Here is a 55733-nt window from a genome sequence, read left to right on the forward strand (position 1 = left end):
CAATTTTAGCCCAAAGTTGCATCCCTTTGGATTGCTTGGATTTGTTTTTCTTATTTTTTTGCTGCTTAGGTTTTTCAGAGCTCATAATGCTTAATCTATTATAACAAAGTATTGGTCAGCCATGTTAAAAAGATCTGCACTAACAATGAAGGAAGATAATTTCCCACTTTTATCTCCTTAAACCCCAGCATTCGTATGCCTATCATTGCTACCATGAGATTACCTACGGCGGAGAAGTCATTCAGATACATGGGCAGCTTTAAAAAAGCTAAGTGCGCACTGAATAATGCAATAGCACCTTGCACGATAAGTACAGACAATGAGCTCAATAGTACTCCAATACCATATGTAGCTGTGAGAGCCGCTGCTGAAAATCCGTCCATTACAGATTTGAGAAAAAGTACGCTGTAGTCATTAAGTAGCCCCGCATTTATGCTACCAATAATGGTCATCGGGCCTACAACAAATAATGTTGTAGCTGATACAAAACCTTCAGTAAGTTTTTGACCTTGGAATCGCTTTTGCAACCTATCTGTTAGGTGTCCTATCCTTCCTTCAATATCTAATGCTGTTCCAATGACCCCACCCATAAGTAGGGAAATTAAAACGATGCTGGCATTGTTCATATCCTTTATTCCATATATACCTAAGGCGAGAACCAACACGCCTACAGAGTCCGATATGACACTGCGATAGCGCTGTAAAGGTTTTATGAACAACAAACCTCCTACAGAACCTAAGAGAACGGCCAACGTATTTACATAAACACCGCGCATGGTACTTATGCTATATTTTAGCAATCTTGAGGTTGCTATTATGGATTAAAATATGTCTTATTCAAGAACCTTTGCTATAAGGAGGTAAATAGGTATATGGCCGTATGGAAATGCAGTGTATGCGGGTACGAAAAAGAAGGTAAATGCAAGCCCAAGAAGTGCCCTGAGTGTGGCAGTACTGGCACTTTTGAAAAGAAAGCAGAGCAGTAGTCTTTTATTTTTTAGCTATTTTCAGGTTCTAAGAAAGTTTTTACAGCGTCCTCATATACATTTTCGTCGAAGGAGCCTGACTCTGCCTTAAGTACAGCCTCTATATCTGCCATCCCCATAAACCTGCTCAATATGATGGTCTGTGCCAATAGGACATCTAATGCGGGCTGTTTTTCCTTAAAGCTCCGTGCTCTTAGGAACGTCTCTATGGCTCTACTCTGCATAGGCATCACAGCCTTAAAAGGTTCTGGTTTTGTTGTAGGCTGCCATGTATTTTCTATGTTTGTGCTTAAACGTTTATTCAAGAAATACGCTAAAACATCTGCACCAGATGGGTTTTCAGCCAGTTGCTTGCCATAGAAGTGTTGTGCCCAACCCTGCACGATATGTGGTTGTGGCTGATCCAAAGCCTTTATGGTGGAAGCTACGGCTTCTGTTATGGTTTCAAATACGTTCCAATCTGTTTTGTCCAAATAATCGCCAGAAGAATGATAGTAAGTATCTGGCCATGTGATTGGCATTACGCCGGGTATGCCCTTCAATGTAAACGGGGCATGATCTGAGCCTAAGCCGTACTCTTCTTCTCTCATTTTCAACATGTTTTGCCCATTTTCGCAAAGACGGGAAAGGTAATACCAAAGGTAAGCATCAACTGGGTGTAGCAATGCCCATGGGTCATGGTTTAGGTTTATAACGCTTCCACTCAGTATTTGAGAAGCAGCTATCATGTCCAAGTTTATATTAGCTTCTATGGGCATCTGAGCATCTTTCTCAAGCCATTGGACTGTTCCGTAATGCTCTGGTACCCAAAGAAAAATCACATTTATGCCGGTTGGCTTATTTTTCAGTAATTTTTGAGCGACATGTATTAGGCCCGCACTTCCTGAAGCATTGTCGTCGGAACCAGGACCTACATGGCAATAATGAGCCGTTAGTACGATGTTGCGCTGACTTCCGGTATCTATTCGGGCTTCCACGACAGGCATGCGCTCTACCTTGAAAAGGCTATCAACACTGAGGTGTACTTGCAGTTCACTATTTCTCAAACACTTTTTGAGGCGTTTAGCTATGCTTGGTTTTACTTGCATAACAGGGATTGCCTTCAGCTCTTCAATGTGACTTTTTAGTAAAAAGAGACCTCTGTATGTATAAACATCTACGTCACGGTCTTGGTACCACAAAACTCCAATAGCGCCTTCATTGGAAGCCTTATAGAGCGCAACCAATGGTTCTTCAGAAGTGAAAGCTATTTTCCCATTTACATTTGACCAATCTTCGTTGGGACACACTAAAACTCCTTCCACATCCCCAGCAGGTGAATACGGAACTACGGCCAGCAAGTGTTCTTCCGTAGAAGAGAGCACTTCGCTGCCTTGTGGCGCTTTTAGCTCGCAAATGCCGTGTTTTACTTCCCAACCCATGGGCATGGTCATGCCCATGACTGTTTCTTCGCCATCGTAAGAATAATAATGTGTGACCACGTTCATACCCAGATTTTGTGCTGTTTCAGCGATTAACTCTGCTGCTTCTATAAGGCCTGTTGTGCCCTGCAACCGATCCATGGACGAAAGTAAACCCCATACCCTTCTTGTAGGATCCATACATGCATCACCTCAAACACAGTTTAAGCCATAAAGCATAATATAATTGAATTTGTGAAGTCACTGGTGGCAAAAGTTATCAGAGACCCTCTTTACGGGGACATAAAACTTAATTATTTGGAAGCTGCTTTGGTGGACCATGTTGCTTTTCAACGGCTCAGACGTATAACTCAGCTTGCTGGTGCTCCGTTTGTTTATCCTTCTGCTGTCCATACGCGCTTTTCCCATTCGCTGGGAACCATGTACGTGGCTAAACGTTATGCAGAGGCACTGGAGCTCAATGCCAGTGATGCGTTAATAACATCGCTTTGTGCACTTCTACATGATTTAGGACATGGACCATTCAGCCATTGCTTTGAAGACGCAGTAAGAGGGAAACCCTACTGTTTTAACCATGAGAAGATGGGGATACGCCTTATAAGAACCATGGAGAGAGATGTGCTGGACTATTGTTCAGACAAAATCATTTCTGGCCTCGAGGAGGAAGCAAGGCAATATGGTTTCCAAAATGTAGAAGCTTACATACATTGGGCGCTGGATGAGACTGCCAATGCCATGGTTGATGATGATTACAGAAATCGCATAGTGGATGGTCCCATGGGTGCCGACCGGTTAGACTTCATCGCGCGTGATGCTTATTTCACCGGCGTTAGTGCATTTAACACGGTTGACATTTTCCGATTAACAGGCAATGCCATGCTCATTGATGGTAAGCTTGTATTTAGAAGCAAGGTTGTAGATAACATTTATGGCCTTAGTGTAGGACGTTTTCTCATGTACAAGAACGTTTACTACCACAAAACGAGTCGAGCGGCTGAACTTATGATGCAACTGATGATGAGAGAAGCCCTGAAAGAGGGACTAATAGAAGACTACATGGATGATGACAACTTCGTTTTCTTTGATGAACCATCGCTTATTGGACTTTTGCAAAGCAAAGGAAAGAAAAGCAAGGAAATGTGGGATAAACTTATCCGAAGAAAGCTGTGGAAAGTCGTTAGAGAAATGGTTGTAAAACCCGATGACCTCAACAATGTGCTTGGCGATCTGAAAGCGCATTTCGATGCTCAATACATTGATGTACCTGAAAAACTTAACTTAGCAAATGCTGGTGACTACGATGATATTCTTGTTTTAACCGATGAAGGCATCGTAAAAACCCTGATTGATTTTGAGAAGGAAACTGGTTATTCGTTGCTTCAAGAAGAAAGTAGTTTGTTTGTAAGAGTTTACAAGGAGGTGTGAATCATATGGACAAGTTAGAAGAATTGGTGAACAGTTATGAACAGCAGATGGTGGACATGTTATGCAAGCTTGTAAGTATTAAAGCGGTCAACGTGCGCTCTGGCGAGGGCCAGAGTGAATGGGATCGTGTGAGGTTTTTTGAGCCTATCTTAAAGGAGTTGGGCTTGAATACACAGATTGTAACAGCACCTGACCCATTGGTGCCAGAAGGAAGACCGAATTTACTTGCAGTTCTACCTGGTGAAGATACCAGTAGAACATTATGGTTTATCGGTCACTTGGATACAGTGCCTGCAGGAGACCCCAGTTTGTGGTCACATGACCCATTCACTGCTCATGTGGAAAATGGAAAGATTTATGGAAGGGGTGCTGAAGACAACGGTCAGGCCGTTATCACCAGTCTATTTGCCGTTAAGGCATTAATTGAATCAGGTATAAAACCAAAAGTGAACATTGGGTTGGCATTTGTGGCCGATGAGGAAACAGGTTCTGACTACGGTATTATCTACCTTATTGACCAAGGGATTTTTAAGTCTACTGACATGGCTGTAGTGCCAGATTCTGGAGACAGCCAGGGTTCGTTTATCGAAGTAGCAGAAAAGTCCATGATGTGGTTGAAGTTCAAAGTATTAGGTAAGCAAACTCACGCGTCCATGCCTAACAGCGGTATCAATGCACACAAGGTTGGTATGATGTTCGCTTTAGCTGTGGACGAGGCGCTTCACGATAATTTCAGCGACCGAGATCAGCTATTTGAGCCACCGTTTAGCACATTCGAAATAACCAAGAAAGAAGCCAATGTAGAAAACATCAATACCATACCTGGTTCTGATATCTTCTATATGGATTTGAGAATTCTTCCCGATGAAAACCTCGACGACATACTCAAAGTTATTGATGAGCTTAGAAGTTATTACGAGTATGAATACAAGGTCAGGATTGAAGTGGAGATTATGCAGCGTAGTGACGCTCCAGCACCGACAGATCCTAATCATCCATTAGTGAAGAAGATGGCAGAGGTTGTTAAGGAGACACGCGGTATAGAGCCTAAGGTGGGCGGCATTGGCGGAGGAACATGCGCAGCGCCACTTCGTAGGGTCGGTATACCATCCGTTGTTTGGGCTACCATTGATGAGCTCGCTCACCAGCCTGACGAATACGCAAAGATTGAGAATTTAACAAAAGATACACTGGTCTTTGCCAAATTGATGAGTAAAATGGAGTAGAAAAGGGAACAAAGTTAACAGATGAATATCATTTTAGATAGGAGGTTGATTTGATTGCCATACGCAAAAACGAAAGACATATTGAGCAAAGCTAATAATGAGGGGTACGGTGTAGCAGCGTTCAACGTTAATGACTTGGAATTCATACAGGCGATCGTTAAGGCTGCTGTCATGGAAAACTCCCCAGCCATAATCGAAGCATCTGAAGGCGCTTTAAAGTATGCCGGTGACGGTGATGTAGAAAAGGGTGCCTTTGTATTGGTAGACATGGTAAGAAGATATGCCGACGCTGTTCCGGTACCTGTTTCATTGCATCTGGACCACGGGCATGATCTTAAACACATAATGGCTGCAATAAAAGCTGGTTTTACATCTGTTATGATCGATGCTTCTGATAAGCCGCTGGAGGAGAATATTAGAATTACACGCCAGGTTGTGGAAATAGCCCATGCAGCAAATGTGGCAGTAGAAGCTGAACTTGGAAAACTTATGGGTATTGAAGATAATGTGTCCAGTTCTGAATCCGTGCTTGTGGATCCCAATGAGGCCAAGCAGTTTGTTACTGAAACACAGGTCGATTTCTTGGCTCCTGCTGTGGGAACAAGCCATGGGGCTTTCAAGTTTAAAGGCGAAGCGAGAATAGATTATGATCGTATCTCCAAGGTGAAAGAACTTACCCAACTTCCATTGGTACTCCATGGTGCGAGTGGTGTGCCTGCAAAATGGGTTGAATTAGCCGAAAAATATGGCGCTGATTTATCCGGGGCAAAGGGTGTTCCCGATGAAGTGCTTCAAGAAGCAGTAAAACGTGGCATAAACAAGATCAATACGGATACCGATTTAAGGATCGCGTTCGTTGCCGGACTTAGAAAGCATCTTACGGAGAATCCAAAGGAGTTTGACCCAAGGAAGTACTTTGAAGAAGCAAAAGAATGCGTGACAGAAGTTGTCCGAGACAGAATGAGGATGACTGGCTCTGCAGGAAAGGCTTAATGTAAGTAATAGACATAACTTTTATAAGAAAGAAGGCTCCCTTTCAAGGGAGCCTTCTTTATACAATACGTTACAAGAATGTCTACAAGTTAGCTTTTTTTATTGTCCTGTAAGAAATAGCAAATGCGTTTCCATACATCTTGCGCTTTTACAAACTGTTGGTAATGCCTCTTGACGTTTCTGTTGTAACGTTCTAATTCCACAGAAACATTTAAGAACGCTTCATTATGAAAATAAGAGCAGACCTTGGGAAGCGTTTTGCTAAGTTTCACGCGCATATCTTGAATTTTGGTGTCATAGTGCTCTCTATCAGTAATGTAGAGAAACAGTGGTTTATACCTGATCCAACCGATACATGCTTTGTAGAAGCGGTCAATAATTTGTGGCGAGTCTGCCTTGACATATTTAAGAGATGTTGGGAGAACACCGTCCATCAGGTGCCTGTAGGTAGAAAAACCATCGTGGAATGTATAACAAGGGACTCTCAGTACTACGTGATCGCTTAGACATGTACTAAGAAACGTGTCTTCTCCTCGAGCTCCAGGCGGATTATAAAAAGGTCTTATCTTTTCTATATTGTCTAAGTTGATGCACAGATTCCCGCCTGTGATGAATTTCGCGTGGTTAACTTCCTCTACAGGGTAGGCTACGTCGTGTGTGAGTACGTCAGTATCAGCGTAAGTCACTCCACCGTTACTCATGACCTTGCGTATGTTTTCCCAATTAACAATGTCATTGCTTATCGCTTCTATGAACATACGAAAGTCATCTTCTGTTAGCACATTGTTGAATTCTATGTAGGGAATAGGAGATATGTAGCCGCAATGATAACCGTTAGTTATATCTGCATCCTTTATGTACTTTAAGTGGGTCCTTAGGACTTGTTGCCCGCTCCACACAGCCAATGAACGGGTATTAGTTACAGCCATGGGGTATTCATCGTCGTCGAGGAACAGCAGATAATCTACGTTGTTCTTTATTGCCGTGTATAGAATCCGGTTGCGTTTTCCTGCGTAACTATTCCAAAAAATGAGCTTTGCTTCATCTTCAGTTACAACGTTTTTATCCACCAGCTTAGCCATTTCGCTTGCTATAGTGGAATCGCCAATGAAATGCGTTTCGTCTATGAGGTTTAGAACATCTTTGCTAATATTTTTATAATCTTCAGGTTTTGTATCGGAATAAGACAAATCATAGGCTACCAATAAACTCAAACGTATGTTATCACGATCAGTTAGGCCGGATTCCTGAAAATTATATATGTAGGACCGAAGAACTTTTCTAAAACTCTTTCTGCCTGTGGCAAAACCAATTCCTATTTTAAGATTATTTTCAGCTCTCATATGATAATCCCTCGCTTGTCTTTATATTGTCGTACTTGCTATTTTTAATAGTTCGATTGTTCTTATGCATTGCAGACAATACTTATTTTAAGCGTGAAATACGTAAATGAAGTCTACTAAAGAAGAAGGAGCCTTCCTAAGAAGGCTCCTTCTTGCCGAATGTAAGCAAGGATAAAGACTGTTTTACTTATTTGATCCGCCCAAAGCAGCGAATCCTGCGATAGCAATCAAAATACCAACGATGACATTGTTCCACATGTACGCGGAACCCGTGGTCCAGAAGAACGCTGTAACCAGTGCCCATAGGCCAAGTATTACACCTAACCATTTCTGCCAAGATTTTTCAGCAGGGAACATATAGGCACAAATAGCTACAACTATACCCACTATGATTCCGTTCCACATTGCACCAGATGATGCCTTAATGATAAATGGCGCCAAAAGGTACCACAAACCAAGTAAACCAACTAACCATTGCATATCTCTGCACCTCCTTGGGCAAATTCTTCTTTTTCTTGCCCAATGGTTTTATACCCTCTGGCAGCCATTCTTATGCAATTAATTGTGTCACTATGGTTACAGTGATTTTCCTACTATATTTTGAATAATTCTCTTTACGGGGAGGATGTCTTTTATAAGCCCTGCTGATTGCCCCATCATAAACGCACCATTCTCTAAATCTCCTTCAACGGCACGTATGAGAGCACCTAACATCAGTTGGGAAAATTCCTGTTCATCTCCGCGATATTCAGCATCTATAAGCCTAAGGGCCAAATTGTTTCTCCATATGCGAACGGTATGTTTGAACCGTCTGCCGACCTCTACTGTCGAACGCTCATTAGCTCTTAGTACCACATCTTTATATGCAGGGCTTATTGGAGCTTCCTCAGAGGCAACAAAACGTGTTCCCATTTGCACACCTACAGCGCCCATGGCTCTCATAGCGTTATAGCTGTCTGCATCAACGATGCCGCCGGCAGCTACTACTGGTACACTTACTGTTTTTAATACTGCATTTACCAAAACGATGGTCGTTACTTCTCCGATATGGCCTCCCGATTCTTTACCTTCTGCAATAACGGCGTCTGCACCTATTTTTTCTAACATTAAAGCCTGGTTTGCTGACCCCACCAGCGGCAATATCTTTATACCCTTTTCTTTTAGCGTTTTCATGAAGCTGGAAGGATTGCCTGCTCCAGTTGTTATAACAGGGGGACACTCTTCTAAAACGACTTTTATTTGGTCTTGCCAAAATTCACTTTGGAGCATCAAGTTTACCCCAAATGGCTTTGACGTGCGAGACCGAACTTCACGAATTTGGTCTCGTAACTCTTCTGGCGTCATCGATGCGCCACCTAAAATTCCTAATCCTCCTGCTTCACTTACGGCAGCAGCTAAAGGAGCTTTTGCAACACGAGCCATACCACCTTGTATAATGGGATATTCAATACCAAGCAGTTCTTCTAAAGAGATCATTTTTCTTTCGCCACCTTAAAGACAATTTTCGCTTCGCTTACTAACGTGTTTTCTTTAAAAATCATTCCTCTGCCAAAATAGAAACCAGCTTTTTCATTCTCCAATGTCGCTTTTATAGTAATGTGGTCTCCGGGAAAAAGAGGTTGTAAAAATCTGGCTTGTTCAACGCGGGCCAGCAATGGCAAACCAGGCGTTTTCACCAGCAAACCCAATGTTTGAGCAACGGCTTCTATGTGAAGAACGCCGGGAAAAATTGGATAATCAGGGAAATGCCCCTGAAAAAAAGGCAGATTTGGGTCTATATAATATTGTGCCTCACAATAATTGTCTTTTGTTTCAAAACTGTCCACAAATAAAAATGGCCATTTGTGAGGCAACGGAATTATCTTTTCTTCCACAGTAAAGCGCCTCCTGCAGCCAAAAGGACACCGACACCTACGCTTCCAACAATCCATGGCGTAATAGACGTCTTGCCTTTTGCCAATGTCACGATGTCTTTTTCTGGTTTGTGCGTGTAATTTACTAAACTTCTCAACTCATCGAAAAGCTCATCCCAATTTTGCAGTTCATTGTAGCAGTCATTGCATGTATTGAGGTGTGCTGATACATCATTTATTTGGTTTTTTGTTAATTCGCCTCTCAGGAATTCCGGTATCAGTTCCTGCACTTCTTTGCACTCCATCGTTTTCACCTCCTTCTAACTTTTTTCTCAAAGCTTTACGGGCGCGATGTAGTTGTACGCGCACGTTTTCCTCTGTTATGTCGAGCATTCTTGCTATGTCCTTTATGGGGAAGTTGTATATGTCTCTCAGAACAATTAATGCTCTTTGGCTATCTGGGAGGTCCATAACAGCCATTTCTAACATTAGATGCATATCTTCGGCCGTATGAAAATTGGGCTCAACATAAACAATCTTTTTCTTCTTTCTAAGCAATTGAAGTGCCGTATTTGCTGTAACTCGATAAAGCCACGTACTTAAACTGCTTTCATTTCTAAATGACTTTATTTTTGACCAAAGTATCCATGCTACCTCTTGTGTTACATCTTCTGCATCTTCTCTGTTTCCAACGAGGCGATACGCTAATGTGTAAATTTCGCGCTCAAATTGGTTGAATAATTCTTGAAATGCTTTAGGATCGCCACGTTTTACTTTTTCAATGAGAACATGCTCAACCTTCATAACGTTTTAGCACCACTACGGAATTATGCCCACCGAAGCCTAAGGATTCCTTTAATACGTAGTTTATTTCACGCTTTTCAGCTTTGTTGGGTACATAGTAGAGATCACACTCTTCAGCCGGCTCTTGGAAGTTTATGGTCGGTGGAATCATCTGTTCTTGCAGAGCGAGCACGGAAGCGACTGTCTCTACTGCACCTGATGCACCGAGCAAATGTCCTATCATGGATTTTATAGAGCTTACAGGAATATTGTAGGCATGTTCACCAAACGCTTTCTTTAATGACTTCGTCTCTATAACATCGTTCAGCGGGGTAGAGGTTCCGTGCGCACATACATAATCTATCTGCTCGGGTTGTATGTTCGCTTTCTTCAATGCTTTTAGTATGGCTCTGGACTGCGGTTCTGCTGACGGATCCGGTGCTGTTACATGATAGCCGTCGCAAGTTGCGCCATAGCCCACAATTTCTGCCAAGGGCGTAGCGCCTCTACTTAGTGCATGTTCCAGCGTTTCCAGGACTAAAGCACCTGCACCTTCTCCCATTACAAAACCTGAATGGTTTTTATCAAAAGGTCTTGATGCAGTTGGTTCATTCATGGGTGATAGGGCTTTCATGTTGTAGAAGCTGGTAATGCCCAGAGGTGTTATGCTCGCTTCAGAACCACCCACCAGTACGGCGTTTAAGTCATCTTCCTGTTGAAGAAGGTTGAAACCTTGACCAATGGCATCTAAGGAAGCAGCACAAGCTGTGGTGGGGGCAAAAGCTGGCCCGTGAAATCCATTTTGAATAGCAATATTGGCAGCAGCTATGTTGACAATAGATGCGGGAACGGTAAAGGGTGAAACGGTTTTTTGTCCTTTAGTATAGAGATTAATGATCTGCGTTTCTAAAAACTCCAGTCCACCCATACCCGATGCAAAAACAACACCCACACTATAGGGGTCGACTTCATGCAAATTCGCCATTTCCAATGCTTCATGAGCTGCTACAGATCCGAATTGCGTAAAACGGTCCATCCTTTTTGCATCTTTTTTGTCAAAATACTGCAAAGGATCAAAGTCAACTTCTCCAGCAAATTTCACTGGCAGCTCGCTATAACGTGTGATAGGTTTTATACCGTTAGCGCCCGAGAATATTCCCTCTTTGAATGGGCTTAGCCCCACCCCGAAAGGTGTGACTACGCCCATTCCCGTTATTACAATGCGTTTCATGCATTACCACCGAGAACGCGCATAAGATCTCCAACAGTCTTGATTTCAGAAAGTTTTTCTTCTGGTATGGAGTAACCCTTTTGCTCCAAAGACAACGTCAAATCCACTAAACCCAAAGAATCTACACCTAAGCTTTCAAAAGTGGTTTCCTCTGTAAGATTTTCCGTAGGATAACCATTTTCTTCTAACAAACCCTTAATCATTTCCATCATGTTAGCTTGAACCTCCTTAATAAATTTGTTTGTTATAACATAAAACACGTTTTTAGGAGATAAAGAATCCTCCATCAACGTAAATATTCTGTCCCGTTATGAAAGAAGATAACGGGGAAAGCAAAAAGCAGATCGCATTTGCGATCTCTTCTGGTGCAGCCAACCTTTTTAGCAGGTTGTGTTGTATAAAACCTTGTTTGACAGGTTCGGGCAGCTGCGTAGTCATCTTCGTGTCCACCAAACCTGGTGAAATTGCATTGACGCGTATGCCTTTCCTTGCCCATTCTTTCGCCAATGTTTTGGTCAGCGCTTCCAATCCAGCTTTAGAAGCTGAGTAAGCAGCTTGACCAATGTTACCCCATTGACCTACTATGGAACTTAGAAACACGACACTGCTTTGAGGTTTTAAAGCCATGTAAAAATGTTTTGCAGTCAGAAAAGCTCCAGTGAGGTTAGTGTTTATAACCTCCATCCAATCGGATAAACTCAGTAAGCCTACGGGCTTATCAATGGTCACTCCGGCAGTGTACAATAAACCATCCAGCATTTTCGACCACGAACTGTATGGTTTGAAAGACTCCTCGTCGGTAACATCCAAATAGTTCTCACTTTTCCGACTTAGCATGATTACCTTTGCGTTTTCTTCCTCCAACGCTTTGGAAACGGCTTTACCAATGTCTCCACTACCTACTACAGCAAACGTTTTTTCAGATAGATGCCACTTCATGAACTAGTACCACCTTCTGGCTTGTTAGTTTGGCTAGAAGTGGTTCCAGGTTGATTTCCACAAGCATATCGAGATTTCTTTGTCCTAAGAATGCAACAGTTCTTGTCCAGTCCACAGGATTTGCCAAGGAACGCGCTAATAGCTCTATGATTTGATTATAATCGGTCACTACATCGTCAGCTATGTTTAAATAAACGTCGAATTGTGGATTTTTGCCTGGCACGCTCTTTAGGAATTCATAAAATTCTTCGGAAGCTTTCTCCAAATAGGGTGTATGGAAAGGTTTGTTCCCTTGGATCCTCTTGTATGCGATGCGCTCTGATTTCAGAAAAGCTTCTACGTTCTCGAGGTCTTTCTCAAGCCCTCCAATAAGCACTTGCCTATCACTATTTATGTTTGAATAAAAAACTTTGCCTTTGAACGTTTCTACTACTGTGTCTGCCGTTTCTTTGTTTCTCAAAGCCATAAGCCATCCGTCTGGGCACAATTCCTGCATGTAATAACCACGAGCACGGACAACCCTGTAAAGCGTTTGCAAATCCCATACCCCGGCCTCCCATAAAGCAGCATATTCCCCCAAGCTGTGACCTACTGCTATCTCTGGTTTGTCCAAATCTTCTGCCAAGGAAACCTGCATTAATGTGATGGCAGGTTGTGCATTTATGGTCTTGTTTAGCTCTTCCTGCGGACCTACCCACGTGAGCTCAAGTAGCTTTGGATCCTCCGTTGTAAGTAATGTTTCTACTCTTTTACTAAAATATTTTCCCATGCCAACTTTTTGAATCCCTTGGCCAGGGAACAAATGTGCGATTTTTTGCATTATCATCACCTCAATATAGTTAGATGCATCTTATAGGGGAAATGTTACAAGGGGTCAGACTAAATGTCTAAATGGTAATATTCCACAGCATTATGAGTGGTAATTCCAGTAAACTTCGACAGGTATGGGTGAGGATAAACTTCTACCAAAGCATCGATGTCACTGCGTTTAACAAATTCCTGCGCTTGAAGCCAGTTGATGGGTTTTATTAGCCCTAAAGAAAGGCCTTCTACTACATCATCGTAACTGCGTATGACGTGGTTCAGTGCATTGAGATAAACAGGAAACTCAGGAACTTTGCCACGATTGAGCGTCAGAAAAGAATGTAGCCTTTTTGCAGCTTTTTCCATAAAGGGCGTGTGAAACGGAGCAGAAATAGGAAGTAAATGGTAATTAACATGGTTATCTTCTAAATATGATTTTACCTGAACCCATTTTTCTTCAAGTCCGGCTACTACTACTTTATCTGCGCTGTTGATAGCTGCTTCGTAAACGTCCTTAAATTCATTTAAAAGATCATTTTTTATTTCCGCTGGTATTTGGACCATAAATCCCTTTGGTGCAGACGACTGGCTAAAATGACCACGAGCGCGAATAATTTCGAAACCTGTGCGGACATCCCATACTTTCGCTTCTACCAACGCTGCGTACTCACCGGAGCTATGCCCCAATGCTAAAGCAGGTGGAGGAAGTTTTTCCATGAGCGATGTTTCAACTAAATAAATAGCAGGCTGAACATAAAATGTTTCTGTAAGCACTTTTTCATCATTATTGGCGAGCATATCTACCAATTGTGGAAAACTTTCGCTGGCTATCTGGTTTATTTTCTTCGAAAAATAAGTCTCCATGTCAGGGAACTGAGCCCCTTGGCCCGGATATGCATGTGCTATCTTGCCTGCCATAAATATATTATAAATCACTTACAATGTTAATTATTGATAAGTATAGAATTTTATATTCACAAAGATGTTGAAAGGGGGTATTGATATGCCTGGGAGGTACGACGTTCAGTCAAAATTCCCTCCCATCGGTGAGGAAGGGCAAGAAAAGATGGCCCATGCACGAGTTGTTGTAGTTGGGGTTGGAGGACTGGGTAGTTTTTTGCTTCAGCATCTCGTTAGATCCGGTGTGGGGCTGTTACGCTTTGTCGATTTTGATAAAGTTGACTTGTCGAACTTACAGCGTCAAATACTTTACGATGAAGGGGATGTAGGCAAAGCAAAGGTTGAAAGCGCTTACACCCATTTGAAAGCAATAAACAGCACTGTGGAATTAGACCCACTACAGGATAAACTTACGGGCCAGAATGCAGAAGATGTTCTGAGCGGTTTTGATGTAATTGTTGATGGAAGTGACAACTACGAAGTGCGTTTTGTGATGAACGATTTTGCAAAAAAACACGGTATTCCTTTCGTTTTTGGGAGTGTAGCTGGCGCTTATGGTATGGCTAAAGTATTCCTTCCAGAGGAGCCTTTGTGCCTTCGTGATGTAGTGGGGAACATAGATTTAGCAGAAGCACCCACGGCTACTTCAGGCGGTCTAATAAGTCCAATTTTAGGTGTCGTAACAGGATTCATGGCAGCAGAGACTATAAAGTTGCTTGTGGGAGCCGTGGATAACGTTGAAAAAAAACTTTTCGTTGCCGATCTTTGGCAAAATCAATGGGCCAAGATTAATGTTGTGTCAGACCCGGGCTGTGTAGTCTGCCAAGGTAAGTATTATCCTGCTTTAGAAGATTTTAACCACCCATAAGGAGGTTAATTGTAGGATGAAGATTAATTACAGAAAGTTATTCTTGCTTGGTTTTGGTTTCATGGGCATCTCCGTAGTGTGGGCACTCTATAATGCAGACGTTCCTGTGATTCTACAAGGTCAGTTCAAAATGAGCAATTTTACTACCGGTTGGATCATGAACATTGACAACATACTTGCTGTTACGTTGATTCCTATCATTGCTGCTTATTCAGACAAAGTGAACACAAGGATAGGCAGGCGTATGCCTTTTATCATAACGGGCTTACCGTTGATGGCTGTGTTTTTTGCTCTTATTCCTTGGATACCAGCCTTTTTTGGAACATCTGCCAGTGGTCTTGCTATCTTTATGGTAACAGTCATACTAATGAATATCTCGGCAGCTATAAGCAGGGGGCCTGTTATAGCGCTCATGCCAGATATTGTTCCGCCGGAGCAACGTTCTCCCGGAAACGGTGTGATTAATTTCATGGGCGGGCTTGGCTCTTTACTTGTCTATTTTGGTATAGGCCGTATTAGTAGCGAAAACAGACCGTTGGGATTTGCTATCGCATCTGCCATTACCATAATTGCTGCGCTGATAGTTTTTAAATCGATCAACGAACCAAAGGATGCCATATATTACCAACCTGAAGCTGACAAAACTCCCTGGTGGAGAAATGTGCATGCTTTAATGAACCGATCTTATAAGGACCTATGGTCTATGCTGTTGGCTATTTTTCTGTGGTTTATCGCTTACAATGCAATCGAAACATTTTATGTCGTTTATATGACATTGGAATCTGGTTTGAACCCCATTGTTGCTGAAAACATGGCAAAGCTCAATTTGGGTGTTATGTCGTTGGTTTTTATGGTTTTCGCCTTGCCTTCCGGTTGGTTGGCTAATCGCTTTGGTAGAAAGAGAACGATGAGTGTTGGGTTAGGATTCATGATTATTGCTGTGGCAGGAATCATGTTTACTGTTGATGCACTTTGGCTTAATATCTTGTTCGCTTTAGCGGGCATAGGTTGGGCGTTAATCAACATAAATTCTTTGCCTACGGTTGTGGATATGGGATCTTTATCTGAAGTAGGTGTCTTCACGGGTCTATATTATTTTGCTTCACAGGCTGCATCCATTGTTTCGCCGCCTTTGATTGGCTTCATATCGGATATGGCTAAGACAAAGTATGTAATGTTCCCTTACGCCATTATATTTTTCTTGCTTTCCTTCATATGCCTCATGAACGTAAGAAAAGGGGATGTCACTAAGAAGGAACCAATTAGCCAATAACATGGTTTTGCAAGTTCCCACAAAACTGCCTTATATGGGCAAAATTCTACCATTTATGCTGGAAAGGTATTATACTTCTATGATGTAACGACGGTAACATAATTAAGGAGGTGAGAATGTGGAAAATGACAAAAACATTTTAAAAAGAAGAGCGTTCTACTTTATTATTTTGCTTGGTTTTGTGAGCCTTTTAGGTGACGTTACCTATGAAGGGGCACGAAGTGTAACGGGTCCTTACTTGGATTTACTGGGCGCGAGTAGTGCTGTTGTGGGTTTTGCAGTTGGTTTTGGGGAAATGCTTGGTTATGCCTTTAGGCTCGTTTCCGGTTATTGGGCCGACCGAACGCATCGTTATTGGCTTTTAACCATTGTAGGTTTTGCACTTAATCTATTGGTCATTCCACTGCTCGCATTTGCTGGCACTTGGCAAGTAGCTGTGCTTCTATTGATTTTAGAACGATTGGGTAAGGGTCTTAGAACCCCTTCACGTGACGTTATGCTATCTCAAGCGACAAAACAAGTAGGGAGAGGTTTCGGATTTGGTCTTCATGAAGCCATGGATCAAATTGGTGCTGTACTTGGGCCGGTATTCGTGAGTATCATACTTGCTCGCAATTTGGGCTATAATGAAGCATTCTTATTCTTGGGCATACCGGCAGTTTTAGCAGTAATACTCATAATAACAGGAAGATTCCTTTACCCGAGACCGCAGGAATTTGAGCCCGCTTATAAAGGTATCGCTACCAGCGGTTACACAAAATCATTTTGGATTTATCTTGTTGCAGTTGCTCTAATAGGTGCCGGTTATATCGATTATCCGCTTATCGGTTTCCACTTAGAGCAAGATGGCATACTTCAACCGCAGTTCATCGCGTTGTTGTATTCATTGGCTATGGGAGTAGACGCCATAGCAGCGCTAGTGTTTGGCGCGTGGTTCGACAGAGCTGGAGTTTCCATAGTAGGTGTATCTGCCCTCATCGCTGCGTTTTTTGCTCCTCTTACCTTCCTTATTAATAGTTGGTGGGGGCCTGCCCTGGGGATGACTCTTTGGGGTATCGGCATGGGAGGCCAAGAATCTGTTATGAGAGCCGCTTTAGCTGAAATGATTCCCACGGAGCGACGGGGCATGGCATATGGTTTTTTCAATACGGTTTACGGTGTTTCTTGGTTCTTAGGTAGCTTCGTCATGGGCATCATTTATGGTCATTCTGTGCCTCTCATGGTTGGAGTATCGGTAACTTTGGAATTGATTGCCGCCATACTCATTTTCATAAACAGGCGCGATCTTGGGGTGAAAAATGTTTAAGAAAGCTGAACCATTCATTGTTTTGGGTCACAGAGGTTCTTCGTTGCTTTGGCCGGAAAATACATTAGATGCTTTCCAGAAAGCTTTGGATGCTGGCGCTAATGGTTTCGAACTGGATGTTATGGTAACGAAAGATAATGTGGCCGTCTTATTTCATGACCCGAATTTGAAACGTCTGCACGGAATGGATGTTTGGGTGGAAGATTGCACTTATGAAGAACTAAGAAACATGTTAAAAGGTAAGCAGCAGGTATGCACGTTGCAGGAAGCACTGGCTTTGGCAGATGAAAAGCGAGTATGGGTAGATATCGAAATAAAGACTACAAAATGGCTTACTGCTAAACGTGTTGTAGCACAGTTTACCCCTGACAGAAAGATAATTTCATCCTTTAGGCATGACATAATAAGCGAATGGCGTCAGTTGGATAAAGGCAAGTATTTGTTCGCATATATTTATCAGCATTACCCACGGGATATATCCAACTATTTGGAAGATGTGGAGGTGCTAAAACCGGAGCAAAGTTTTGTCGACGAACGCTATCTTCCTGTGGCAGAAAGAGTTTTACCTTGGGCTGTTAATGACAAGAGCGCAGCGATGAATCTTCGGGAGTCTGGTTTTATGGGTGTCATCAGCGATTTTCCTGGACTACTTGAAGATGAAACGCAGATAGGTCAATACTTAGGTTATGTGCTATCAGCGGTGAAGAACATACAAAAAACTGATAATGGCGTTCTTATGGAACTAATGAATACACTGGCGCCTGTTCAAATCAACAGTATTAAGGCTGACGTAAACGTAGAAACTACACCTTCGCTTCCTGTTTTTTGGAACGTGGGAGAAAAGCTGTCTATTTTGATAAAAGGTAATCCGACGTACTTAGACATCAACACAAGCTATACGGGCCTCATACATGTGCCATTTTCTGAGCTTAGTGAGTGGCTACAGAACAACATTTGATAACTCAAGAAAGCTGTTTATTATGAATGCTGCCGCTTTGGAGGAGGGTGAGTGCCCCTCCTCTGGCAGCGTCACAAAGTACTTTGGCACATTGAGTTTATTGAACAACCATTGCTGATAAGCAAATGGTATTAGTTCATCTTTATTGGATATGAACATGAACACGGGAACAGTTATTCTATTCAAGCGTGAGCGTACGTCGTCTATGGTATTCTTCAGCACTTGAAAGGGTTTCACAGAAACACCAAGGCGTTTTTGATAGAATCTCCCGAATCTTATTGCTCTACGTTCTTCAACTGTGAGCTTAATAGCCGGGTTTATCAGGCATAAAGCGATAAGCCCATCATTGAGGCTATGACGCTCAGCAAGGTATAAAGATAGCGTGCCTCCTAAAGAATGCCCAGCCACGATAACATTTTTCGTCTTTGAGCGTAGCTGTTCAAAAGCACGTTCTGCATCATTAAACCAATCGCCATTCTTCACGTTAGTCAAGCTATCAGGAATTTTCTCATGTCCAGTGAGCATGGGAATAAAGCATGTAATACCATGCTTGGTCAATTCTTCGCCAAACGGTTTCATCTGGTCAGGAGAAGAAGTAAAGCCATGTATCAAAAGTACACCCAAATTACGTGATTCAAGGAGAATATCATTCATGTCAAACGTTTTATAAAATCAAGGCTCTTCTGTTCTATAAGTTCAAGATCATAGTCCATGGTCGCTACATGGTAACTGTTTTCCAATATGACTAATTCTTTTATTTGCGATCTCACATTTTGGTAAATCCATGTTTGGTTGTCGGGAGGTACCACATGGTCTTCTTTCGAGGAAAAAATTAGAATGGGCTGCTCTATTTTATCTATGGCGTTTCTTACACGTTGCATAAGTAGGGCTAACTGTTTAGAAGCTCTTACCGGTGTCAAATCGTAGGCAGGTTCTTTAATACCTTTCTTTATGTCACTGCCAATACCTTTTATAAACCGTGGTAAGCCAATTGTTCCAAAGATCATCATAGATGATTCGTTTTTCATTCTTACTGCTGCATTAATAGTAATTAATCCGGCAATATCTTTATGCTGTTGCCCCATATAAAGGGTAAGCGTTCCTCCCATAGATAAACCTGTAACAAAAATGGTACTTGTCCTTTGCACTAACCATTGATATGCCTGCTCTACATCGTTTATCCATTCCTGATATTTTCGGTGCTCCAAGTCTTGAGGTGTAGTTCCATGCCCGGATAAACGCGGTAATGCAACAGAAAACCCTTGGTCAACGTAGAAATTAGCTAACTCGCGCATACTCCCAGGAGAACCAGTAAATCCGTGAATCACTAAAACGCCGATATCGTTTCCTTGTTTCATGAAACCCTCTTCCACCCTGTTCACCTCCCTTATCAATCATAAATTATATGCTTATTTGCTTTATCCATCAGATTTTATGTACCGTGGAGCAAACGACTTATAATAGGCTTATATAGCTTGGCAAAAACGGAACATTTTAAGAATGGAGAGGACTGGAATGGTTTCCGAGCATGAAAAGTATGTGCTTTCCTTTGACCAAGGAACTACTAGCAGCAGGTCCATTGTGTTTAATAGTAAAGGTCATATAGTAAGCATTGCTCAAAAAGAATTTAGACAAATATTCCCACAGCCAGGATGGGTAGAACATGACCCTGAAGACATTTGGAATAGCCAAATGGAGGTTGCCAAGGAGGCACTTAGAAAAGCCCATTTGCAGGCGAAAGACATCTCGGCACTGGGAATTGCTAACCAAAGGGAAACGACCATTTTATGGGATAAGAATAGCGGTAAGCCTGTTTACAATGCCATTGTTTGGCAATGCAGGAGAACTGCGCAGTTTTGCGATCGACTCAAAGAAAAAGGTTGGGAGAAGCCAATTAGAGATAAGACGGGATTGGTCATAGACGCTTATTTTAGTGGGACAAAAATAAAGTGGATATTGGATAACATCCCGGGTGTAAGGGAAAAGGCGCAAAAAGGTGAAGTTCTGTTTGGAAACGTGGACACATTTCTCATATGGCGTCTAACTAAGGGAAAGGTACATGTTACCGATTACACCAACGCTTCTCGAACGATGATTTTTAATATACATACATTAGATTGGGACGATGAGATTCTTCAGGAACTTGGCATACCGAGAATCATGCTGCCTGAAGTGAAACCATCCTCTTGCATATATGGATATGTAGATCCATCATTTTTAGGCGAAGCTATTCCCATTGCAGGTGATGCTGGCGATCAACAAGCAGCATTATTCGGTCAAGCGTGCTTTGAACCTGGATCTGCTAAGAATACATATGGCACAGGATCTTTCTTGCTGGTAAACACAGGTGATAAAATCCCGGAAAGTGAGCATGGCTTGATAACGACAATAGCTTACGGGGTTGAAGATAAAGTTAGCTATGCTTTGGAAGGTTCTGTTTTTGTTACAGGTGCCGCTGTGCAATGGCTCAGAGATGGATTGAAGATTATTAGAACCGCCGATGAAGTAGAAACGTTGGCTTCTCAAGTTGAGGACAGCGGAGGCGTTTATTTTGTCCCAGCGTTCGTAGGCTTAGGTGCTCCATATTGGGACATGTATGCTCGTGGAACTATGGTGGGCATAACCAGGGGTAGTAACGCATGCCACATTGCCAGGGCAACGTTGGAATCCATTGCATTCCAAACAAGAGATGTGCTGGAGGCAATGAAGAGCGATTGCGGTTTCGACTTAAATGTCTTGAAAGCTGATGGTGGCGCTTCTGTGGATAATTTACTTCTTCAGATTCAATCAGACATCCTTGGTTTGCCTGTACAGAGACCTGTGGTACGTGAAACCACAGCTTTAGGTGCCGCCTATCTGGCAGGTTTAGCGACAGGTGTCTGGCATAATCTACGGGAGATACAGAGTAGTTGGCAATTAGATAGAACATTTGTACCGAAGATAACGGCATTAAAGAGAGAGGAGATGTACGCTGGATGGCAGCGAGCGGTGGAACGCGCTCGGAACTGGATCAGATAGCAAAGAACGATAATCCCATAAACTGTGATGTGCTTATAATAGGGGCAGGTATTGTTGGCGCTGCTGCTTTTCGTGAGCTTTGCAGATACAAATTAAATGTTTTGCTTGTGGATGCAAATCATGATGTAGGGGGAGATGCAAGTAAAGCTAATTCTGCCATACTCCATGGCGGGTTTGATCCAAATCCTGGAACATTAATGAGTAAGCTGAACCATGATGGCCTTGCTTTGTGGTTTGCATGGTCTCAAGAGCTGTCTGTAGACGTGGAATGGACAGGTTCTTTGGTACTGGCTTTTAACGAGTCTGAGATTAATGAGATTACCAGGCTTTATGAAAATGGTAAATCGGTAAAAATACCTGTCAAATTCCTGGGTCGAGATGAAACACTGAAGAGAGAACCCGTGGTTAATCCGGAAGTAAAGGCTTCTTTGTATGCACCAGTTTCTGGCATAATTGACCCATTTCAGGCAGTGGTCGCTTTAGTGGGAAATGGCCTCAAGAACGGTGGGCGAATACGATTAGATACACGCGTCGAAGAGATAAGTAAGAGGTCAGACGGTATATATGTAAGGACCAGTAGCGGTCTGATAAGAACAAAAGTTGTCATAAATGCGGCTGGCTTGTATGCTGATCAAATCATGCGCATGGCTGGTGAAAATTGGTTTTCGATACACCCTCGCCGTGGTCAGTACATGATTTTGGATAAGAACGTGGGTAACTTAGTAAGACATGTTATTTTCCGCGCACCTACCAGTATTGGCAAAGGCATATTGGTGAGCAGGACTACGCACGGGAATTTACTCATTGGTCCTACTGCTGAGGACCTGGACAAGCCAGACAAGCGAACCACTGCAGAAGGATTAGCTACAGTCCTTGAAAGTGCTAAAGCGTTAGTGCCTTTTCCTTATGAGCGATTTACTATAGCGCAATACGCCGGCTTAAGAGCTATAGGTTCCATAGATGATTTTGTGGTAGCTCATTCCCGGACTATGGAAGGCCTCATCAATGCTGCTGGTATAAAATCACCTGGCTTGACTGCTGCTCCAGGAATAGCTAAAGAGCTTTGCAATCTGGTTTCTGCGTTAGTGCCTTTGGAAGAGAAAGCGAATTTTGATCCTTACTTTGAGTTACCGCCGATTTTGCGCGAACTTCCATATAAGTATCGCGAGGAACTTATAAAAGGCAATGCTGCATTTGGGCACATGGTTTGTCGTTGCGAATTGGTTAGTGAAGGGGAAATTGAAAACGCTCTAAAAATGGAACCTCCTGCGAGAGATTTAGACGGTATAAAGAGACGTGTAAGGGCAACTGCGGGCCGGTGTCAAGGCGGGTTTTGCATGCCACGCATTATCGATATAATGAGGAAAGAACTTAACCTTCCCTATGAAAATATAACGAAATTTGGTAATAAATCCAATGTTATTTATGGCGATAACAGGGGGAATGAGTGATGTTGGTTGCCGTGGTAGGTGGCGGACCTGCAGGCATGGCTGCAGCAGTAGCTGCAAAGAACGCTGGTGCAGATAATGTTTTACTCATAGAAAGGGCTGAACGATTAGGTGGTGTCCTTCCACAATGCATCCATTCTGGTTTTGGTCTGAACTACTATGGGAGAGATTTAACGGGCCCTGAGTTTGCAGAGTATCTGCGCCAGGATGTAATGCAATCAGGCATAGAAGTATGGCTCAATGCCATGGTTATTGAGGCACATCATGACAAAACACTTGTGGTTTCTAAGCCAGACGGCATATCGTTTGTAAGAGCGGATGTAATCATTTTTGCCGTGGGAGCAAGAGAGCGTCCACGCGGAGCCATCGCCATACCCGGTACACGTCCTGCGGGTATTTTCACAGCGGGTACTGCGCAATACATGATTAATGTGCAAGGATTAAACATCGGTAATGATGTATTCATGCTTGGTTCTGGCGATATTGGTCTTATAACGGCTCGCAGGCTCACACTTGAAGGGGCTCATGTCCATGGTGTAGCAGAGCTAATGCCATTTCCAGGCGGTTTAGCACGAAACATACAGCAATGTTTAAAAGATTATGATATTCCGCTCTTTTTATCGCACACAGTAACGGAAGTCCTTGGAAAAGATCGTGTAGAGGCGGTAAAAGTAGCTCAGATGGAAAATGGTTATGTAGTACCAGGCACTGAAAAGCTGTTTCCTGTGGACACACTCATACTTTCTGTGGGTCTATTACCTGAAGCAGAACTTATCAAGCAGTTGGGATTGACCATTCTTCCATATACAGGCAGTGCAGCAGTGGATCAGTACTTTCAAACGGAGTTACCAGGTGTGTTTGTTGTGGGTAATGGAGCAGGGATATGGGATTTAGTAGACAATGTGGCTACCTCAGCTTCTGTGGCAGGAGAAGCGTCGGTAAAGCAGTTTTATGAACCTTCTCAAGAAGCAACTTTGGAACCATGTGGAGACATCAGAGTCGTTTTGCCTCAGCGTATCGCAATCGGTGTGAACAATCCTCCCCGTATATGGTTCAGGGTAAAACGTCCTTTAGGTGTGTGCTCGGTGGCGCTTACGTGCGATGGAAAAACGATAGCAAGGAAGGGTTATGCATCACTGAGACCTGCGGAGATGGCTGAGATTTCTCTAAAGCTGGAACAATACAATGTCATAGAGCCGGGAGATAATTTACAGCTCACGGTTACACCATTATGAAAGACGACAGACTACCGCGTGGTAAGACTATTGATTTGACATGCATCATATGTCCTGTAGGATGTACCTTGCATGTCAGCAGTTCTCCAGCCGGAGTGTCCGTTTTAGGTAATCGCTGTTCGAAAGGGGCTGAATACGGTGCAAAGGAAATTACCCATCCTGAACGTTTTCTCCAAAGCACTGTATTGCTATTGGGCAGTGCAACGGAGAGACGTCTGCCTGTAAAAACCGATGGGCCTGTTCCTAAGGATAAACTTTTTGACGTTTTGAAAGAAATAAAGAAGGTCCATGTCCACGTGCCGGTAAATATGGGCGATGTCATAATAAAGAACGTGTTGGGTCTGGGTGTAAACGTTGTCGCTACAAGAACTATTGAAAACTAATGGATGACTTTTTGGCGTAATTTGTGCCTAACAAAAAAGCCGACAAGGACTAAGTATTACGAGCATCTTGCCGGCTTTATTTTTTGAAATACTTGAGCGTTGTATTTACTACAATACCTCTACTTTTCCTGCTTTTAAGCACTTTACACATACATAAGCTGTACGAACTTTTCCATCAGGAAAACGTCCATGCACGCGCTTTAAATTGGGTTCCCAACGGCGGTTGGTTCTTCTGTTAGAGTGGCTTACATTATGTCCAAATTGAGGACCTTTTCCGCAAACAGTGCAAACTTTTGCCATTATTTATCTCCTCCTATTTAATAGCTGTATTCTTCGCTGTACAAATTGGTATTATATCATGAGTAAAAAAACACGAGAACGTTAAAAACTATGTGGCTTTAGTTATAGAAAAAAGTAATCTTTTCGAACATGTTAAAATAACGTTTAGGTGGTGGTAAACATTGAAAATCAGAATAAAGGCGAAAGCTATTGCACAATATTTGTCCAACGTTATCAAAAGTTGTTACGGGATAACGTCGGTGCCAAAGTCCTCCATAATGGATTATGCTGGAGGTTTGGTGGGATTTTACGCGTTTGACGAGGGAGTAATTGTAAGGATAAAAGATAACAAGGTTTATGCGACCATACACGTAGTAGTAGACCCATTGAGTCCTGTGTCAATGATAATAAAGAATCTAAGAGAGTCGCTGGACTATGCTTTTAAAAAACTACTTATTAAAAATTACGAAGTAGAAGTAAAGGTCCACGTCTCACAAGAGAGGGCGTAGTAATGAAACAACAGCTAACTGTTAAGGAATTTATTTCCGCTTTTGATGGTGGCTACAGTCTCGTTAAAGAACTAAAAGAAGACATAAATGCGTTAAATGTTTATCCTGTACCTGACGGTGACACAGGGATAAACATGTCTCTTACCTTGGAAAGTGTCGTCAATGAATTAAAACGGCTCGATGATGCTGATTTTTCTGAAGTTGGGCATGCACTTATCAAGGCATCTCTATCTGGTGCTCGTGGTAATTCGGGTGTTATTCTTTCTCAGATTTTGAAGGGTTTTGGACGTGTCCTTCAAACAGCAGATGGGAAACGTTTGCAATTATCAGATTTTCTTACTGCTCTTGTAGAAGGTAAGAAAACGGCCTATCATGCGGTTATAAAACCAGTAGAAGGTACCATCCTTACTGTTATAAGAAGAATATCAGAACACGTGGAAAGGAAAACCTATCCATCTTTTGAAGAAGCACTAAAAGAAATTGTAGATGTGGGATGGCAGACTGTTTTACAAACGCCTGAAATGCTGGACGTGCTAAAAAAAGCTGACGTTATCGATGCTGGCGGCTATGGCCTTTATTTGTTTTTCGAAGGTTTTCGCGCCGTGGTCTCTGGTGAAACACCAAAACCGCATAGAATCACTCAACGTGTCTCGGAAACGTTTATCAGCGAAGCTGGCTACGGCCAGTTTAAGTTTTGTACTGAAGCTTATTTGAAATCAGAGGATTTAGATTTTGAGCAAGCTAAGGATTTTCTTTCAAAAGAAGGAGATTCCATTGTTTTAGGGCGTGAAGGTGGGCTTTGGCACTTTCACGTGCATACAAACGAACCCTTTGTCGTGCTTCAGGAAATGGGTAAATTTGGTGAACTTATTCAAGTAAAAATTGATAATATGGCTGCGCAGGTGGAAGAACATTTTCAAGTAGAAGAAAAACCATTCGCTGTTATTGCTGTGGCACCTTCACCAAAATGGGTTGAACTTTTTAGGTCCATGAAGGTGGATTTTGTTGTCTCAGGTGGGCAAACAATGAACCCTTCGGTGGGTCAGTTGCTCGATGGTGTTAAACACGTACACAGCAACAAAGTTTATATTTTGCCTAACAATCCAAACATTATCTTATCTGCCCAGCAGGTAAGCGAACTTACAGAGAAAAATATTGTAGTAATTCCAACGAAGAATCCCGTACAAGCGGCGGTAGGGTTATCTCTGTATTTCGGTGTGGAGAAGCCTTTAGACGCCTTTTTTGAAGACCTGCTAAAAGAAATGAGCTATTTTGAAGTGACTAAGGCGACGAAAGACTCTCATATAAACGGATGGGATGTAAAGTCTGGTGATTGGCTAGTTCTGAAGGATGACGAACTTAAAAAAGCTTGTACCGATTGGCAATGTGTAGTGGATTGCATAAGAGATCTTGTTAAAGATGATGGTTACTCTATTGCAAGTATTTTTAAAGGTGAAGATGCAAAAGAAGAAGAATCAAAAACTATGGCTGATATGTTTTCTGAATTAGGGTTAGAAGTAGAAGAATATGAAATGGATCAGCCATTTTATCCATATTGGGTGTTGGTAGAAAAAAGTTGAGCGTAACAGATCTTGCAAGTAAGCTTTCTTTAGCTTTAAAACGTGAGGTTGAGAACAAGTTTGATGCCACCCAGTTGGAGGATGGAGAATGGTTCCATTACATGGTGGTGGAATATCTTGGAGAAATAAGAAAGACAGTTAAAACACCTTTAGAATTGGTGCAAATTGATGAACTGGTAAATGACTTTAATCGTTATCCATTGCTGCCACTAGCTGACAGGAAAAAGCTTTGTCAGCAGCTTTTGAACCTGATGAAAAAGTATGCTCAAGTCACAAAAGAATTAGCGTCTGACGCTGAATCAGAAGCTGTTTACGACCCTAAAGAACTATGGGATGTTCCTGTTGCCAAAGTAAAAGGAGTAGGGAGCAAAATGCAGTCCTCTTTGGAAAAACTCGGGCTAAAGTCCGTTTGGGACCTATTGCATTATGTCCCCATGCGTTTTGTTGATAGAAGTAAGATTTTGAAGATTCGTCAACTCACTCCGGGTGTAGATGCTACTGTTATGGGAACTGTCTATGAAGTAAAACTGCAAAAGACTTTTAAAGGTTATAGATTGCTTACTGTGACATTGCAAGACGAAACAGGAAGGTTAGATTTAGTGTTCTTTAATCAAGAATTCTTAGCCAAGAAATTCCATAAAGGCCAACGTCTAATTGTTACAGGAAAAGTTGAATCAAATCATAACCGGTTACAGCTTTCAAATTTGAAATCAGATTCTTTCGAAATACTGGAAACGGGCAAGGATATACTTCCCATGGTTCCTGTTTATCGTGCTGGAAGCGGGACTACAGGTAACATGCTCAGAAAAGTCATTTTCAATGCAGTGGATGAGTATGTACGCAATGTGCCTGAGATCTATCCTTATGCTGAAAACAAGGGCTTTCGTCCCTATGGTAGCGCTATCCAAGGTCTTCATAGGCCGGAGAATCAAAGTCAATTTGAAGAATGCCGTAGGGAAATCGCTTACCGTGAGATTTTTGTTCTTCAGGTGCTGTTATCCCTAAGAAGAAAAGTTGCCACGCAATCACGGGGGTTTGCATTTCATGTGGAGCCTGATTGGATAGAGGAATTGCAAAAGAACCTTGCATTTCAACTAACAAACGCTCAGAGACGTGTTATTGCAGAAATACTTGCTGATATGCAGGGAGAAAAACCTATGAATAGGCTTCTACAAGGAGATGTGGGTTCTGGAAAAACAGTTGTCGCGATGTTCGCCATGTTCGTGGCAGCAAAAAACGGCAAGCAGTCTGCTGTAATGGTGCCTACAGAAGTCTTGGCTTTTCAGCATTACATGGTATTTTCTGAGTGGGCAGACCGTTTTGGTTTAAGGGTTGGACTTTTGGTTGGTTCCTTGCCTGCTTCTGAAAAAGAAAAAGTGAAACGTTACTTGCAATCTGGCCAGCTTGATATTGTCATCGGTACCCATGCACTCATACAAGAAGATACAGTCTTTAAAGATTTAGGTCTTGTTGTAATCGATGAGCAACATCGCTTTGGTGTTCAGCAGCGTGCTGCACTGATCAATATGGGTAAAGAAACGCAACCAGATGTCTTGGTTATGAGTGCTACACCTATACCAAGGACACTGGTGCTTACCTATTACGGCGATTTAGAAGTTTCCGTTATTGATGAACTGCCACCCAATAGAAAACCAGTAAAAACTTTTTGGGTTTCGGAGAAAAAAAGAAGCGCGGTGTATGAAGCTGTAATTAGAGAACTCAATGAAGGTCGGCAAGCCTATGTTGTAGCCCCACTTATAGAAGAATCAGAGAGTATAGAGGCGGCTGCGGCTACAAAGCTTTATGAAGAGTTGAGTAGCGGTTTTCTCAAAGATTATAAAGTTGGGCTTCTGCATGGACGTATGAACAAGGATGAAAAGAAGAATGTCATGGATGCCTTTAGAAAAGGTGACATACAGGTTTTGGTTTCCACAACGGTGATAGAAGTTGGCGTAGATGTACCTAATGCTACTGTGATGGTCATAGAAGGAGCAGATAGATTTGGGCTTTCTCAACTGCATCAACTTCGAGGAAGAGTTGTACGTAGTTCATTTCAACCGTATTGCTATCTTATTGCAGATGCGAAAACAGAAGATGGCGTGGAACGGCTTGAAGCCATGGTTAAGTACACAGATGGTTTCACCTTAGCCGAGAAAGACTTGCATTTAAGAGGGCCAGGAGAACTTCTTGGCGAACAGCAACATGGCTTTTTTGGAATGCGTGTCGCTAATCTGCTTAAGGACATGAAAATGTTAGAACCAGCAAGGGCTGACGCTAAGCGCTTAATAGCTGAAGATCCGAATCTTGAAGGTGCGCGTTGTAGTTTTCTCAAAAAGTATCTTAAAAAAGAATTCGAAGATGCTTCCCATTTATTGGATGTAGCATGAATAACAAAAGTAAACGTTTGCACCTCAATGAAATGCAAGTTCCCTTGCCTGATTATTTATTTGAAGGTATTGATTTTGACGCTATTCGATTTTATCCTTTGGAGTCATTGGAAGAAGAACTACGCAGGCTTATATCATCATATGTCGGTGTTACAGAAGATGAAGTTTTTATATATTCAGGTATTGATGGCCTCATAGAACTCATGTATAAAGCCCTTCATGATAGTGCTTTTGTTGTGCCTAAACCAAGTTATTACGTATATGAGCAAGAAGCATTACGACAAGGTGTTCATTTGAACACGATAGAACTTTCGCATGATTACAGACTAACAGAATCATTCTTCAAACAATCTGAGGGAGCCGTATGTGTGGTCGTCAATCCAAACAATCCTACGGGAAACATACTCCTACAACAGAACGAGGCTGAGAGGCTCCTTTTGAATGCTCAGTACTTGGTTGTAGATGAGGCTTACTATGAGTTTTCTCATGTAACAATGGTCCCTTTGGTAAAAGAATGGGACAACCTTATTGTTTTTAGAACATTCTCTAAAGCATTTGGTTTGGCTGGCGCAAGGATTTCTTATATGGTGTCAAACCAAAGAACGATTGAGCGTTTTTCACGGTACTGCGAAATTTACAGGGTACCAACGTTGTCTTTGATGTTGGCTAAGAATGCGTTGTTAAATCCTGAGTACATGTATAGCTATGTGGATATGGTAAAAACGGAGATGTCACACTTATTGGATGTACTCACTACTTTGGACATCCGTGCTCGTGGTTCCGATGGGAACTTTATTTTGGTGGATAGAGACTTTGGTGAATGTTTAGTGGCAAATGGTTTCAATGTTAGGCTTATGGAAAATGATGCACGTGTCACCGTTACCGCCCCCCCTGAAAGTGAGGAAATTATTAACATTGCTAAAAATTACAGGCGGTAGTCTCCAGAATCTTTCTATGAATCCTCCTGACTTGCCTTCACTTCGCCCGTTACCACAGCGTGAACGATTGGCTCTTTTTTCAATGCTCGGGGACGTAGAAGGAAGTTCTGTAATAGATTTATTTGCCGGTTCTGGCATTCTTGCTTTTGAGTTTCTATCCAGAGGTGCTTCCACAGCCACGGCAGTGGAGTTGGACCATCGGCTTTGCCGATTCATGAAAGAACAAGCAAAAAAATGGAACTTGCCTTTGCGTGTGGTGTGCCGGGATGTTTTTCAGTATTTAAAACAACCGGTGCAAGCAGATTATATTTTTGCAGGCCCTCCAAATAACAAAGGATTAGTTTCCAAGACAATAGACATGCTTTCAGTTCTGCATTATAATGGCATCGTTATTATCCAACATTCTGTAAGGGAACCATTGCCTTCCAATGTTGATGTCTTGCGTTCTACGGGTAAAGATGAGAGTATAGTAGATATAGTTAAATTAGTGCTACGTTAAGGTTATAATAACGTTATAAAGGGGGTGAAGTTCATATGATAGCTTATGATTTAGCATTTGGGGAATTACTCATTAATGGTAAGTCTTACCGCAATGATGTCATGCTCATAGGTGAAAATCCAAAAACGTGGATAAGGCCAGAAATCCATGAAGTGAATATTGAAGATGTAATCCATGCTATTCCTCCGGATGTGTCATATGTGGTTTTCGGCATAGGCTTTCATGGAAGAATGTTTGTATCTCCAGACATTGCTAACGTGCTCAGGAAACAGGGCATAGCTTGCATAGAACAAAAAACGCCACAAGCCCTCCAGACGTACGACAAACTTGTTAATGATGGGCAGAGAGCTGTGGCGTTTTTACATCTTGGCTGTTAATTTATTTAGATAGACTCTCTAATTTCTGGATATAGCTTATCGAATTTAGCTAAGTGTTTCCTTCTGTCTTCGCGAAGTTCTTCCATCATGTGATGAAATTTGTCTTTCCCATATATGGTATAAGGGTCAAATGGTGCAAGATCCAAATCTGGCATATCTGTAGGTATGTCGTAACCTAAATCGTCATTATACTGCCATTGGATGTTCCCTCTGGCGATGTTTTCAACGATTTTCAATGTTACCTCTGGTGTAATCTTTATCCCGTCTAATCCTCCTACTTTCCCAGTGTTGACAATATATACATCTATAGGATGATTCTTAAGGATTTCATAAAGACGATTACCACTTTTGGCAGGTTCGTTTATTATGAATGGGTCGAAGCCTACTACACGTGTTGTTTCTCCCACACGGTTGGGATCATCGGCACTGGTTATCGTACTTTCTCCCAGCATAAAGAATGCTGCCGCTTGAGCAGGGCTAGTTAAACGTCCCACAGGAGGTATATCGTACCGTCTGGTGTTGAAAAGGAAGAAATTAACCTGGGGCAGATCTATACGATCGCTTGTATTAGGAATGTGCTTTCTGTTTATGACAGCTCTTCCATTGGTACTTATGCTCATATTGTCGAAATCGATTTCGCCTTCCGGTGATACATATACGTTTTCTAGAATGGCATCAGATGAAAGACATGCTTCTTTAAGTTCTGGTGTAGAGTTAACGGAGTCGGTTTTTACGTAAAAGTTCTTTTCTGTACCAAAGGAATTACCACGCACGGTAAGCATGTTTATATCGTCTTGGAGGATTTCTACTCCTTCAGGTGGTTGAAGCTTGTGGCAGTTCACACATATGGTAGTCTTGCCTGTACCGGAAAGACCGAATACCAGTGTTCCCTTTTCCGTAAGCTCTCCATGGCTATCTTTAACATGGTAAATCTTGCTTCCTGCATGAAGGCCTATGCCTCCGCGTTCTTCACGCATGATATGCATGGCCATTCTTAGCCCAGCCATCTTCGATTCACCGTAGTAATCAGAACCCAATATCATCGTGAAATGGAGGTTCGGAAAAACAAGAATACGTCTCTGTGGCCAGTCTGGAAAGGCTGCAATAAAAATATCTGGTTCTTTGTTTCCTACGGGATCGAAATTATTGTGTGTCATCATAAAGGCTAAGCGCGCATATTCTACGGGAACGATATAAACCTGCCTAAAGAGGTTTTCAGAAGCTTGGCCAATGTTTCTTTCTACTTTTATCATCTGTCTTGAGCGGTAACTGTCTAAAACGTCTTGGAATAGTTTTTCCAAGTCTGGGGTTACCGTGTCATGATACTCGGTAAAAGGTGCACTGCGTGATTTAATCTTTGAATGATAAACGGGGATTCCATAGCGGTTCGGTACTTCATCTTTCTTTGCAAGCTCCCGGAGCTCGGGGAGCTCCGGGTTTTGTAAATAGGTTAAGTCGCTAAAAAACTCTTCCCACATGGCGCTGCCTCCTATTAAGTAAAGGTTAATTTATTAACCTTTACTTTACATTATAGCAGCTGCCAGCCAAACTCCTGTAAAACCTCCAGTTGCTTGCTCCAATCTCCTGGTACAAGCACTAAGTGATTGCCTATGCTCCTCCTGAATGGATTCTCTTTAAGTTTTAACGTTATCTGCGTACGGCACATATTTCCAACATGCGGTTTTTCCACTGTTTCTCCGACGAAGTACTTGTATTTTTTATCTTTACCCATGCGCAGAGCAGTGTAAAGGCCTTCTGGCATCTTTCCATTGATGCCTACGTTATAACCTGTTTCAAAATGTGTTGTCAGTGAATAGCTTTCGACTAAATCTAACGCTACTGTGCAATGAGCGAACGTGTATTCAGGGTGATTCTTTCTCGCCAAGTTTATCATGAATCCTGGTGTTCCCATGAGTTGATTGGCAACCATCATCGTTACCAAACTTTCTACATCGCCTTCGCAAGCTGCTGGTATTTTTTTCGTATTGAACGTGGACAATGACAAACATCCACTTATTTTAAGGTTTACAGCCATGTCAAAGCATCTTAAAGCAAAAGCTGTTAGTTTGTATTTATCAACGATTTTTTCCAATGCGGTATAAACTTTTGTTCCTTTGACAACTTCTTCTTTTTCTATGGTTGAACTGGTAGCATTTTCCCATACCTGATTTGCCAGAGCCTGATCTTCTTGCAATAGTGCATTGAGTTCTTCAAGAGGAATTTCCATGTATGGAATATTAAGTTGATTGAGAATGGTGTAGTCGCCACTCTTTATAAGCCATGAACTGGGTTTGCCGATTAGCCCTACATTTTGCTTCTTTAAGTTTTCCAAAATGCTGAGCCACTGTATGTAAGTATCAGAAAGTTCACTGATTAATGGAACATTCAAGTTATGTTCTAATGCATAACTTTGAATTTCCAAACTGGCGGCCAAGCCATTAGCGGTGCCAAATGGAATGAGCATTAAACCGTCTCTAAGATAGTCTTTTGCTATTTCTTCACTTCCACCGCTTAGAACAATCAATGCTTCCGGTTGTTCTGTTTCTTCTAAGGCTATTCCATGATCGTTGAAGAAATGGATAGCATCTTCCTTCATCTTGTTCATGGAAGCCATGATAGGGCTCGCAACGAATTTGACTTTCATAGGTTTCTCACCTCGCAATTTGCATAGCAGACCATGTGACGGCTGTAACGACAACGCATGCTATTAGTACGCCCGCAGCTATGGAAATCCAAGCTAACGGCCTTTTCACGTCCAATGCTTCGGCTATAACCCCACCGGTAAAAGCACCTGTTCCGGGCAGAGGAATACCGACAAACAACGCGAGCGATACAGCCAAACCGGTTTCATACTTTCTAAACCGTTTGAGAGCGCCATACAGGTATTTTTGATAGTAGCCGTTCAATTTTGGGTACTTTAACAACCATCGTTTTAGAAGCTTGACACATTCATAGACGATTATGCCCATTAGCGTGTTTGCCAAAAAGGCAACAGCGAAAACACCCGATACCGGCATGTGCTCAAGCAGACCGTATGGGATACTTCCTCTACATTCCACTACTGGGCTCATTGAAATTAGGGCAAGATATACCCATTTACTGACGCTCATCGATGCTATTATACAATAAAGATATGACAGCCAAGATTAAGGCTTTTATTGTGGCGGTGGTTTTTGGATTGGGTTCTCTTTTTGGATACTCAGCTATCGGACCATTTACTGCTTTAGAAAGGGCAAGAGCACTGGATTTATATGAACGGCATGTTCAAACAGCCGCACAAGAAAAACTCTCAGAGATTTCATCCTACACAAAAGAGCACACTGTAGGTTATGAGGATATTGCTTTTGAAAGTGTAAATTTTGCAGAGCAGGATTTCTTTCTTAAAAGCTATAACCTTGTTTTAGAAATTACCGGTACACCTGTGATGGAGTATGAAATTAAACTGAAGGATGGTACTCTTTCTTGCAAAACGCCTCTGAGTGCTTATGCAGTGTTTTCTAAAGATCATGGTTCCATAAAACTGTCCAGTTTTATTTTAAGGTCTAACCCGAAAAGCGAGTGTACATCATTACTTGCCCAGTCTACTGGACAAAATCATTGAATATACTTTATCAAGAATGTCCTCAAAGGCTTTATCACGTGAATCACGTGGCCGTGGTAAATCCACGCTTACCTCTCCCATAATGTGGGCAGGCCTTGCACTTAATACAATTATTCTGTCAGCCAAGAAAACAGCTTCTTCCATGTTATGTGTAACCATGAGGACCGACTTCAAAGGAAGCTTTTTCTCTTGCCATAAGTTAACTACCTGCTCTCTTAAGTCAGCTGCTGTGAGTACATCCAAGGCAGAGAATGGTTCATCCATAAGGAGTATCTCGGGTTCTACTGCGAGTGCTCTTGCTATGCCTACCCGTTGCTTCATGCCTCCAGATAGTTCTCTTGGGTAGGCATCTTCGAACGAATCTAAACCTACCATATCGATGTACTTCAAAGCTGTTCTCACACGCTGTCTGGGATTTATCCCTCTCGCTTCTAATACAAGCTCGATGTTTTCTTGTACTGTAAGCCAGGGAATGAGCGCGAAACTTTGAAATACCATACTTACATTTGGATTTGGTTGAGGGTTCGGCTGGTCTTTGTATAGAACCTCGCCTGTGTATTGGTTGAGTATGCCGCTCACTATACGTAAAATTGTTGATTTACCCGAACCTGAAGGGCCTACTAAGCACAAAAACTCCCCTTCGTTAAGGGAAAAATTTATATTTTCTAAGACAGTAAGTTCTTTACCGTTCTCTCTAAAAGTAAGATTTAAATTCTTAATATCCAGTAATGCCACAGCTCTCATCACTCCGTTATATTGTACTTTTCTGCAGATCTACTGTACCATGGACGCCAGAATAACATGTTTACCAACACAATGAGCACAGTCATACAAAGAACCGTGAGGACCAAAGCCTTTGTATTGGATGTAGCTTCTGTGAGTAATGAACCTATACCAGGTATGGAATATACCTGGTCACCAAATTGAACATGCTCTGCCACGATGGACGCGTTCCAAGCACCGCCCCAAGCAGTCAATGCGCCTGTGATGAGCGGAGGAAGTATGGCAGGTATGAGCACATTCTTGTAGTAAAGCCAACCTTTGATGTTAAAAACTTGAGACATTTCGGTGAGCACGCCTGGCAAGAGCATTGCTCCCTTACTCATATTGAAAAGGGCATACCAGAAGGAACCTGTTAAAAGAAGAAGTATGGATAAAAGTTCCATATAAGACCTACCGCCTAAAGCGACAATAGGTGGGTAAAAAATGACGGCAGGTATACTTCCTAAAATAGATGCTAAAGAATAAATGTTTTGAGCTGTTTGGACATTTCTCACACTTCTAATAACAAACGGTAGTGCCAGCAACACAGAAATTACAACTGCGGCTATAACTCTCATAGCGGTCACAGTAAGAGCTGTGGGTATCTGAACAAGAATATCCCACGGGTATGGCGGTGTAAAGAGCCAATATAAAAGATAACCAACAGCAGCTGCTACGATGGTACCTATGCCATATATCACATATTTTGCTACTTTGCCGTAGGCTCTATTGCCGAGACTGACCAAACTAACTAAAAATGTATCTATCCTTAATGCTCTTCCTAATCCCGATAGTACATCCACTACAGTTGGCCATTCAGGCGCACTACCAGTAGCGTTATATTGGAATAACTCAGACCAGCGTACCAATGGTCTAAAAATAAAGATTTGGAGCAGTGCATTTATGAGCACTATGGTCCCTATAGACGCTATTACTCCCCAAATGTTGCCTTGAGCCAAATAGGACATCATGGTTGAGCCTAATCCGGGCAGTTTAACTTGTTTATTTCCCAAAGAAATGATTTCGCTTGCCATTAAGAAATACCAACCGTTTGCCATACTTACACCGCTGTTGAATACGATCGTCGGTATCATTGCTGGCAAGTAAACTCTTCTTACTGTAAAATCAGGTCCGAAATTAAAAGCTTTGCTAACCTCGCCGAATTCACGAGGCAGTGTTTTTATCGTTTCATAAACGCCAAACGCTATGTTCCATGCCTGGGATGTAAAAATGAGAAAAATGGCTGCCAGTTCTAACCCGATGCGTTGCCCTTGAAATACGGCAGCAAAAAAGGCTATAGCTACAGGGAAGAATCCTAAAATTGGAACCGACTGTAATACATCAAGCAGTGCAATCATGAATTTTTCTCGTTTTGGGCTTACATTTGCTGACACACCATAGAAAATACCAAATGCCAGCGATAATATGTAAGCGACAAAGATGCGATATGTTGACCAACAGGCAGCCGATATTAGTTGCACACTTAATTGTTTCCTCCTGTTATCAGTTTTTGTTCAATCTGATTCTTGCTGATCGCTCTGTTCTTCAGTATTGTCTTCTTCTACTTCGAGATGGATGGTCTGTTCGTCTGAATCTACCCACACGAGCTCGGCAAAACGCGCCCAGTCTAACAAGTTCCTTATGTAGTATTCCGTTTCTCTTTCACTGAAATCACCGTCGATAACGTTTTTTAAGAAATCCATATCAACGGCATGTTCGTCAGACTGTAAGAGTGCTGTTAACAATTGTGTCATGTATGGCAACTTGCTAAGAGATTCAGAAATGTAATGCTTTCTTTCTTCCATATCTTCGTCCGTAAACTGTTTCCCAACGTCCGTGAAAACCACGTCACCATTATCTACATCTACAAGACCAAACAACTGAGCGGTCTCAATAGTAGATATAAGCTCATCTATATCGTGACCTACTGTTCTTCCAAGTTTGTAAAGGTCTACGCGACCATGTTCGTCGTCCAAGATTTCTAAAAGTCCTAAAACTTCGCTAACGCGAGCTTTCGGCAATGGAACGTCCATTTTTTGCATCAGTCCTCCCTAAATGGTTATTTAAAGCCCTTACATAAACAATTTTACCATTATGAATGGTAATCCACCCTTTTGCTGGTGTAATAAAATATATCTTAGGAGGATAGGGAGGGCGCGGGGCCCTTATGTGGCTCTGCGTTTTTATACGCTATACTTAAATTGGCCCTATGAAAAAAGACAAAAGACCAGCTATAGGCGACAGAGGAATCTTAAAAGCGATAGATCCTAATAATAAGAAAGTGGAGTATTATTCTACTCGCGTAGAAGATATATCGGGCGACATTATTGCATGTTCTCAGCCCATGCATAGCCAGGCATATGTAAAAATATGGTCTCCAACCGTTGAATTTACGTATATTAAAGGGAACGCTATTTTCAGCTTGTCATGCGAAGTGATTAAGCAAAGGGTGGGGAACCCTCCTCAAATTTTGATAAGACCTGTCGGTGATATTAAGAGATCTGATAGGAGGCAGGAGGTGAGAGTCCCTTGGCTCATCCCGGCCAGTGTATTGTTTGCTGACCATTTGCCCGCAGACTTGGAAGCGTATTGGAAAGAGCATTATCCAGAAACCATAGATGCCACCATCTTGGATTTGAGTGCAGGGGGATGCCGTTTATCCGTGCAAGAATCTTTGAAGGTGAATGATCGACTATTAATTCGTTTTTGTGTCTCTCAACCCATAGAGCGGTGCTTTCTTGTACCTTCAGTGGTTAAACGTGTTGAAAAAGATGACGAAAATGGTTTATTTGTTGCCGGGATCCAATTCATGTCTATAACGGACAATGATAAAGACAAGCTATTTTCATGTATATTTTTCAAACAGCGAGAACTTATACAAAAAGGCTCTTACGAACCGGAGGGATGATCTTCTTTCCAAGCTAAAATAGCTGCAACGACTCCCCAAATAACAGCTACAGCGCAAACAAAATAAGAGCCCAGTGCTAAACCTACAGCGAGAAGCATTAAAGTTGTTCCTATGTACATGGGATGCCGAAGATAGTTATAGATGGATTTGCCGTTATTCAAGTAGTCAAAATGTTCCTCGGCACGTCCTATGAGATAGCCCCCAAACACCGCGCAAGCCAACCCTGCAACTACTAAAGAAGGATATAAAATATGGATAGTGGTTATGCCTAATGCCACAAGGATGGAAATGATCAACCATATAGGATTTATGTTTTTCAATACTATTCTTATACTCCTTATCTTATATAATAAATGACATGGAAGGTATTTATACAAAAAAGATGGTATGTCCCGTGTGCAAACAGGATGTGGATGTGCCACGTTTAAAGCATGGGGCTTACACCATTATTTCCAGAGATAGCGATTTGCATCCATGGGTAAGCGGTGTGAATCCAACTTATTATTTAGGTGTCATATGCCCCAATTGTGGGTATGCCGCTTTGGAGTCCCATTTTGAAGAATTGAAGCCAGATGAGCTTAAAAAACTACTCCCTCTGCTCGCTAAGAAACGATTAACGGGTACTAAGAGTATAACAGTAGAAAGAACATGGGATGACGCGCTGTTTATTCTTCTTTCTGTTTACGAACAATACGAAGTTAGGGGATCCGATCCATATAATTTGGGTTATATAGCTCAGAATATAGCATGGCTTTACAGAGAGAAGAAAGATAACGAAAATGAACAAACGTGGTTGCAGAAAAGCGTAGATTACTATTTACAGGCTTATGAAACCAGTGCTGATTTACCATCTACATTAGGAGAAGCCGGTTTAGGATATTTGATTGCGGACATATATTCAAGGCTTGGGCAATACAGGGACGCTCTTCAGTGGGCATCTCGCGTGGTGCAGATGCCAAAGAATCGTAAGAAGGTCCTTTTTGACCAACTTTCAAGAGAGTTATGGCAAAACCTTAGGGAAAATTATAAATCTGGGTCTAATGAAGAAGTTAACTGGAACACCACAATTCGTTCTGAGATACAATCTTTTTTCCAGTCTGAAGGTTTGCTTACAAGCACTTTTGATAAACTGATTAAGAATATCGGGCTTTGGGCCAGCGGAGAGAATTTACAGTACTTGGATCATTTGAAAAAAGAAGATGTTGAAGCGATTGCTTCTTTCGAATGGTTTGATCAACTGAAAGACGTTAGTAAGGGCCACAAATTAGAAGGAGATGCATTCTTAATAAAACTATTGCCTATGGGTACGGAGGAGCCAACGGTTTACCTTCTGCCAGATGCTATGCCTGATAGTTCGGCAATAGTTTTTACCAATAAAGAACCTGCAACAGGTATGAACAGCAGCGTAAGAGTATTGTGGCATGGTTATGGTTTCTTAAAGGGTACAATACAGACGTTGTACATCGTGGAGGTGCGGAAGTGAATGAATTCGTGGTCTTTACTTTAGGAGATAGAAAATATGCGCTTGCCCTCTCCCAGGTTGTTGAGATACTCACCCCAGGATCCGTATATCCCATTCCGGATAGTGAGCCTTATGTGTTAGGGCTTACGAATATTCGTGGTAGTATACTTCCGGTTGTTGATATAAGATCTTTTTTATCTGAACCTGAACGCCAAACGAATACGAAGCGTCACATATGGGTTCGCTGGGGTAACGAAGATATCGTCATAGTGGTAGACAGGGTAGAAGGTATTAAGAGAGTATCTGAGGACGACCTTAAGCAACCGCCTGAAGACATTACAAATCACAAGGGTTTGGAAGAGGTTTTCATGAGCGAAAACGACTTGGTCGTTGTGATAGATCCCTTAGCTTTAGTGGGGTGAGCGCACATGGATGATATGAACGAGTATTTACCCATTTTTTTACAAGAAAGTTACGATTATATAAACTTGCTCAATAATAACTTGGTTTTGCTTGAGCAAGATCCTGGCAATAAAGAAGCATTGGCAGAAGTTTTTAGAGCGGCTCATACACTTAAAGGCATGTCCGCCACCATGGGATTTCAGCCGTTGGCTGATGCGTCTCATGCTCTCGAGAGCGCTCTGCAAATGTACAGAGACAGTCACCAACCTGTGGCTGAAAGTGCTATAGAACTTGGATTTAAGGTTTTGGATTATGTTGAGAGGCAAGTAAAAAGAGTTGAAGACGGTGAAGTCCTTGAGCCCTTTGAGCAAATGCCATTAGACGTGCAAGGTGAATCGAAAGAACATTCAAATCCGATGGAAAATCAGCCGGCTTCTACCGAATTTAACTTGGGTGTTTATGAAGAAGAAGTAGTTAGGACTGCCTTGGAACAAGGACAAAAGGCTTCCATTATTAGAGTAGTATTAGAACCTGGTGTGCTTATGAAAGGCGTTCGAGCTTTTATGGTATTCAAAGCCATAGAAGACAATGGATTTGAGGCCATTGGCTCTGAGCCTGATGCGGAAAGTCTTGAAAAGGAAGAATTTGAGAACGAATTCAAGGTGCTTATTGTAGGAAATGGCGATGTAAATGTACTCAGGGACAAGATTTTACGTATAGCGGAAGTAAGTGCTGTAGAGGTAACAGAAATTAACGCCAACATGTCAGGAAAAAGATCGGATAGTAGCCAAGAAAGAGAAAATCCTATAGCAGAAAAAACTGTGGCTGTTCAGGAAGAAGCAGCTAATAAAACAGCAATCAAACAAGAGAAAGAGAATTCACCTGAGAAAATAACCATGGAAGAACAAGATCAGCAAAAGAAGGCAACAAGAAATTACATTCGTGTTCCCGAAGAACATGTGGAAAGCCTTATGTCAGCCATATCTGAGTTGGTATTGGAAAAAGCAGAGCTCGAGCTGGCAATACGGAGTGGAAATCAGGAGTCTTTACTTTCTCTGTTTGAGCGTATTAATCGTTCCATAAATGTGGCTCAGACGGAGATTACTGCTCTCAGAATGACGCCGCTTTCTTTTGTTTTTGAACGTTTTCCAAGAATGGTGCGTGATTTGTCTCGCGAGTTAGGTAAGCAAGTACGTTTTATCATGGAGGGCGGGGACACAGAAATTGACAGAACGATCATAGACAGATTAGGTGATCCCCTGGTTCATGTTTTACGTAATGCTATCGATCATGGGATTGAAAAGCCAGAAGATCGTGTTAAGGCAGGCAAAGACCCAACAGGAACGGTAAAACTACGCGCTTACCATGAAGGCAACAATGTTTATATTGTAGTGGAAGATGATGGCGAAGGTGTAGATACATCTAAAGTTCTATCAAAAGCCATTGAGAAGGGCCTTGTTAGTCAGGAACAAGCTTCTTATTTGTCTCAGGAGGAAATAATTAATTTCTTGTTTTTGCCTGGTTTCTCAACATCTACAGAGATTTCCGAGATTTCTGGGCGAGGTGTTGGACTCGATGTGTTCAAGAACACTGTGGAAGAACTGGGCGGGTCTGTTCAGTTGAAGTCGGTGTTGGGTAAAGGTACGACTGTTATAATGAGGCTTCCACTTACTATGGCAATCATAAGCGCTTTATTGGTGAAGGTACAAGATTTAGTGTTTGCCTTACCATTGTCTGTTGTAGAAGAGATTAGTAACGATGTGGATGCTGTTAAAGAAACGCCTCAGGGGGATGTGCTTTTACTGCGTGGAGAACTTTTACCAGTTTATTCGCTGAGTAAATTGTTAAAACTTCAGGGCGATAATAAAAATAACCACATCATTGTTATAAAAAACGGACAGAAGAAAGCCGCTCTATTGGTGGCAGAAACAGTGGGCAAACAGGAAATTGTTATTAAGCCGTTAAAATCAAGGTTCGTTCCGAGATATGTTGATGGCGCAACACTGTTAGGTGATGGTACGATAAGTTTGGTGATAAATATTTCAAGTCTGCTGGAGGGTTATGCTAATGTCAGAGGATAACATAAGCAATCCTATATTGTTGGATGCGCTTAAGGAACTTGCTAATATAGGAACAGGACATGCTGTAACGGCTTTATCTTCCATGATTGGAAAGTTCGTTAGCATCACCGTACCGGAGGTTTATCTGGAAAGCATATCAAAGGTAGCTGATGTGCTGGGGAACCCAGAAGAAGAAGTTGCCGCTTCGTATGTCGGCTACCATGGAGAGCTTGATGGCGGAGCTATGCTTATCTTTGACTCTGCATCTACTCACGGACTTGTGCAAACACTTATGGGCGCTGATATGGATTTAACTGATCCCATGGCCATGTCTATGATGCAAGAGGTTGGAAATATACTGGTAGGCTCATTTGTGAGTGCTCTGGCGAGTTTCTTCGGTAGCACAATTTACGCCGAGCCGCCCGGTGTTGCAGTGGATATGCTCGGAGCGGTTTTAAATGTCTTATTGGCTGAAGTTGGACAACATGCTGATCATCTGATTGTAGCAAAAACGACGATCGCCATCGAAGATGTGAACATAAGAGGTTGGATTGTAGACATACCAACCCCTGAGAGCTTTCAAAGGATAACAGAAAAACTCGGCTTATGAGCGACATGGTTAATGTTGGCATAGGAGAAGTGGCAGTTTTAACGAATCCTGGCAGAATTGCTGCTATCGGACTCGGTAGTTGTGTTGCTGTGGCTGTGTTTGACCCCGTAGCTAAAGTAGGCGGAATGGTCCACGTCTTGTTGCCAGATTCCAGGGGGCAAAAGACAGACCTGCCGGGAAAGTTTGCTGATACGGGTGTCCCATATTTGTTCAAATTATTGGAAGAAAAGGGCGTAAGGAAAGAACGCGTTATTGTCAAAATAGCTGGTGGCGCTTCTCTCATGAATGTTAATGTTGGTGGATTCGGAGATATAGGTAAGAGAAACATAGAAGCGGTTAAGAGTCAGTTAGAACGTCTTGGTGTGAGGATACAAGGCGAGGATGTAGGAGGAAATGAGGGTAGAACGCTAATTTTAGATTTGGCTCAAGGCACGTTCAATGTCAAGACCAGTAGAGGTGCGTTTAGGCAGTTTTGACCATGATTGAAAAAGGTTTAATAGGAGCAGCTAAAAGAGGCGATGATAAAGCTCGTGAGCAGGTGCTTCTTGGTCTTGAAAGAGTTATTGAACGTCAAGCTTCGCAGCTTACTTACTACAACATTGCGTTGGAGTGGGACGACCTTTTGGCAGTTGGTCTGATAGCAGCCAACGAAGCTATAGATTTATATAACATGGAGAGTGAAGTTCCGTTTGAATCTTTCGTATCAAGGGTAATACGCAATAAAATGGTAGATTATTTGAGAAGTGTAGGGACATTTACAAAAAATGATGTAGCAAAATATCGTCAGGGACAATTAACCTTAAGTAAAGAAGAGCTCTCCTTGGAAGCTCTTATAGAACAAGGAATTGAAGAAGTTGGGGAACAAGATATTGTTCTTGAGCTGGATGAAGCTTTGGATAAACTACCAGAGAAATACAAACAGATTTTACAGTTTAGATACGTAGATAATTTGTCGGTGAAGGAAGCTGCGGACATATTGGGTGTTACTCCTGGGCGTGTTTCTCAGATGGTAAAAGAAGCTTTGGACGTTTTAAGGGAAAGTATTGGTATAAAATTCAATAAGGGTGATGGGAGATGCTAAGAGGAATTTATAATGCTGTATCAAGCAACCTTATGCTTTTAAGAGCCCAAGACGTTATAGAAGATAATTTGCTTCATATCCAAACACCGGGATATAAACAGAAAAATTTCGCATATGAACTTACTGAACAACGGGACATAAACGGTATCAACAACAGCCTGGCTTATGGTGAGCTCTTATCGTATCCATATGTCTCTCTTTCTCAAGGTAGCCTGAACGAAACAGACAGAAAACTTGATTTAGCAGTCTCTGGAGGATTTGTCGCAGTGGATGCCAATGGGCAGCGCATGTGGGCAAGCAGCGTCCAAATGCTTCTTGATGACCAGGGCTATCTCATAACACCCGAAGGATATCGGGTGTTAGGTAAAAACGGTCCTATCAAGTGGAATGATGATTATTCCATTGATGATAACGGGAACATACTTTTGAACGGTAATGTTGTTGACAGCTTCACAGTATCTGACATAAACGTACAACAAGTTGTGGATGACAAGTATTTTATTGGGCAACAAATTCAAGCGCCTTTAAAGGTTATGCAAGGTTATCTGGAAAGTTCAAACGTTAATGAAGTAGATCAAATGAGTCAGCTAATGAGCATCCTGAGACAGTATCAATCCAATGTAAAAGTGATTCAGACAGAGGATGGAACATTGGCGAAACTTATAAACGTGATGATTTAAAGGAGGTGGGTAAATGGTTGAATTATATGGAATTGCGAGAGCTGGTATGAAGTTATCCACCGATTATCTGAATATTGTTTCGTTCAACATGGCAAATGTGAATACAGACGCTTTTAAATCGCTTGTACCAGTTGAATCTTCCGGCTTTTCACATGATTTCTCCGTGGTAAATGGTAAAGCGTCTTTAGTAGATAATGCTTACCTTTTTTCCATAAATGATCAGTCTATGGGGGCATTAAATCCCACAGAGGGGTTTGCGCTCACAAACAGTAACGCCTATTTTGTTGTCAGTGATGGAAATAACAAGTGGCTCACGCGCGATGGTGATTTTCAACTGGATCAGAGTGGTTTAGTTACGTGGCGCGGTTTGCGCGTTCTTAATAAGAATGGTGCACCGGCGAATGCAACAGACTTGAGTAATGGAGATCTATTTTTCGCTCAGGCAGATACAGAACGTTACGATCGAGATAGCATAGGCTTTGTAAGCCAGGGGCGTGAACAGCTACTAACGGCTGATCAAGCAGGGTTCACAACTGGTGCCATGGAAACATCTAACGTAGATGTCGCTTCGGAAATGGTAAATCTAATTGTTGCTCAACGAGCATATCAATTTTCTGCAAAAGCTTTCCGCAATGCTGACGACTTAATTGAAGCAAGCTTGAACTTGAAGGGAGCATAGTTTAATGAGTATACCTTCACTGCCTGAACTTATAGACCAGGTGGACACTGTTTTACCTGTGCCGTCTGTGGCGATGCAAGTGGTAAAACTGTTGGATCAACCCGATAGCAATGTTAGAGATGTTGCAGACGTATTGGCGCAAGACCAAGGGCTTACGGCTAATGTTTTAAAACTTGCGAATTCCGCCTATTATGGTATGCCCAGAAGGGTTAGTCTTCCAGTGGAGGCTGTCGCTTTGCTTGGTTTTAAGACAGTTAGAAGCATTGTGTGGTCATCAGTTATGGAAGTTCTCTATAACAAACCATTGGTAGGATACAAATTGGAAAGTGGTGCGCTGTGGGAACATTCACTGGCAGCCGCTGTTATAGGCAAGTATTTAGCCAACAGTTTTAAGCTCAAAGATCCAGAAAGCTTTTATGTATCTGGACTTCTTCATGATGTTGGTAAACTTGTTCTCAACATTTATCTTCCAGTTGAGTTTGGAAAAGTAATCGGTTTAGTAGAACATGGAAAAACGTTTAGCGAAGCAGAAAAAGAAGTGCTTGGTTATGACCATGCAGAAATAGGCGGACTCATCTGTGATAAGTGGCATCTTCCTGAGAACATCGTTGATGGTGTTAGATATCATCATTCACCTCAAGAAGGTTCAGAGAGCGCTCGAATAACACACCTAAGCAATGCCATGGCATTAATGATGGGGTATGGTTCCATGGGGGCTGCTTCGATGGCTTCTTCTTTTGACGAGTCGGTACTTTATTCTTTTGTTTCTAGCGAAGAAGAGTGGCTTGATATTCTTGATAAAGCCGAAGAGCAAGTACTTTTAGCAATGCATGCTACCGCTTTCTAAAGAATTGTTCTTATGATCCGAATAGATAAATGGTGATGCATATGAAGATAAATGGTAGTGAGTTCATCGATCCTAAACATATAGATTTGGTTAAACGTGTTTCTCAAAAGTTCAGCTTAAATGAGGCACAAAAAGCTGAGAAAAAAGGAGAAAGCAGTACTGATGTTATTTTAGCTAAGGTTCTACAACAATTCAAAGTTGGACGTAGTGAATATGTCGAAAGTGTGAAGACCAGGAACGTAGATGCTGATCATACTACAAAGCAAATAGCAGAATCGCTCGTTGAAAAAACAAAAGAAGATGCAGGAAGATAATTTAAGTTTAGTCAAGAATGCTCGGCGATTAATAGGAGAGTTAACAGCATGTTATGCTGGGTTACGTTCTGATAATGTTGAGGAATTGACAACTAACCTGGAGGAGGCCATAAAGGAAATGACTGAATCGTTTAACGCTTTAGGAAATACTGAAATACCTTCTGATGTTATGGATGAAGTTGTCGCTTTTGTGCATGATCTGGAGAATTTGGTTAGTTTGCAGCGTGAAGTACTTGGTTTTTATGAATCCATGTTTTCTTCTAACGTGCAGACCTATGGCCCTTCTGGAAAGGTGAATAAGAAATGATTTGGTCACTGGAAATAGCTAAAAGAAGTCTTCAAGCGCAAATGCTTGCCTTAGACGTGACATCTCATAATATTGCTAATGCTAATACGACTGGCTATAGTAGGCAGGAAGCAGTGTTTAGCCCAACGCAGCCATATGGTGTCGTTTCATGGCTTGGTACTACATATCCGGGCCAAGTGGGTACAGGTGTGCAGATAAGTAGTATCCGTAGATTGAGGAATGAATTTGTCGATGCCAACTACAGAAATGTAAATTCTGAAGATTCCTATTATGGTGCCAAGGATCAGATTTATGGTATTCTGGAAAGCTCTATAAATGAACTCAAAGACACAGGCTTGGAAAAAGCTTTTAGTGACTTTTTTGACGCTTGGCAAGAAGGTAGTGTAAGCCCAGAAGATCCTACTGTCAGACGTATTATTGTAGAGCAGAGCCAGAACTTGGTTGATTCATTCAAATATGTTCAGACACAGTTAACGTCTGCAAGGCAAGAAGCGGATTTCCAAATAAGCAATTCAGTAGAACGAATAAATGATATAGGCAAAGAAATTGCAAAACTAAATGAACAAATCTCGCTTTCACTCAACCAAGGGCAACAACCGAACGACATGTTAGATCAACGTGACAATTTACTGGATGAATTATCTCAATATGTGAATACGCAAAAAGTGCAACTATCTGATGGCTCTATATCTGTTTTTATAAATGGACTTTCTTTTGTCGATGATAGAGTGGTAAATGAGCTAAAGGCCATCGACAATGACCAAGTAAAAGATGATGGAAGCGGTAATTATTCATATTTCGATGGTTCACGAACGTATTCTGTTCTGCCAGGTTTAATTACGGATGGTAAGTGGAATGGCAACATAAAACTTGGTGAAGAAGACCAATACAATGGGCATGTGTCAACACTTTGGATGTCCATGGGCGATAAGCTTGTACCCTTGGATGATAGACACTTGAATAGCGGAAAGCTCAAAGGTTTAGTAGAAACGCGTGATGATGTCATCGCTTACGGAACAGACCCAGGTAAAGGTTTGTTAGATAAAGTAAATCAAACAGCATTCTTCTTATTTAGCAAAGTTAATGCCATTTTGCAACAGGGGTCTTATAACAGCGGCGGTACTGTAACTCCTTATGCTGGGAGAACATTTTTTACTTTTGATTCATCTGCTCCTAACAATGTAATTTCCAGCGTGACATTGGACAGTGCAGTCGTTAACGATCCTAATCAACTTCCTTTAGGTGTTTCTGGTGAATCAGGGGATGGTTCTTTAGCCCTGCTTATTGCTCAAGAACAAGACAGTGCGTTAGAAACAACCCCAAACACGCCTAACGGGGCTGTACCATGGCCGCCAACCGATCCTCTGTTTCCGGCAATACCTCAGTTTTTAAAAGGTCAAAGCGCGCAGCAAAGTTGGCGGACGATGGTAGCGGAATGGTCATCTGACATATCCAAGAATAAGGCGTTCCTGACAGGTACAGAAAGTGTAAAGAATGACCTTTCACTACTGAGAAGTTCAGAATCTGGTGTTAATTTGGATGAAGAAGTAGTGAACATGATACGTTTCCAAAAGGGTTATGCTATGTCAGCTCGTATAGTGACTATAGTAGATAACATGCTGGATGCCATCATAAACATGGGAGCGAGGTAGGTGATAGGGCATGAGGATAACGTCTTCTTATCAATATGAACGAAGTGTACAGACGATGCAGACATTGTTGGGGAAATTAACAGATTTTCAAGATCAACTGTCAACATTGAAACAAATTCAAAAGCCATCAGATTCTCCTTTGGATAGCGCTCTAGTCATGAACTGGAAAGCGTATGGGGTTCAGGTAGATCGTTGGCAGAATAACATCAAAGAGATTGAAAATCGTTATTCTTATACGGAACAAAACTTGACACATGTAAAAGATCTCATGCTCAATGTGCGTGATCTTGTTATTCGTGGTGGTGGGAGCGACGCATTAGGTCCTGACGAAAAAGAGGCCGTAAGCAAACAGATGGTCCAGCAAGCGGAGGAAATGCTAAGTGCTCTGAATGCAAAATATGGTGGCCGGTTTGTTTTGGCTAATGCTGAGGTAACAAACCCTGCGGATCCTTCTTGGAAACCTTTCAAGGTTGTCGTAGATGATGGAACCGGTAGTTATGTGTTTAAAGATAGCATATCGCAAGCTGAAGAGGCAGTGGAACAAAATCATGCTGACGGTAAGACAGACAGTAAATGGATGGTTGTATTTGAGCCGAAAGAGTTTAGTGAGCTTTCGGATTCAGATAAGAAAACAGTTTCTGTAGAAATAGGAAGTCATACAACTATGCCTCAAGTGCTTGCTGTGGAAGACTATTTCACCCTAAAGCCTATTACTATCGATGGGAATAATTACCATACGGTGGATATGTTTGACAAGCTATATGGTTTTGTGAACACACTGAAGAATGGTGGATCATTGGCTTCTGCAGATAACACCGGAAAAACAGGGTTAGATTATACCGATGAAATACTGGATAAATTGACGGATTCTATTGCCAGTATAGGTGCTCGTGTACAACGCCTTGATACCATGACCAGTTTTTATAATAACGTCAGTACTAACGTAGAATCTCTTCGTAGCTCTTACGAGGATGCTGATTTGGCAAAAACATACACGGAATATACGAAGTTCAATACAAGTTATCAGTCGCTATTAAAGGTTATAGCATCGATAACGCCGTTGTCCTTAGTGAATTACTTGTAGTTAGGTCTAAATATATTTTTATCTGTGGGTGATGGATGTACGTTTTAAAGCGAAAAACAGGGGAAGGAATAAGGATTTCAAGAGACATTACCTTATATGTTCTCGGTGTAAGTGGTAATGAGGTTAAAATCGGCATAGAAGCGCCGAAAGATATACCCATCTTGCGATTAGAAATTCTGGAGACTACCATGAATGCATCCTCTGCGTTTAACTCTGATAAACTCAAAGAGATTTTAAAAGATGAAAATTAGAGAACTCACCGATTTTAATTTCTTTGCGTTAAAAGAAGTATTGCTATGTACGTTCATAGCTGCTTCCATCGTTATCCCTTCTAATTGGGTAGCAATATGTGGTTTGATATATGTTTTCCTGGCTCCCACGATAGTGGTTTTAGTCCTTTCTAAGCGCACGTGGAGTTCTTTTACGTTTCCTAAGGCATATTTCCTTAGCGCTATAGCTGTTTTGGGTGGCATTTTGTTATTCAGACGCCAAAGTACAATACTTATCTCTTGGCCCGTTTTGCTTTATGCTTTTCTTCTCGCTGTTCATCCGCTCTTTAAGGGTATGGTAACTGCTATAGGTTCTTCAGACAGAACTACGGGTGCTTGGGTGCGCTTATGCGCGTTATTTGCCGGTATTGCTGCGTGGAATCTTGCTAATCCTTTTCCGTACGTATTAAAACTATGGATACTTGCTGTTCCAGCATTAGCCCTCAGTGTAACGATAATCTTAGGTAAAAGGAATGTTTTCTATATATCTGGGAAGAATAGTTTTGGCAGAGAATTCGGTAGTATGGGGAACCCCATGGCAACAAGTAGTTTGCTTGTTCTATCACTTCCCGTATTTGCGGAACTCACCTTTATCGGTGTTGGAACCCATCAGTATTGGTACTTGTTATTCTTACCATTGTATCTTTATGGTTTGCTATCTTCTGCTGGGAGAGGTACGGTTGTTGGCGTTGTTTTAAGTTTACCGTTAGTGGTTTATGTTGCTTATAATTACAGTCCTTGGTGGCTTGTTGCAGGATTGGTATGCGTACTTGGTGTAGCGTGGGTGGCTCGCGATTATATTAAGCAGCTTTATCAGAGAACGTTGTGGATGATAAAAAGGGGCATCGGGAAAGAACCACGTTTCCTTCTGTGGAGGGATGCGTTGTCTTTCTATATAAAAAATCCATTGGGGACTGGATATGATTCATTTAGAAGAGCTTTCATGCCTTATCGTTCGAAAGAATCTTATTTAGCGGAACCGACGGTGCATTATGACAAAGTCCATAATGTGTTCTTGGAAGAATTGGTAGAAGGTTCTTTTTTTGCCCTTTTGTTGTTTGTCGTTATCCTTGCTCAGTGTTTCGTAAAAGGCCCTTGGGTTATTAAGGCATCTTTGCTTGCGTTTGTTGGAGATGCTTTCTTCACGATCTACGATCCCGCAAATTGGTTCTATATGTGGCTTCTTTTCATACTTGTTCCTTTTAATACTGTAATAGGAACATACTGGCTTTATCCGGTAATGGCGATAACACTTTTTACATTTGTACTTTTATCTCTGGATTATATGCCACAAATTGTCGCTGGAAACGGGGAAGCTGCACGCATACGTGGAGAACGCGACATCGCAGCGCAATTGTTTAATGCTGCATATACAACATTTCCTTGGAGTATAGACTATTTGTCTGAGTGGGCACTCCTTCAAATGAGCCTCCTCAATGAGGCAAAGATGAACGATGAAATGGCTTTGGGTTACCATAATACATTTAAGAACTTGGAACCTTATATAAAGCGATATGCTCCCAATGTTGACGATATCTACGCATCATGGCTCATGTTTTGTGGCAAATATTCATCTTTAAGAAATGAAGGACAGCGTATTTACGATTTACTTCAGCACATCAACCCTTATGGTATGCGTGTAAGAAAAGCATTTGCTCACTATCTTGGAAACATTAACAACTGGGATATGGCTATGTCTCTGCTGGAAGAAAACATAAAAGAGTATCCTTTTGACGCTGATTCGTATTATATGCTTGTTCTGGCTTGCTATCAACAAAGTTTGTGGAGTACAGCACGGCAATATTTCCGACTTTGGAAAGAACGATTCCCTAACGATTCGCGTTTGCCTCAACTTGAACAAGTTTTAGGAATCTAATTAATGGGCAATGAATTCCGAATAATGATATGTCAGGAGGTGTAAGAATATAATGCCAAATGCTTATGGTAAGGCTCGTCAAACATTCATAGAACAGGAAATAATGAATGCGCCTGTGCAGAAGTTGGTGCTTCTGGTTTACGACCTCATCATTACATCTCTACAAAAAGGCGATACACTAAAAGCACGTGCCGCCATTAAAGAACTTATCGACGGATTGGATTTTGAGAATGGTGGAGATGTAGCTCGTAATCTGATGAGCCTTTATGAATATGCTTATCGCATGATCGGGGAATCGCAGATAGATGAAGCGCTAAAGATTTTTCAAGAACTTAGAGAAGCTTGGGTTCAGGCATTTTTCCCAAACGGTTACTAAAATAATTGCTGTCATTTACCGAATTAAGTAATGGAATGGGCATGAAGCCCTTATCCAAAAATAAACTCCATGAAGGAGGAGAGAAAGTATGGCACAGGCTGATCTTAGTAGGATCAACTCGAACATTGGTGCGTTGAATGCGCTAAACTCTTTACGAACAATCCAGAATGACATGGCACTTCGCCAACTTCGTTTGGCGACAGGTAACAGAATCACTCAAGCAGCTGACGATCCAGCAGGTTTTCGTATTGCTGTAAAGTTAAACGCTAGGTCCAGAGGCCTTTCTCAGGCTGTTGATAACATCGGTGATGCAAAGAACATGCTTTCCACAGCAGAGACAGGTCTTACAAAGGTGAAAGATTTGCTTCTTACCATTAGAGACAAACTAGTCACCGGTGCAAACGACACGTTGGGCTCAGAAGAGCGTTTGGCTATTGCACAGCAAGTGCGTGAGTACATGCATGAAATCACGCGTACCGCTCACGAAACCAGATGGAACGATATCGGCTTATTGGACGATTCTGCACCAGCCGCCTCTACAAGTGCTGCTTCCACAACATTCTATTTCCAGACAGGCTCCGATGCTAATGAGACTACCGTTTGGGCCAGAGGGTTTAAGATTCTAACCAACGGTACTTCCGAAGATGACTGGAATGTTAATTGGACTACTCAAGCTGGCAGCTTGTCTGTAACATTTGCTGATGCTCGCAACACGGCATCTGTAAAGTCTTACAGTGTGTATGACAGTGCCAGCGGACTTGCGCCAACGGATGCTAAGTTCACAGTCAAGGATGTTTATCAATCCTTAGGTGTCGGTGTGCTTGGCGGTATTGGAAGTGCGAGTGACACATCTAACGTTAACGCTTCAGTAAACGCACTACTCAAGAATGTTGACGCGGCTATCAGAGGTGTATCTGATTGGGTAGCGAGCATCGGTGCTCTTAGTGCAAGGTTAGACAGCAAATCCCAGTCTGTTGCTGCTATGCAGGTAAACGTTGAAGCTTCTTATAACAGAATCTTCAATGCTGACATGGCTTATGAACAACTTCAACTGACGAAGTCTCAGATTTTACAGCAGACTGCTGTTTCTATGTTAGCTCAGGCTAACACAGCTCCTCAGCAGATTTTGACACTCTTCAGGTAAACGTAAACAAACAGAGTTCTGATGAGCCCCTGAGGGGCTCATCAGAACTAAGAAAAGGGGGATAAGTCATGGCTCAAGATCCGGAAGAGATAGCACGAATAGGTGGTGTAAGGAATATAGGTGTGCAAGGGAACCAAATACAGTCGTATCTTGCTAGTGACCAATTAAAAAATGTAACCGAGTTGCCTGTAGATATCAACAGAAGACAAGTAGAACCTACTAAAGAAGATGATGTTGAGTCTACAGTTAACAAAGTTAAGCGTATTGTAGAAGTGGTGAACCCCAATATCGATGTTAGAGTAGAACATTATCCCGATATAAAGGATGTTCTAATGAGTACCCGAATAGTGTTTTATGACAAGAGTAATAATAAAGTAATAAAAGAAGTACCTCCAGAGAAGGTTTTAAAAGCATATGCCGAGATGTTGAAGAAAATTGACTCGCTGTTTGTGGATACTGAAGTATAGTTATTAAGGAAGGTGGCTGCCCATGGTAAATTTTGATCCAACGCAAGTTCAGACAAACATACAAAAGTATGTGGATACGCTTCTTGTGTACGACCAGAATAAGGTTACAGATTTACAAAACAGAGTGAGTACGTTACAGCAAAAATCTTCTGCAATCTCTCAGGTTGTATCTTCTCTTTCTGCTCTTTCTTCATATTCGGATATTTCCTTCAATGCATTAAAGGTCACGTCCAGCAACACCTCTGTCGCTACCGCTTCCGCATCAGGCAAGATTGGTGGAAGTGTTTCTGTTAACGTAGAACGTTTGGCCGGTTACCAAGTGCTTGATTGGTCAAAACTAAGTTCTGCTTTGTCAGATGTTTTCCATTATGATGCCAGCGCTACTGTTTCCAGTAATGATTTTTGGAAATCTTTAGTAGGAACAACCTTTACAGTGTCATTGCAGATGGGCGATGGTTCAACAGAGAACGTGGATGTGGATCTTAGTAAATATAATCAAGATTCTACTTTAGCTCAGGTTATGGACGATTTCGCACTTCAAGTTAATGCACACTCTAGTAAAATTAGGGTTTATAAGCAAAAGTTAAATGATGGCACATTTGCGTTACAAAGTAGTTCCCTTAGTACAGGTAAAAATAGTGCCATAAGTAAAATCACCATAGGATCGAATGATTTCACAAATACAAACAGTTTGGACGAGTTGGATGCCAAGTTTTCTGTAAATGGTTATGATTATGTACGTAGTTCCAATACGTTTTCTGATATCATCCCCAACCTGACAGTTACATTGCAGGGTACTGGTTCCAGTACGATAACAGTGTCAGGAGATACATCTGCAATAAGCCAAGGTCTGTCTAATTTTGCGCAAGTATTCAAGAGTTTTAGTGATAAGGTCCGTAGTTTGATCAATGCTGATCCTTCTAATCAGGGTGTTTTATCTTCTGATGCTTCTACACTACGTCAAATCATGGACTCTATAAGAACAAAGCTTATGAACCCACGCAGTGTCACGGTGGATGGCGTGTCATACAACTTTAATGCCTCTCAGATAGGCTTTTCATTCGATGAATATGGAACTATATCCTTCGATACGTCTAAACTTAATTCATACATTAGTGGCAACGTCAAAGGTTTGGATATTCTGAGTTCTTGGTGGGGTTCTGTAAACAGTGATATAAAGGGTTACATCAACACAGCTTTGGGAAGCAATGGCACCTTAGGAAGACTACAGTCGAATTACACGACAGGCATAAAGAGTATCAACGATCAGATATCACAACTGAACGATCAAATGGAAACAAAAAAAGCGGCTCTTGTGGAACAGGTGGGAAACATATTTAACAGTATGTACCAATATCAAAGCATGTTTGCTCAGATGAATTCCCTGTTTGGTGTGTCCAGTAGCTAATTGGTGTTTGCTGCCTTTAAGAATATTTTTGGGAATTTTGGTACATATGCCTTTATGCTATAATATGCCTCATGAGTGGTGTGGGTGACCTGCTGGAACAATACTCTAAATGTTTAGATGATGTTATAGAGAGCATATCTAACTCGCAGCTTGAATCAGTTTCTAAGTATGTTTTGGCACTTCAAGATATCATTACGCTTATCGCACAACAGCTTGAAGAACATCCTGAAGAAAAACACCAACATGAAGAATTAGTAGCAATTATCCACGAAAAACAACAAAAAATTTTGGCTCTTTTAGAAGTCCAAGCGCATGATTTGTTGCATCAAGTGGATGAGACTACTACGAGTTTTCAAGTTCGAAAAGCCTATGAACAAAACAAAGATCTTCGTTAGCTTTTTGCTTTTGTTCGTGGCTATGTCTCTTTCTGCTTGCAAACCTAAGCCATTTTCATCAGAAGATATCGAGAACAGTAAAGTCGTTCTTCAACAAGTTCTACAGGCATTTGTTTCAAATGATGTCACGACAATTAAAGAGAATTTTGTGCCTACGGCTACGCAGCTAACAATGACTGTTTCTGATCTTAAAACAGTTTGGGATACGACTCTTCATTCTGTTGGTGTGCAATCCGCTACCATTGAAGGCTATAAAATTAATGATTTCGATGTGGTAAAGAATGAACCAGATCGTCTTACCGCATCTGTTTCTTATACAGGTACATACGAGTTCACTTCTAATGTGATGAGCAAAACTGAAGTATGTCGTCATCAAGTAGAAGTTGT

General features: G+C 41.8%; 65 protein-coding genes (2 of these 65 running past the window's edge). 41 read left to right on the forward strand and 24 right to left on the reverse strand.

Annotation, left to right across the window (positions count from 1 at the left end; translation table 11 throughout):
• A protein-coding gene (locus tag D890_RS0100600; RefSeq protein WP_018962589.1) for a hypothetical protein crosses the window boundary here: on the reverse strand, positions 1-85 show its beginning. 794 nt of this gene lie to the left of the window's left edge; the window shows 85 of its 879 coding nt (coding positions 1-85); the start codon lies at positions 83-85; its stop codon lies off the left edge, out of view.
• A gap of 13 nt (positions 86-98) precedes the next feature.
• Positions 99-776, reverse strand: a complete 678-nt coding sequence (locus D890_RS0100605; RefSeq protein ID WP_018962590.1) for a DUF554 domain-containing protein — start codon at positions 774-776, stop codon at positions 99-101.
• A gap of 96 nt (positions 777-872) precedes the next feature.
• Between D890_RS0100605 and D890_RS0100610 the strand changes: the two genes are divergently transcribed.
• A complete protein-coding gene (locus D890_RS0100610) occupies positions 873-986 on the forward strand; it encodes an RCKP-type rubredoxin-like domain-containing protein (protein WP_018962591.1) in 114 nt (37 codons plus the stop codon).
• A gap of 11 nt (positions 987-997) precedes the next feature.
• Here the strand turns inward: D890_RS0100610 and D890_RS0100615 are convergent, their stop codons facing one another.
• Entirely contained in the window at positions 998-2587 is a 1590-nt protein-coding gene (locus tag D890_RS0100615) for a DUF4910 domain-containing protein (RefSeq protein ID WP_018962592.1), read from the reverse strand.
• Between the two features lie 54 nt (positions 2588-2641).
• On the opposite strand from D890_RS0100615, the gene D890_RS0100620 reads away from it, so the two are divergent.
• The 3 genes from D890_RS0100620 to fba are packed head-to-tail and all read left to right on the forward strand — an operon-like array spanning position 2642 to position 6051.
• A complete protein-coding gene (locus D890_RS0100620) occupies positions 2642-3832 on the forward strand; it encodes an HD domain-containing protein (protein WP_026291266.1) in 1191 nt (396 codons plus the stop codon).
• Between the two features lie 5 nt (positions 3833-3837).
• A complete protein-coding gene (locus D890_RS0100625; protein ID WP_018962594.1) occupies positions 3838-5058 on the forward strand; it encodes a M20 family metallo-hydrolase in 1221 nt (406 codons plus the stop codon).
• A 54-nt stretch (positions 5059-5112) separates the two neighbouring features.
• Entirely contained in the window at positions 5113-6051 is a 939-nt protein-coding gene (fba, locus tag D890_RS0100630) for a class II fructose-1,6-bisphosphate aldolase (protein WP_018962595.1), read from the forward strand.
• A gap of 89 nt (positions 6052-6140) precedes the next feature.
• On the opposite strand, the gene D890_RS0100635 is transcribed toward fba, so the two are convergent.
• The 11 genes from D890_RS0100635 to D890_RS0100685 all read right to left on the reverse strand — a co-directional run bounded on the left by D890_RS0100635 (position 6141) and on the right by D890_RS0100685 (position 13922).
• Positions 6141-7394, reverse strand: a complete 1254-nt coding sequence (locus D890_RS0100635) for a hypothetical protein (protein WP_018962596.1) — start codon at positions 7392-7394, stop codon at positions 6141-6143.
• Between the two features lie 183 nt (positions 7395-7577).
• On the reverse strand, positions 7578-7874 hold the full coding sequence (locus D890_RS0100640) for an SPW repeat domain-containing protein (RefSeq protein WP_018962597.1): 297 nt from the start codon (positions 7872-7874) through the stop codon (positions 7578-7580).
• Positions 7875-7970: 96 nt separating this feature from the next.
• Positions 7971-8870 (reverse strand): NAD(P)H-dependent flavin oxidoreductase, encoded by a 900-nt coding sequence (locus tag D890_RS0100645; protein ID WP_018962598.1) that lies wholly within the window; start codon positions 8868-8870, stop codon positions 7971-7973.
• Complete coding sequence (locus D890_RS0100650) at positions 8867-9268, reverse strand: 3-hydroxyacyl-ACP dehydratase FabZ family protein (protein ID WP_018962599.1); 402 nt, start codon at positions 9266-9268, stop codon at positions 8867-8869. The genes D890_RS0100645 and D890_RS0100650 overlap by 4 nt, the downstream gene beginning before the upstream one ends.
• Positions 9253-9552: an anti-sigma factor family protein gene (locus tag D890_RS0100655; RefSeq protein ID WP_040363471.1), complete on the reverse strand. Its 300-nt coding sequence runs from the start codon at positions 9550-9552 to the stop codon at positions 9253-9255. Before D890_RS0100655 ends, D890_RS0100650 begins: the two co-directional genes overlap by 16 nt.
• On the reverse strand, positions 9479-10051 hold the full coding sequence (locus D890_RS0100660) for an RNA polymerase sigma factor (protein WP_018962601.1): 573 nt from the start codon (positions 10049-10051) through the stop codon (positions 9479-9481). Before D890_RS0100660 ends, D890_RS0100655 begins: the two co-directional genes overlap by 74 nt.
• On the reverse strand, positions 10041-11261 hold the full coding sequence (gene fabF / locus D890_RS0100665; RefSeq protein WP_018962602.1) for a beta-ketoacyl-ACP synthase II: 1221 nt from the start codon (positions 11259-11261) through the stop codon (positions 10041-10043). Before fabF ends, D890_RS0100660 begins: the two co-directional genes overlap by 11 nt.
• Positions 11258-11473 (reverse strand): acyl carrier protein, encoded by a 216-nt coding sequence (locus D890_RS0100670; RefSeq protein WP_018962603.1) that lies wholly within the window; start codon positions 11471-11473, stop codon positions 11258-11260. Before D890_RS0100670 ends, fabF begins: the two co-directional genes overlap by 4 nt.
• A gap of 52 nt (positions 11474-11525) precedes the next feature.
• A complete protein-coding gene (locus D890_RS0100675) occupies positions 11526-12200 on the reverse strand; it encodes an SDR family NAD(P)-dependent oxidoreductase (protein ID WP_018962604.1) in 675 nt (224 codons plus the stop codon).
• Complete coding sequence (locus tag D890_RS0100680) at positions 12181-13026, reverse strand: ACP S-malonyltransferase (protein WP_245533111.1); 846 nt, start codon at positions 13024-13026, stop codon at positions 12181-12183. Before D890_RS0100680 ends, D890_RS0100675 begins: the two co-directional genes overlap by 20 nt.
• A gap of 53 nt (positions 13027-13079) precedes the next feature.
• Positions 13080-13922: an ACP S-malonyltransferase gene (locus tag D890_RS0100685; RefSeq protein ID WP_018962606.1), complete on the reverse strand. Its 843-nt coding sequence runs from the start codon at positions 13920-13922 to the stop codon at positions 13080-13082.
• A gap of 85 nt (positions 13923-14007) precedes the next feature.
• Between D890_RS0100685 and D890_RS0100690 the strand changes: the two genes are divergently transcribed.
• The 4 genes from D890_RS0100690 to D890_RS0100705 all read left to right on the forward strand — a co-directional run bounded on the left by D890_RS0100690 (position 14008) and on the right by D890_RS0100705 (position 18309).
• Entirely contained in the window at positions 14008-14772 is a 765-nt protein-coding gene (locus D890_RS0100690) for a HesA/MoeB/ThiF family protein (RefSeq protein ID WP_018962607.1), read from the forward strand.
• Between the two features lie 16 nt (positions 14773-14788).
• Positions 14789-16045: an MFS transporter gene (locus D890_RS0100695; protein ID WP_018962608.1), complete on the forward strand. Its 1257-nt coding sequence runs from the start codon at positions 14789-14791 to the stop codon at positions 16043-16045.
• 118 nt (positions 16046-16163) lie between these two features.
• Positions 16164-17351 carry an MFS transporter gene (locus D890_RS0100700; protein WP_018962609.1) on the forward strand — a complete coding sequence of 396 codons (1188 nt, stop codon included), beginning with the start codon at positions 16164-16166 and terminating at the stop codon, positions 17349-17351.
• Entirely contained in the window at positions 17344-18309 is a 966-nt protein-coding gene (locus D890_RS0100705; RefSeq protein WP_018962610.1) for a glycerophosphodiester phosphodiesterase, read from the forward strand. Before D890_RS0100700 ends, D890_RS0100705 begins: the two co-directional genes overlap by 8 nt.
• On the opposite strand, the gene D890_RS0100710 is transcribed toward D890_RS0100705, so the two are convergent.
• Both D890_RS0100710 and D890_RS0100715 read right to left on the reverse strand, forming a co-directional pair.
• Positions 18292-18963, reverse strand: coding sequence for an alpha/beta hydrolase (locus D890_RS0100710; RefSeq protein ID WP_018962611.1), 672 nt, complete (start codon positions 18961-18963; stop codon positions 18292-18294). The two genes, D890_RS0100705 and D890_RS0100710, sit on opposite strands and share 18 nt — an antisense overlap.
• Entirely contained in the window at positions 18960-19682 is a 723-nt protein-coding gene (locus D890_RS0100715) for an alpha/beta hydrolase (RefSeq protein ID WP_018962612.1), read from the reverse strand. The genes D890_RS0100710 and D890_RS0100715 overlap by 4 nt, the downstream gene beginning before the upstream one ends.
• Positions 19683-19824: 142 nt before the next feature.
• On the opposite strand from D890_RS0100715, the gene glpK reads away from it, so the two are divergent.
• From glpK to D890_RS0100735, 4 genes are read left to right on the forward strand one after another with little or no spacing between them, the layout of a single operon-like run.
• On the forward strand, positions 19825-21327 hold the full coding sequence (glpK, locus tag D890_RS0100720) for a glycerol kinase GlpK (RefSeq protein ID WP_018962613.1): 1503 nt from the start codon (positions 19825-19827) through the stop codon (positions 21325-21327).
• Positions 21285-22778, forward strand: coding sequence for an NAD(P)/FAD-dependent oxidoreductase (locus tag D890_RS0100725; RefSeq protein WP_018962614.1), 1494 nt, complete (start codon positions 21285-21287; stop codon positions 22776-22778). Before glpK ends, D890_RS0100725 begins: the two co-directional genes overlap by 43 nt.
• Positions 22778-24010 (forward strand): NAD(P)/FAD-dependent oxidoreductase, encoded by a 1233-nt coding sequence (locus D890_RS0100730; RefSeq protein ID WP_018962615.1) that lies wholly within the window; start codon positions 22778-22780, stop codon positions 24008-24010. Before D890_RS0100725 ends, D890_RS0100730 begins: the two co-directional genes overlap by 1 nt.
• On the forward strand, positions 24007-24393 hold the full coding sequence (locus D890_RS0100735) for a DUF1667 domain-containing protein (RefSeq protein ID WP_018962616.1): 387 nt from the start codon (positions 24007-24009) through the stop codon (positions 24391-24393). The genes D890_RS0100730 and D890_RS0100735 overlap by 4 nt, the downstream gene beginning before the upstream one ends.
• A gap of 108 nt (positions 24394-24501) precedes the next feature.
• Here D890_RS0100735 and rpmB read toward each other — a convergent pair whose 3' ends face one another.
• Entirely contained in the window at positions 24502-24693 is a 192-nt protein-coding gene (rpmB, locus tag D890_RS0100740) for a 50S ribosomal protein L28 (protein WP_018962617.1), read from the reverse strand.
• Between the two features lie 161 nt (positions 24694-24854).
• On the opposite strand from rpmB, the gene D890_RS0100745 reads away from it, so the two are divergent.
• The 6 genes from D890_RS0100745 to D890_RS0100770 are packed head-to-tail and all read left to right on the forward strand — an operon-like array spanning position 24855 to position 30962.
• On the forward strand, positions 24855-25181 hold the full coding sequence (locus D890_RS0100745; protein WP_018962618.1) for an Asp23/Gls24 family envelope stress response protein: 327 nt from the start codon (positions 24855-24857) through the stop codon (positions 25179-25181).
• Positions 25182-25183: 2 nt separating this feature from the next.
• Positions 25184-26761, forward strand: coding sequence for a DAK2 domain-containing protein (locus D890_RS0100750; protein ID WP_018962619.1), 1578 nt, complete (start codon positions 25184-25186; stop codon positions 26759-26761).
• Entirely contained in the window at positions 26758-29148 is a 2391-nt protein-coding gene (recG, locus tag D890_RS0100755) for an ATP-dependent DNA helicase RecG (protein ID WP_156802630.1), read from the forward strand. The genes D890_RS0100750 and recG overlap by 4 nt, the downstream gene beginning before the upstream one ends.
• The gene (locus D890_RS0100760; RefSeq protein ID WP_018962621.1) at positions 29145-30086 is read left to right on the forward strand and encodes an aminotransferase class I/II-fold pyridoxal phosphate-dependent enzyme; all 942 of its coding nucleotides are present in this window, start codon (positions 29145-29147) and stop codon (positions 30084-30086) included. Before recG ends, D890_RS0100760 begins: the two co-directional genes overlap by 4 nt.
• 16 nt (positions 30087-30102) lie before the next feature.
• Positions 30103-30585 (forward strand): RsmD family RNA methyltransferase, encoded by a 483-nt coding sequence (locus D890_RS0100765; protein WP_245533113.1) that lies wholly within the window; start codon positions 30103-30105, stop codon positions 30583-30585.
• A 35-nt stretch (positions 30586-30620) separates the two neighbouring features.
• Positions 30621-30962, forward strand: coding sequence for an Mth938-like domain-containing protein (locus D890_RS0100770; RefSeq protein ID WP_018962623.1), 342 nt, complete (start codon positions 30621-30623; stop codon positions 30960-30962).
• 5 nt (positions 30963-30967) lie between these two features.
• On the opposite strand, the gene D890_RS0100775 is transcribed toward D890_RS0100770, so the two are convergent.
• Genes D890_RS0100775 through D890_RS0100785 form a run of 3 tightly spaced genes read right to left on the reverse strand, consistent with a single transcriptional unit; the run spans position 30968 to position 34072 of the window.
• The gene (locus tag D890_RS0100775; protein WP_018962624.1) at positions 30968-32440 is read right to left on the reverse strand and encodes a phosphoenolpyruvate carboxykinase (ATP); all 1473 of its coding nucleotides are present in this window, start codon (positions 32438-32440) and stop codon (positions 30968-30970) included.
• Positions 32441-32490: 50 nt separating this feature from the next.
• Positions 32491-33606: a hypothetical protein gene (locus D890_RS0100780; protein WP_018962625.1), complete on the reverse strand. Its 1116-nt coding sequence runs from the start codon at positions 33604-33606 to the stop codon at positions 32491-32493.
• A 7-nt stretch (positions 33607-33613) separates the two neighbouring features.
• Positions 33614-34072 (reverse strand): COG2426 family protein, encoded by a 459-nt coding sequence (locus tag D890_RS0100785; RefSeq protein WP_026291268.1) that lies wholly within the window; start codon positions 34070-34072, stop codon positions 33614-33616.
• Between the two features lie 23 nt (positions 34073-34095).
• Between D890_RS0100785 and D890_RS0100790 the strand changes: the two genes are divergently transcribed.
• The gene (locus D890_RS0100790; RefSeq protein ID WP_156802631.1) at positions 34096-34563 is read left to right on the forward strand and encodes a hypothetical protein; all 468 of its coding nucleotides are present in this window, start codon (positions 34096-34098) and stop codon (positions 34561-34563) included.
• On the opposite strand, the gene D890_RS0100795 is transcribed toward D890_RS0100790, so the two are convergent.
• From D890_RS0100795 to D890_RS0100805, 3 genes are read right to left on the reverse strand one after another with little or no spacing between them, the layout of a single operon-like run.
• Positions 34531-35307 carry an ABC transporter ATP-binding protein gene (locus tag D890_RS0100795; RefSeq protein WP_018962628.1) on the reverse strand — a complete coding sequence of 259 codons (777 nt, stop codon included), beginning with the start codon at positions 35305-35307 and terminating at the stop codon, positions 34531-34533. The genes D890_RS0100790 and D890_RS0100795 overlap by 33 nt on opposite strands.
• A complete protein-coding gene (locus D890_RS0100800) occupies positions 35307-36806 on the reverse strand; it encodes an ABC transporter permease subunit (RefSeq protein ID WP_018962629.1) in 1500 nt (499 codons plus the stop codon). The genes D890_RS0100795 and D890_RS0100800 overlap by 1 nt, the downstream gene beginning before the upstream one ends.
• Before the next feature lie 33 nt (positions 36807-36839).
• The gene (locus tag D890_RS0100805) at positions 36840-37358 is read right to left on the reverse strand and encodes an AAA-associated domain-containing protein (protein WP_156802632.1); all 519 of its coding nucleotides are present in this window, start codon (positions 37356-37358) and stop codon (positions 36840-36842) included.
• A 176-nt stretch (positions 37359-37534) separates the two neighbouring features.
• On the opposite strand from D890_RS0100805, the gene D890_RS0100810 reads away from it, so the two are divergent.
• Positions 37535-38233 (forward strand): flagellar brake protein, encoded by a 699-nt coding sequence (locus D890_RS0100810; RefSeq protein ID WP_018962631.1) that lies wholly within the window; start codon positions 37535-37537, stop codon positions 38231-38233.
• On the opposite strand, the gene D890_RS0100815 is transcribed toward D890_RS0100810, so the two are convergent.
• Positions 38215-38553 (reverse strand): methyltransferase, encoded by a 339-nt coding sequence (locus D890_RS0100815; protein ID WP_018962632.1) that lies wholly within the window; start codon positions 38551-38553, stop codon positions 38215-38217. The genes D890_RS0100810 and D890_RS0100815 overlap by 19 nt on opposite strands.
• 38 nt (positions 38554-38591) lie before the next feature.
• On the opposite strand from D890_RS0100815, the gene D890_RS0100820 reads away from it, so the two are divergent.
• The 21 genes from D890_RS0100820 to D890_RS0100920 all read left to right on the forward strand — a co-directional run.
• Positions 38592-39716, forward strand: coding sequence for a DUF2225 domain-containing protein (locus tag D890_RS0100820; protein WP_051073659.1), 1125 nt, complete (start codon positions 38592-38594; stop codon positions 39714-39716).
• Positions 39713-40117: a chemotaxis protein CheW gene (locus D890_RS0100825; RefSeq protein WP_018962634.1), complete on the forward strand. Its 405-nt coding sequence runs from the start codon at positions 39713-39715 to the stop codon at positions 40115-40117. The genes D890_RS0100820 and D890_RS0100825 overlap by 4 nt, the downstream gene beginning before the upstream one ends.
• A 6-nt stretch (positions 40118-40123) precedes the next feature.
• Positions 40124-42178 carry a chemotaxis protein CheA gene (locus D890_RS0100830; RefSeq protein WP_018962635.1) on the forward strand — a complete coding sequence of 685 codons (2055 nt, stop codon included), beginning with the start codon at positions 40124-40126 and terminating at the stop codon, positions 42176-42178.
• On the forward strand, positions 42165-42767 hold the full coding sequence (locus tag D890_RS0100835; protein ID WP_018962636.1) for a chemotaxis protein CheC: 603 nt from the start codon (positions 42165-42167) through the stop codon (positions 42765-42767). The genes D890_RS0100830 and D890_RS0100835 overlap by 14 nt, the downstream gene beginning before the upstream one ends.
• Complete coding sequence (locus tag D890_RS07465) at positions 42764-43243, forward strand: chemotaxis protein CheD (RefSeq protein ID WP_018962637.1); 480 nt, start codon at positions 42764-42766, stop codon at positions 43241-43243. Before D890_RS0100835 ends, D890_RS07465 begins: the two co-directional genes overlap by 4 nt.
• A 2-nt stretch (positions 43244-43245) precedes the next feature.
• On the forward strand, positions 43246-43848 hold the full coding sequence (locus D890_RS0100845; protein ID WP_156802633.1) for a sigma-70 family RNA polymerase sigma factor: 603 nt from the start codon (positions 43246-43248) through the stop codon (positions 43846-43848).
• Positions 43842-44528 carry a flagellar basal body rod C-terminal domain-containing protein gene (locus tag D890_RS0100850; protein ID WP_018962639.1) on the forward strand — a complete coding sequence of 229 codons (687 nt, stop codon included), beginning with the start codon at positions 43842-43844 and terminating at the stop codon, positions 44526-44528. The genes D890_RS0100845 and D890_RS0100850 overlap by 7 nt, the downstream gene beginning before the upstream one ends.
• 13 nt (positions 44529-44541) lie before the next feature.
• Positions 44542-45207: a flagellar basal body rod C-terminal domain-containing protein gene (locus D890_RS0100855; protein WP_018962640.1), complete on the forward strand. Its 666-nt coding sequence runs from the start codon at positions 44542-44544 to the stop codon at positions 45205-45207.
• Between the two features lie 4 nt (positions 45208-45211).
• Positions 45212-46054 carry an HDOD domain-containing protein gene (locus D890_RS0100860; protein ID WP_018962641.1) on the forward strand — a complete coding sequence of 281 codons (843 nt, stop codon included), beginning with the start codon at positions 45212-45214 and terminating at the stop codon, positions 46052-46054.
• A 41-nt stretch (positions 46055-46095) separates the two neighbouring features.
• Positions 46096-46368: a hypothetical protein gene (locus D890_RS0100865; protein ID WP_018962642.1), complete on the forward strand. Its 273-nt coding sequence runs from the start codon at positions 46096-46098 to the stop codon at positions 46366-46368.
• Positions 46337-46675 (forward strand): hypothetical protein, encoded by a 339-nt coding sequence (locus tag D890_RS07930; protein WP_026291269.1) that lies wholly within the window; start codon positions 46337-46339, stop codon positions 46673-46675. The genes D890_RS0100865 and D890_RS07930 overlap by 32 nt, the downstream gene beginning before the upstream one ends.
• The gene (gene flgK, locus D890_RS0100875; RefSeq protein ID WP_018962644.1) at positions 46672-48327 is read left to right on the forward strand and encodes a flagellar hook-associated protein FlgK; all 1656 of its coding nucleotides are present in this window, start codon (positions 46672-46674) and stop codon (positions 48325-48327) included. Before D890_RS07930 ends, flgK begins: the two co-directional genes overlap by 4 nt.
• 10 nt (positions 48328-48337) lie before the next feature.
• On the forward strand, positions 48338-49411 hold the full coding sequence (flgL, locus tag D890_RS0100880) for a flagellar hook-associated protein FlgL (protein ID WP_018962645.1): 1074 nt from the start codon (positions 48338-48340) through the stop codon (positions 49409-49411).
• Between the two features lie 35 nt (positions 49412-49446).
• A complete protein-coding gene (locus D890_RS0100885) occupies positions 49447-49662 on the forward strand; it encodes a carbon storage regulator (protein ID WP_018962646.1) in 216 nt (71 codons plus the stop codon).
• Entirely contained in the window at positions 49652-51556 is a 1905-nt protein-coding gene (locus tag D890_RS0100890) for an O-antigen ligase family protein (protein ID WP_018962647.1), read from the forward strand. Before D890_RS0100885 ends, D890_RS0100890 begins: the two co-directional genes overlap by 11 nt.
• Before the next feature lie 52 nt (positions 51557-51608).
• On the forward strand, positions 51609-51932 hold the full coding sequence (locus D890_RS0100895) for a flagellar export chaperone FliS (RefSeq protein WP_018962648.1): 324 nt from the start codon (positions 51609-51611) through the stop codon (positions 51930-51932).
• Between the two features lie 88 nt (positions 51933-52020).
• Positions 52021-53076 (forward strand): flagellin, encoded by a 1056-nt coding sequence (locus D890_RS0100900; RefSeq protein ID WP_018962649.1) that lies wholly within the window; start codon positions 52021-52023, stop codon positions 53074-53076.
• A 68-nt stretch (positions 53077-53144) separates the two neighbouring features.
• The gene (locus tag D890_RS0100905; RefSeq protein WP_018962650.1) at positions 53145-53543 is read left to right on the forward strand and encodes a flagellar protein FlaG; all 399 of its coding nucleotides are present in this window, start codon (positions 53145-53147) and stop codon (positions 53541-53543) included.
• A gap of 22 nt (positions 53544-53565) precedes the next feature.
• Positions 53566-54951 carry a flagellar filament capping protein FliD gene (gene fliD / locus D890_RS0100910; protein WP_018962651.1) on the forward strand — a complete coding sequence of 462 codons (1386 nt, stop codon included), beginning with the start codon at positions 53566-53568 and terminating at the stop codon, positions 54949-54951.
• 71 nt (positions 54952-55022) lie between these two features.
• Positions 55023-55346: a hypothetical protein gene (locus D890_RS0100915; protein WP_040363472.1), complete on the forward strand. Its 324-nt coding sequence runs from the start codon at positions 55023-55025 to the stop codon at positions 55344-55346.
• On the forward strand, positions 55321-55733 hold the 5' portion of the coding sequence (locus tag D890_RS0100920) for a hypothetical protein (protein WP_018962653.1). It continues 82 nt past the right edge of the window; only the first 413 of its 495 coding nucleotides appear in the window; its start codon is at positions 55321-55323; its stop codon lies off the right edge, out of view. Before D890_RS0100915 ends, D890_RS0100920 begins: the two co-directional genes overlap by 26 nt.

Origin of the sequence: Coprothermobacter platensis DSM 11748, assembly GCF_000378005.1 — a bacterium.
Classification (GTDB): domain Bacteria; phylum Coprothermobacterota; class Coprothermobacteria; order Coprothermobacterales; family Coprothermobacteraceae; genus Coprothermobacter; species Coprothermobacter platensis.

Excerpts from the sequence above, each read along its gene's own strand:
- D890_RS0100605 (WP_018962590.1), bottom strand. The coding sequence starts at position 776 with ATGCGCGGTGTTTATGTAAATACGTTGGCCGTTCTCTTAGGTTCTGTA.
- D890_RS0100610 (WP_018962591.1), top strand. The coding sequence starts at position 873 with ATGGCCGTATGGAAATGCAGTGTATGCGGGTACGAAAAAGAAGGTAAA.
- D890_RS0100615 (WP_018962592.1), bottom strand. The coding sequence starts at position 2,587 with ATGGATCCTACAAGAAGGGTATGGGGTTTACTTTCGTCCATGGATCGG.
- D890_RS0100625 (WP_018962594.1), top strand. The coding sequence starts at position 3,838 with ATGGACAAGTTAGAAGAATTGGTGAACAGTTATGAACAGCAGATGGTG.
- D890_RS0100635 (WP_018962596.1), bottom strand. The coding sequence starts at position 7,394 with ATGAGAGCTGAAAATAATCTTAAAATAGGAATTGGTTTTGCCACAGGC.
- D890_RS0100640 (WP_018962597.1), bottom strand. The coding sequence starts at position 7,874 with ATGCAATGGTTAGTTGGTTTACTTGGTTTGTGGTACCTTTTGGCGCCA.
- D890_RS0100645 (WP_018962598.1), bottom strand. The coding sequence starts at position 8,870 with ATGATCTCTTTAGAAGAACTGCTTGGTATTGAATATCCCATTATACAA.
- D890_RS0100655 (WP_040363471.1), bottom strand. The coding sequence starts at position 9,552 with ATGGAGTGCAAAGAAGTGCAGGAACTGATACCGGAATTCCTGAGAGGC.
- D890_RS0100660 (WP_018962601.1), bottom strand. The coding sequence starts at position 10,051 with ATGAAGGTTGAGCATGTTCTCATTGAAAAAGTAAAACGTGGCGATCCT.
- fabF (WP_018962602.1), bottom strand. The coding sequence starts at position 11,261 with ATGAAACGCATTGTAATAACGGGAATGGGCGTAGTCACACCTTTCGGG.
- D890_RS0100670 (WP_018962603.1), bottom strand. The coding sequence starts at position 11,473 with ATGATGGAAATGATTAAGGGTTTGTTAGAAGAAAATGGTTATCCTACG.
- D890_RS0100675 (WP_018962604.1), bottom strand. The coding sequence starts at position 12,200 with ATGAAGTGGCATCTATCTGAAAAAACGTTTGCTGTAGTAGGTAGTGGA.
- D890_RS0100680 (WP_245533111.1), bottom strand. The coding sequence starts at position 13,026 with ATGATAATGCAAAAAATCGCACATTTGTTCCCTGGCCAAGGGATTCAA.
- D890_RS0100685 (WP_018962606.1), bottom strand. The coding sequence starts at position 13,922 with ATGGCAGGCAAGATAGCACATGCATATCCGGGCCAAGGGGCTCAGTTC.
- D890_RS0100690 (WP_018962607.1), top strand. The coding sequence starts at position 14,008 with ATGCCTGGGAGGTACGACGTTCAGTCAAAATTCCCTCCCATCGGTGAG.
- D890_RS0100695 (WP_018962608.1), top strand. The coding sequence starts at position 14,789 with ATGAAGATTAATTACAGAAAGTTATTCTTGCTTGGTTTTGGTTTCATG.
- D890_RS0100705 (WP_018962610.1), top strand. The coding sequence starts at position 17,344 with ATGTTTAAGAAAGCTGAACCATTCATTGTTTTGGGTCACAGAGGTTCT.
- D890_RS0100710 (WP_018962611.1), bottom strand. The coding sequence starts at position 18,963 with ATGAATGATATTCTCCTTGAATCACGTAATTTGGGTGTACTTTTGATA.
- glpK (WP_018962613.1), top strand. The coding sequence starts at position 19,825 with ATGGTTTCCGAGCATGAAAAGTATGTGCTTTCCTTTGACCAAGGAACT.
- D890_RS0100725 (WP_018962614.1), top strand. The coding sequence starts at position 21,285 with ATGGCAGCGAGCGGTGGAACGCGCTCGGAACTGGATCAGATAGCAAAG.
- D890_RS0100730 (WP_018962615.1), top strand. The coding sequence starts at position 22,778 with ATGTTGGTTGCCGTGGTAGGTGGCGGACCTGCAGGCATGGCTGCAGCA.
- D890_RS0100735 (WP_018962616.1), top strand. The coding sequence starts at position 24,007 with ATGAAAGACGACAGACTACCGCGTGGTAAGACTATTGATTTGACATGC.
- rpmB (WP_018962617.1), bottom strand. The coding sequence starts at position 24,693 with ATGGCAAAAGTTTGCACTGTTTGCGGAAAAGGTCCTCAATTTGGACAT.
- D890_RS0100750 (WP_018962619.1), top strand. The coding sequence starts at position 25,184 with ATGAAACAACAGCTAACTGTTAAGGAATTTATTTCCGCTTTTGATGGT.
- D890_RS0100760 (WP_018962621.1), top strand. The coding sequence starts at position 29,145 with ATGAATAACAAAAGTAAACGTTTGCACCTCAATGAAATGCAAGTTCCC.
- D890_RS0100765 (WP_245533113.1), top strand. The coding sequence starts at position 30,103 with ATGAATCCTCCTGACTTGCCTTCACTTCGCCCGTTACCACAGCGTGAA.
- D890_RS0100770 (WP_018962623.1), top strand. The coding sequence starts at position 30,621 with ATGATAGCTTATGATTTAGCATTTGGGGAATTACTCATTAATGGTAAG.
- D890_RS0100775 (WP_018962624.1), bottom strand. The coding sequence starts at position 32,440 with ATGTGGGAAGAGTTTTTTAGCGACTTAACCTATTTACAAAACCCGGAG.
- D890_RS0100780 (WP_018962625.1), bottom strand. The coding sequence starts at position 33,606 with ATGAAAGTCAAATTCGTTGCGAGCCCTATCATGGCTTCCATGAACAAG.
- D890_RS0100785 (WP_026291268.1), bottom strand. The coding sequence starts at position 34,072 with ATGAGCGTCAGTAAATGGGTATATCTTGCCCTAATTTCAATGAGCCCA.
- D890_RS0100790 (WP_156802631.1), top strand. The coding sequence starts at position 34,096 with ATGACAGCCAAGATTAAGGCTTTTATTGTGGCGGTGGTTTTTGGATTG.
- D890_RS0100795 (WP_018962628.1), bottom strand. The coding sequence starts at position 35,307 with ATGAGAGCTGTGGCATTACTGGATATTAAGAATTTAAATCTTACTTTT.
- D890_RS0100805 (WP_156802632.1), bottom strand. The coding sequence starts at position 37,358 with ATGGACGTTCCATTGCCGAAAGCTCGCGTTAGCGAAGTTTTAGGACTT.
- D890_RS0100810 (WP_018962631.1), top strand. The coding sequence starts at position 37,535 with ATGAAAAAAGACAAAAGACCAGCTATAGGCGACAGAGGAATCTTAAAA.
- D890_RS0100820 (WP_051073659.1), top strand. The coding sequence starts at position 38,592 with ATGGAAGGTATTTATACAAAAAAGATGGTATGTCCCGTGTGCAAACAG.
- D890_RS0100830 (WP_018962635.1), top strand. The coding sequence starts at position 40,124 with ATGGATGATATGAACGAGTATTTACCCATTTTTTTACAAGAAAGTTAC.
- D890_RS0100835 (WP_018962636.1), top strand. The coding sequence starts at position 42,165 with ATGTCAGAGGATAACATAAGCAATCCTATATTGTTGGATGCGCTTAAG.
- D890_RS07465 (WP_018962637.1), top strand. The coding sequence starts at position 42,764 with ATGAGCGACATGGTTAATGTTGGCATAGGAGAAGTGGCAGTTTTAACG.
- D890_RS0100845 (WP_156802633.1), top strand. The coding sequence starts at position 43,246 with ATGATTGAAAAAGGTTTAATAGGAGCAGCTAAAAGAGGCGATGATAAA.
- D890_RS0100850 (WP_018962639.1), top strand. The coding sequence starts at position 43,842 with ATGCTAAGAGGAATTTATAATGCTGTATCAAGCAACCTTATGCTTTTA.
- D890_RS0100855 (WP_018962640.1), top strand. The coding sequence starts at position 44,542 with ATGGTTGAATTATATGGAATTGCGAGAGCTGGTATGAAGTTATCCACC.
- D890_RS0100860 (WP_018962641.1), top strand. The coding sequence starts at position 45,212 with ATGAGTATACCTTCACTGCCTGAACTTATAGACCAGGTGGACACTGTT.
- D890_RS0100865 (WP_018962642.1), top strand. The coding sequence starts at position 46,096 with ATGAAGATAAATGGTAGTGAGTTCATCGATCCTAAACATATAGATTTG.
- flgK (WP_018962644.1), top strand. The coding sequence starts at position 46,672 with ATGATTTGGTCACTGGAAATAGCTAAAAGAAGTCTTCAAGCGCAAATG.
- flgL (WP_018962645.1), top strand. The coding sequence starts at position 48,338 with ATGAGGATAACGTCTTCTTATCAATATGAACGAAGTGTACAGACGATG.
- D890_RS0100885 (WP_018962646.1), top strand. The coding sequence starts at position 49,447 with ATGTACGTTTTAAAGCGAAAAACAGGGGAAGGAATAAGGATTTCAAGA.
- D890_RS0100890 (WP_018962647.1), top strand. The coding sequence starts at position 49,652 with ATGAAAATTAGAGAACTCACCGATTTTAATTTCTTTGCGTTAAAAGAA.
- D890_RS0100895 (WP_018962648.1), top strand. The coding sequence starts at position 51,609 with ATGCCAAATGCTTATGGTAAGGCTCGTCAAACATTCATAGAACAGGAA.
- D890_RS0100900 (WP_018962649.1), top strand. The coding sequence starts at position 52,021 with ATGGCACAGGCTGATCTTAGTAGGATCAACTCGAACATTGGTGCGTTG.
- D890_RS0100905 (WP_018962650.1), top strand. The coding sequence starts at position 53,145 with ATGGCTCAAGATCCGGAAGAGATAGCACGAATAGGTGGTGTAAGGAAT.
- fliD (WP_018962651.1), top strand. The coding sequence starts at position 53,566 with ATGGTAAATTTTGATCCAACGCAAGTTCAGACAAACATACAAAAGTAT.
- D890_RS0100915 (WP_040363472.1), top strand. The coding sequence starts at position 55,023 with ATGAGTGGTGTGGGTGACCTGCTGGAACAATACTCTAAATGTTTAGAT.